Below are 57,671 nucleotides of genomic sequence, written 5' to 3'. Positions count from 1 at the left end.
GATATCACGCGGCACACTGAGTAACACAAAGTACAACGCATGAGTGAGGTCGTACACACCTCGCCCTACTTTACGTAGCTGTTCTACATATTTGATGATGCCCGATAAGCCAACAAACGTCGCTAAAACCAAGGCAGTGGTAGAGATGATGGTTCTACCGATGTAAAGGTCTAAGATTTTGAACACAGCTTACGCGAGCCTCTTCTTGCGGAATTTGTCTTTTATTCGTCTAGCAGCAACGCTGTCCATCATATTCGCCATGATAGCAACAATCAGCAACATCGCATTGATTGGCCACATACCAATAGCAGCCGGGATGTCACCATCTTCTAATGCAGATTTGGTTGCACTGATCGCCAAGAAATACGCTAGGTAGATCAGAATCGCAGGCCCCATTTTGGCAAACCGTCCCTGACGCGGATTCACCGCAGACAAAGGAATAACGAGCATTGTTAAGAGTGGAATGCACACAAATAACGAAATTCGCCATTGTAGCTCCGCTTGCGCCTCTGGATCTGGGTGACCTATCAAGTCAACCGTTGGGTATGCTTCCCAGTCTCTCCCTTTCTTTTTGACCTCACGTTGGCCGATAACACCTTCGTATTCATCGAATTTCGTGATCATATATTCAACGCGAGTAGGCACACCTTCATAACGCGTACCTTCTTTCATAGTGATGATCTGACGACCGTCCGAAAGCTCTTTTACTTCACCAGAAGATGAGAACATCACACTCGGTAACACCGAATCTCGAGGGCGCATCTGCGCAACAAAAACGTTGCTCAAGGTATTGTCTTTAATGTCATCGATGAACACAACCGATGAACCGTCTGGTGTACCTTGGAACTGACCTTTTTTAAGTAGGTCAACGCTGTTTTCTGACGCTACCTGCTCATAAAGCTGCTCAACGCGGTCTTGAGACCACGGCGATAGCCACAACGCATTGAAAGCCGCCACCGCTGAAGTAATCAACGCTAGGTATAAGGCCGCTTGAACCAAGAATTTATTACCAATACCTGTCGCGTTCATTACGACAATTTCGCTCTCTGCATACAGACGACCAAATGTGATCAATATGCCGATATACAGACTTAAAGGCAGCATTAACAGACCCATTGCTGGCATGTTCAAACCAACAATCGAGAAAATCAATCCAGCAGGAATATCCCCATCAGAAGCATCAGCAAGAACACTTATGAATTTCTGGCTTACAAACACCAAAAAAAGTACGAAAAAAATCGCAAATTGGCTCTTGAGTGTTTCGCGGATCAAATATCTAACAATAATCACGCTGAAATTACCTATACAAAACTTGTTTTTTTGGTCGAATCACTATAGTTTCCCGTTGAACCATTTATTTTTTTAAAAATTATAAACTAGATGTTAGTCGCTTAATCAGCTCTGCATGTAAGCCTGGAGCTAAAATTCAACAAGTAAGCGATCATTATCTAACATTTAGAGCAATTTGTCTTCAGGATGTAGGAGTACGCATGGAGTTCAGTGTAAAAAGTGGCAGTCCAGAGAAACAACGTAGCGCATGTATCGTTGTTGGTGTGTTTGAACCACGTCGCCTTTCTCCAGTAGCCGAACAACTTGATAAAATCAGTGACGGTTACATCAGTTCACTACTTCGCCGTGGTGATCTAGAGGGTAAACCTGGTCAGATGCTGCTACTGCATCAAGTACCAGGTGTTTTGTCAGAGCGCGTTTTACTTGTCGGTTGCGGCAAAGAGCGTGAACTTGGCGAGCGCCAGTACAAGGAAATCATTCAAAAGACGATCAGCACACTTAACGAGACAGGCTCAATGGAAGCAGTATGTTTCCTAACTGAACTGCATGTTAAGGGTCGTGATACATACTGGAAAGTGCGCCAGGCTGTAGAAGCGACTAAAGATGGTCTATACACATTTAATCAATTCAAGAGCGTGAAACCTGAGACTCGCCGCCCACTGCGCAAGCTTGTTTTCAACGTACCAACGCGTCGTGAATTGAACTTGGGTGAAAAAGCAATCACTCATGGTCTTGCTATCGCATCAGGTGTCAAAGCCTCAAAAGACCTTGGCAACATGCCGCCAAACGTAGCTAATCCAGCTTACCTTGCTTCTCAAGCTCGTCGTCTAGCGGACGATTACGAAACCGTAACCACCAAAATCATTGGTGAGCAAGAGATGGAAAAACTGGGTATGACCTCTTACCTAGCAGTAGGCCGTGGTTCTAAAAACGAATCTATGATGTCTATCATCGAGTACAAAGGTAACCCTGACTCGGATGCAAAACCGATTGTGCTCGTAGGTAAAGGTCTAACCTTCGACTCAGGCGGTATCTCTCTAAAGCCGGGCGAAGGTATGGATGAGATGAAGTACGACATGTGTGGTGCGGCATCGGTATTCGGTACAATGAAAGCTCTGGCGAAGCTAAACCTACCAATCAACGTTATTGGTGTTCTAGCGGGCTGTGAAAACATGCCTGGCAGCAACGCTTACCGTCCAGGTGACATCCTTACAACCATGTCTGGTCAAACTGTAGAAGTTCTGAACACGGATGCGGAAGGTCGTCTCGTTCTTTGTGACGCACTGACTTACGTAGAGCGTTTCGAACCAGACTGCGTGGTTGACGTTGCAACGCTAACTGGTGCTTGTGTTATCGCACTAGGCCACCATATCAGCGGCGTAATCTCTAACCACAACCCTCTTTCTCATGAGCTAGTAAACGCTTCTGAGCAAGCGAGTGACCGTGCATGGCGTCTACCAATGGCAGACGAGTACCACGAACAGTTGAAGAGCCCGTTTGCGGATATGGCAAACATTGGTGGTCGCCCTGGTGGCACAATTACTGCGGGTTGCTTCTTATCTAAGTTCGCGAAGAAGTACAACTGGGCACACGTCGATATCGCAGGTACCGCGTGGAAATCAGGCGCAGCGAAAGGCTCAACGGGCCGTCCTGTCTCAATGCTTGTCCAATTCCTTTTGAACCGCAGCGGCCAAGAGACAGAAGAGTAATTTCTGAACAGAATCTAAAAGGGCCGCAAGGCCCTTTTTTATTATCCTAATTTTCTAAAATGAAAGTGGGACTTAAGATGGTCTTAGGAAGAGACCCAAGGCAAGTGAGAGAATGATGCAAACTGCAACCTTCTACATCATTAACGAAGAGAGCCCGCAAGCAACGGTGGCTGGCTTTGAAGAATACATCGTGTTTTTGGCTCAGCACTTTGCTCGCCAAGGCGCTAAAGTGTATTTAAACTGCCAAGACAAACCACACGCCGAGCAGCTCGCTGAAGCCTTTTGGCAAGTTGATGCAGACAAGTTCATGGCACATAACCTCGTAGGCGAGGGACCGAAATACGCCACCAATATTGAAATCGGCCATGAAGGTGTAAAACCTAATTGGAACCGTCAGCTGGTAATTAATTTGGCGGAAAATGAGACAACCTTTGCGAACAAGTTTGCTCAAGTGGTAGACTTCGTGCCCTGCGAAGAAAAAGCTAAACAACTCGCAAGAGAAAGATATAAAATTTACCGTCAAGCAGGTTACCAACTGCAAACGATCGAAATTCAATATCCTTAACGGTCAATCCTTATAGTTAAGGCGATCTTGTTAAGATCCCTCACTTATAAAGATTGACTAAGATTCAACCATCAACGTATCCATTAAAAGAGCGCTATGGAAAAGACATACAACCCAACTTCAATCGAACAAGCTCTGTATCAGACTTGGGAAGAGAAAGGCTACTTTAAGCCACACGGTGACACTACTAAAGAATCATACAGCATCATGATCCCGCCACCGAACGTCACTGGTAGCCTACACATGGGCCACGCGTTCCAAGATACGATCATGGATACGCTTATCCGTTGTGAACGTATGAAGGGTAAAAACACCCTTTGGCAAGTAGGTACTGACCACGCTGGTATCGCAACTCAGATGGTTGTTGAGCGTAAGATCGCTGCAGAAGAAGGCAAAACAAAACACGATTACGGTCGTGAAGCTTTCATCGACAAAATCTGGGAATGGAAAGGCGAATCTGGCGGCACTATCACTAAGCAGCTTCGTCGTCTTGGCGCATCTGTAGACTGGGATCGTGAACGCTTCACGATGGACGATGGTCTATCTAACGCCGTTCAAGAAGTGTTCGTACGTCTATACGAAGACGATCTAATCTACCGCGGTAAGCGTCTAGTTAACTGGGATCCAAAGCTACACACAGCGATTTCAGATCTAGAAGTAGAGAACAAAGACACTAAAGGCCACATGTGGCACTTCCGCTACCCACTAGCAGATGGCGCTAAAACAGCGGATGGCAAAGACTACATCGTTGTTGCAACGACTCGTCCAGAGACCGTGCTAGGCGATACGGGTGTTGCAGTTAACCCAGAAGATCCACGTTACAAAGATCTTATCGGTAAAGAAATCATCCTTCCTATCGTTGATCGTCGCATCCCAATCGTGGGCGATGAGCACGCAGATATGGAAAAAGGTACTGGCTGTGTGAAAATCACACCTGCGCACGACTTCAACGACTACGAAGTAGGTAAGCGCCACCAGCTACCAATGATCAACATTCTGACTTTCGACGCAAACATCCGTGATGCTTCTGAAGTATTCAACACCAACGGCGAAGCAAGCGACGCTTACAGCACTGAGCTACCAGCTAAATACCACGGTATGGAGCGTTTTGCCGCTCGTAAAGCTATCGTTGCTGAATTCGACGAGCTAGGCCTACTTGAAGAAGTGAAAGATCACGATCTACAAGTTCCTTACGGCGACCGTGGTGGCGTGGTTATCGAACCAATGCTAACTGACCAATGGTACGTACGTACTGCGCCTCTAGCGAAAACTGCAGTTGAAGCAGTAGAAAACGGCGACATCCAATTCGTTCCTAAGCAGTACGAAAACATGTACTTCTCTTGGATGCGTGACGTTCAAGACTGGTGTATCTCTCGTCAGCTATGGTGGGGTCACCGCATCCCAGCTTGGTACGACAACCAAGGTAATGTTTACGTAGGTCGCACTGAAGAAGAAGTTCGTAAGAACAACAACCTAGAGTCAGTCATTGAACTTCACCAAGACGAAGACGTACTGGATACGTGGTTCTCTTCTGCACTATGGACGTTCGGTACTCAAGGTTGGCCAGAGCAAACTGACGATCTGAAAGTATTCCACCCTTCAGACGTTCTAGTAACTGGTTTCGACATCATCTTCTTCTGGGTTGCGCGCATGATCATGATGACCATGCACTTCGTGAAAGACGAAAACGGCAAGCCACAAGTACCATTTAAAACGGTTTACGTTACTGGTCTAATCCGTGACGAAAACGGCGACAAGATGTCGAAGTCGAAAGGTAACGTACTTGACCCAATCGACATGATCGATGGTATCGACCTAGAGTCTCTCGTAGAGAAGCGTTGTGGCAACATGATGCAGCCTCAACTAGCGAAGAAGATCGAGAAGAACACTCGTAAGACGTTTGAAAACGGTATCGAAGCATACGGTACAGACGCACTGCGTTTCACTCTTGCAGCAATGGCATCAACAGGTCGTGATATCAACTGGGATATGAAGCGTCTTGAGGGTTACCGTAACTTCTGTAACAAACTATGGAACGCAAGCCGTTACGTAATGATGAACACAGAAGAGCAAGATTGTGGCTTCAACGGTGGTGAGATTGAATACTCACTAGCAGACAAATGGATCGAGTCTCAGTTTGAACTTGCAGCGAAAGCGTTCAACAACCATATCGACAACTTCCGTCTAGATATGGCTGCGAACACGCTTTACGAATTCATCTGGAACCAATTCTGTGACTGGTACCTAGAGCTAACTAAACCCGTTCTATGGAAAGGTACTGAAGCGCAACAGCGTGGTACTCGCCGTACACTAATCACGGTACTTGAGAAGACTCTACGTCTGGCTCATCCTGTGATTCCTTACATCACTGAAACTATCTGGCAAAGCATCAAGCCACTAGTTGAAGGTGTAGAAGGTGAGACAATCATGCTTCAAGCACTGCCTCAATTCGACGAAGCAAACTTCAACCAAGAAGCGCTAGATGATATCGAATGGGTGAAGGCGTTCATTACCAGCATCCGTAACCTACGTGCTGAATACGACATCAACCCTGGTAAGCCGCTTGACGTTATGCTGAAAGCAGCAAATGCAGAAGATGCCTCTCGTCTAGAAGCAAGCAAGCAAGTACTGATGTCACTAGCGAAGCTAGAAGCAGTACGCGTGCTTGAAGCTGGCGAACAAACTCCTGCATGTGCGACAGCACTGGTTGGTAAGTCTGAGCTGATGATCCCAATGGCAGGTCTGATCGACAAAGATGCTGAGCTTGCTCGTCTAGATGGCGAAATCAAGAAGACTCACGGCGAAATCAAGCGTATCGAAGGCAAACTAGGTAACGAAGGCTTCGTAGCGAAAGCACCTGAAGCAGTTGTTGCTAAAGAGCGTGAGAAGCTTGAAGGCTACAAAGAAACGCTAGCTAAGCTAGAAGAGCAGAAGACAACGATCGCTGCGCTTTAAGCCTCAGTGAAAGAGAAGAATTAGCACTTCTCACTTTTTGGTTCAAAAGGTTGGTCATCATGGCCAACCTTTTTTGTATACATTTCACCAAAACCATCATCAATAGCTTCCCCCTATCACAACAATACTCATTACCCATTAGCATTAATGAGAATTATTATCGATAATAAGCTCATCGAAACAAACACGATTGAGTAATTATCATGAAAAAGACACTAACTTTCGCAGCACTGCATTTTACTATCGCATTTAGTGTCGCTTACGTACTCACAGGCGACATTCTAATTGGTAGTTTAATTGCCATGATTGAGCCTTCAGTGAACACCGTAGCCTTCTACTTTCATGAAAAGGCATGGGCAAAAGTCCCAGCACTTAAAGCTCGTCAGTGGATGACCAAATTAAAAACCGCAAGCTTTGCGACCGTGCACTTCAGCGTCGCTTTTACCGTGGTTTACTTACTAACAGGTGATGCATTTGTCGGCGGCGTAATGGCGATGCTAGAGCCAAGTTTGAACACGGTGGCTTACTACTTCCACGAGAAAGTATGGATGCGTAAATCATCAGAAAAAGCTCCAGCACCGCAGTTTTGTTTACATCACCACGCTTAAATATGGAGGCTCACTACGTCTCCTAACGAGAAAAATGACATTTACCATTGACAAGGTTGCGCACCGCAATTAATTTAATTGCGGTGCGCAACTTTATTTTTAGAGGTAAGTGATAATGAACGCTCGTCAACTTCGACACTACTCCCGTCAAGCCGTCCGATTGCTTGGTATGCTTGATAAACAATGCGGCGATGTCGCTCTCACTCCAGTGCAAGCGCACGCATTGGGTGAAATCCAATTGCAGCCATTGACCATCAATCAGCTGGCACAGCAGCTTAATGTCGACAAGTCCAACGCGAGCCGAACCGTTACTGGTTTGATTAAATTAGGTTTGGTCGAGAGCATCGAAAACCCAAAAGACAAACGTAGTCAACTCGTAGCGATTACAGAGCAAGGCCAGCAGGCGTTATCACAACTGGACCAACAGCAAAACCACTTCTTTGAACAACTGCTTACCCAACTCGATGACAGCGAGCAAGAGCAACTCAAACTTGGTCTAGAGACTTACCTAAAAGGGCTAACAAAAGTGTGTCAGTCTGAGGAATACGTTCTTCGACCTCTTACTAAAGCAGACAACCCGCAAGTCGCAGATGTGATTCGTAAAGTCTCTGCAGAATACGGCTTAACCGCAGACAAAGGTTATGGTGTGGCCGATCCAACGCTTGATGATATGTATTCGGTTTACAATCAATGCGGGGCCGCCTATTGGGTCATTGAACATCGCGGAGAGATCGTTGGTGGCGGTGGCTTTGCCCCTTTAGCTGGCGAGCCAAATGTGTGTGAACTACAAAAGATGTACTTCTTACCTCAAACACGAGGACACGGTTTAGCCAAACGCATCGTCGCATTGAGCTTACAATTGGCGAAACAATTTGGGTATCAGCAGTGCTATTTAGAGACAACTGAATGTCTGAGAGAAGCGGTAAGCTTGTATGAAAAGCTAGGCTTTGAGCATCTCGATGCCCCGCTTGGACAAACAGGGCATGATGCATGTGAAGTCGTAATGCTTAAGATGCTGTAATAGATAATATTATTAGACGTTAAAGCACAACATGGGTAACACAAAGCTCCTGGCTCAAGGCAACAGTGAAGTTTTGGTGCTGCCCATCCAACTCAACAGACAACTGGTAGAGATCACTTGGATCAGGATCAGTAAGATCGGCATACTTTGGCGCTTCTATCTGGAATAAAGCGCTCGCATGCTCCGCTCGGACATCAATAGGAATATGGTAAGTCATACCATTAAACTTAACCGATGCAGAGACCAGACCCGGCGCAAAAGTTTGATAGTACAAGTCTACTTTAAACTCGCAACCACCACCGTGGTGCCAAATCTGCTCGGTTGCCACGCGGTCTAAACGTACATTGCGAATGAACTGCAGATACGGTTCTTGCCATACCCCTAAGCGCTCATCACTTTTTTTATATTCATGATCGGACAGAGAGCACAGCTCAGGTTTATCTTCATCAAACAGAAGATCCTCTTCTTCCTCTAAGAACAAGATTTCAAAGCGGTTACGCCCCATTTGCATGAACGGACGAATGTCTTTCTTGTAGACATTTTGAGAACCGTCACAGTCGAACAATGCTACTCCGTTCAAACGCACTTCTGCATGGTAATCCACACCACCCAACACCATTTCTACCGCTGGGAATGCCATCATGGATTCGTCCACTTCAATGTCATGCATCAGGTGCCACTCTTGCTGACGAATTGCTTCTTCTGTCAGTTCAGCTGGCAATACCTGACTCAAAGGAGCAGGGAAAGTAATGTCATCCTGTGGGATAGAAAGGTCCGTCAGTGGAGAGACTTGCCATAAACCGGCGAGTGAGAGTTGCATATACACCTTGAGCTAGATCAATTTTCACGCATTATAGGGAGAAATCCCCTATAAACTCAATGTGAATTATTTATCGCCTCCACATTCGTCAGTTTTTCAAGGTATAAAAAAACCAGCGTTAAACGCTGGTTTTTCCAAAAGTAGTGAGCTTTGATTACTCGTCGTCTTCATCTTCTTCAGGGTAAAGCGCATCTTCGCCTTCGTAGTACGTACCCCAACCGTCATAGATGATGTCGTATTTTTCTGCCAAGTAAATCAATTTTTCAACTTGCGCATCAATCGCTTCTGCGTCTAGTGCGGACTCCATAGTCGCATCACAGCAAAGCAACTTGTTACCATCTTCATCTTCAGTTTCTTCTGCTTCAAGAACTTCAAAGCCCATCTTGAATGCTTCAACTACCGCTTTTTCTAGCGTGTCAAAATCTTCTGCAAACAGGTGGTGCTCAATTTCGTATAGCGAATCTGGATCGCTGCCATCTTCTAGCAATGCTGCAATGATATCGCGAGTCTCTTCCTTTTGAATCTCAATTAATTCTTCTACTGATAGATATTCATCTTCGTGAGACATGTTTTGGCTCCAGATTAGTTACTTGATGGAAACACAATACCCGATACTGAGTATGCTGATCCGGTGAAATATGGCATGGATTGCGATGAAAAGCCACAAACAAACATCATACCACTGCGATTCTTATCGGTTATTTGAATCTAAATATTAAACCGACCACACAAAGAAACAAAAAATTAACAAAGAATGGCATTTTTTAATATTCAGAACATCCTAATTGACACTTAATGTGGTTATTTTCTCTTTCTATGCGTGTTTATGATGCTTTCTTGAATACACTCACGTGTAAAACGAAGAAGCATAACGAATAAATTCACTTTAATAATGCATAATTTAGAATAAAAATGCACGTTTTATGCACTGTGCGTGTATTCTTTCTCAACGGGAAAATTAGAATAAAAACGCATGCACTCTAACTTTAGTAAAATAGCATTTATATCTAATAATAAATTTCATAAGAATCAAAATAAAAATAAAAAACTCACAAAACCAGAAACACCAGAATATAAACAAAGCTTGATAACTTGCATCTTTCTAGGAAGCTTGTCATAACTAATGGCTGGAAAATTTGTAAGGATACAAAATGAGCAAGCTGTACGTTGGATCAGAAGTTGGTCAACTTCGACGAGTTCTATTAAATCGCCCTGAACGCGCCCTAACCCACTTAACTCCGTCAAACTGTCATGAGTTGCTATTTGATGACGTTCTTGCTGTAGAAGCGGCAGGTGAAGAGCACGATGCATTCGCACGTACGCTGCGCGAGCAAGACGTTGAAGTGCTTCTCCTCCACGATTTACTGGTCGAAACCCTCGCTGTTCCAGAAGCAAAACAATGGCTGCTGAACACTCAGATTTCTGACTTTCGCTACGGGCCAACATTTGCGCGAGACCTACGCCAATACTTTTCAGAAATGGATGATGAACATCTTGCCTGCATCTTTTTAGGTGGCTTAGCATACTCAGAGCTACCGATCTCCTCATCTTCTATGCTGCCAAAAATGAAGCGTCCTCTCGACTTTGTTATTGAGCCACTGCCTAATCACCTCTTTACTCGTGATACCTCATGTTGGGTTTATGGCGGCGTTTCTCTTAACCCGATGATGATGCCTGCACGCCAACGTGAAACAAACCACCTACGTGCGATTTATCGTTGGCACCCAATTTTTGCTGGCCAAGATTTTATCAAATACTTCGGTGACGATGATCTGCATTATGATAATGCGAATGTCGAAGGCGGTGATGTGTTGGTTATTGGTAAAGGTGCAGTTCTTATCGGTATGTCTGAGCGTACGACTGCACAAGGTGTAGAGAACCTTGCAGCAAGCCTATTTAAAGCAGGCCAAGCTACCGAGGTGATTGCAATTGATCTGCCTAAACACCGCTCATGTATGCATTTAGACACCGTGATGACCCATATGGATGTAGATACTTTCTCTGTTTACCCAGAGATCATGCGCAAAGATCTCGACACATGGCGCTTAACACCAAAAGGCAACGGTGAAATGCATGTTGAAGCCTCACATAACTATCTGCACGCGATTGAGTCCGCTCTTGGCTTAGATCAGCTGAAAATCATCACCACTGGTGGCGACAGCTATGAAGCGGAACGCGAACAATGGAATGATGCCAATAACGTTCTAACTGTAAAACCGGGCGTAGTAATTGGTTACGAACGCAACGTATACACCAACGAAAAATACGATAAAGCTGGCATCAAAGTACTGACAGTACCTGGTAACGAGCTTGGTCGTGGTCGCGGTGGCGCTCGCTGTATGAGCTGTCCAATAGAACGAGACGATATATAACTTACTCGTCCCTTTACATTAGGTGAATCAAAACTAAGGTTGATGTGAATACATCAACCTTTTTTAGCTTTAATTAAAAATAATTATTCACAATAAAAGCATTTATATGTTTTAATAAATTCTATTAATCTAATCACATGTACTAAGGGACGAGCTATGGCTTTCAATTTACGTAACCGCAACTTTTTGAAGCTATTGGACTTCTCAACCAAAGAAATCCAGTTTTTGCTCGAACTGTCTGCAGAGCTGAAAAAAGCTAAATATGCAGGAACAGAGCAGAAGAAACTTCAAGGTAAAAACATCGCACTAATCTTTGAGAAATCTTCGACTCGTACCCGATGTGCGTTTGAAGTCGCTGCCTTTGACCAAGGTGCTCAAGTCTCTTACATCGGCCCTTCTGGCTCGCAGATCGGTCATAAGGAATCGATGAAAGACACAGCTCGTGTTCTTGGTCGTATGTACGACGGGATTGAATACCGAGGCTTTGGCCAATCCATTGTTGAAGAGCTTGGTACTTATGCTGGTGTTCCAGTGTGGAATGGTTTAACGGATGAGTTCCACCCAACCCAGATCCTTGCTGACTTCCTGACCATGCAAGAGCACGGCCGTGGTAAACAGCTGCATGAAATAACCTTCGCTTACCTAGGTGATGCGCGCAACAACATGGGTAACTCACTTATGGTGGGCGCAGCGAAAATGGGCATGGATATTCGCCTTGTCGCGCCAAAAGCGTTCTGGCCTGAAGAAGAGCTCGTGGCAACTTGTCAAACTATCGCGCAACAAACCGGTGCAAAAATCACGTTAACAGAAAGCGTTGAGGAAGGTGTGAAAGGTTGTGACTTCCTATACACCGACGTTTGGGTGTCTATGGGTGAGTCTGCCGAGGCATGGGATGAACGTGTAGCGTTAATGACACCTTATCAAATCAATATGGACGTGATTGAGCAAACGGGTAATCCACATGTGAAATTCATGCACTGCCTTCCAGCTTTCCACAATGATGAAACCACCGTCGGCAAAGAAGTCGCTGAAAAATACGGTATGAAAGGCCTTGAAGTAACAGAAGAGGTATTTGAATCGGAATACTCCATCGTATTCGACGAAGCTGAAAACCGTATGCATACCATCAAAGCCGTGATGGTTGCGACGCTAGGAAGCTAAACCAGTGCGCAAAAACAGCCGATAAAAACCATGATGTAATCGCTTGCGCTCACGAAAGTTAAGCGTATAATGCTCGGCAATTTGTCTGAGGATTAAGAAATGACCACGCTGATTGCTGACGTAAAAACGCGATTTGCTCTCGCTAAGCGACTACGCTTACGTGGTGTTATTTTCGTTAATTCTATTGAATTTTAAAACCTCCCCATTGGGGAGGTTTTTTTATGTCCAAAATTCCTTTCGGTTATTTGGATGTAGTCATCAATGTTATAGGGAAGAAGATCATGGCGAACTCGCTTTACCAGAAGCACATCATCTCTATTCCAGAGCTTTCACGCGAAGAACTGGAACTTATCGTAGAAACAGCAGGTAGCCTTAAAAAAGCACCTCGACCAGAACTGATTAAAAACAAAGTCGTTGCAAGTTGTTTCTTTGAACCATCAACACGTACACGTTTATCGTTTGAAACAGCGATTCAGCGCATTGGTGGTGACGTGATTGGCTTTGATAATGATGGTAATACCTCTCTGGCGAAAAAAGGCGAAACACTCGCAGATTCAGTACAAGTCATCTCTTCTTACGTCGATGCCTTTGTGATGCGTCATCCACAAGAAGGCGCCGCTCGCTTGGCCTCTGAATTTTCAAATGGCGTGCCAGTGATCAACGCGGGCGACGGTGCAAACCAACACCCAACTCAAACGCTACTCGACCTATACACCATCGCGGAAACACAAGGGCGTCTAGACAACCTGAACGTCGCATTCGTAGGTGATCTAAAATATGGCCGCACAGTGCACTCACTGACTCAAGCCTTAGCAAAGTTTAACAACATCCGCTTCTTCTTTGTTGCACCAGATGCGCTGGCAATGCCAGATTACATCTGCGAAGAACTAGACGAAGCTGGCATTCAATATAGCCTACACACAGACATGGAAAGTGTGATTCCTGAACTGGATATTCTGTACATGACACGCGTACAGAAAGAACGCTTTGACGAATCGGAATACGCACATATTAAGTCGGCTTACATCCTAACGGCGGCACTACTAGAAGGCGCACGTGAGAACTTGAAAGTACTGCACCCACTACCACGTGTGGATGAAATCACAACTGATGTTGATAAAACGCCTCATGCTTACTTCTTCCAGCAAGCTCAAAATGGCGTGTATGCTCGCCAAGCACTGCTGGCGCTTGTTCTAAACGAAACACTGTAATCGAGGGGAAAAATCATGGCTAAAGAAACTCAATTGCAGGTAGAAGCAATCAAAAATGGTACGGTCATCGACCACATCCCTGCGCAAATCGGCATCAAAGTATTAAGACTGTTCGATATGCACAATTCATCACAACGCGTAACGATTGGACTGAACTTGCCATCATCAGCACTCGGTCATAAAGATCTACTCAAAATCGAAAATGTGTTTATCAATGAAGAGCAAGCGAGCAAGCTAGCGTTGTATGCTCCTCACGCGACCGTGAATCAAATCGAGAACTATGAAGTGGTGAAAAAGCTCGCGTTAGAGCTTCCTGAGCGCATCAATGATGTATTTGAATGCCCGAATTCAAACTGTATTTCTCATAATGAACCAGTAGAAAGCAGCTTTAGCGTGTTCGAGAAGAAACAAGAAATCCGCCTAAAGTGTAAATACTGCGAGAAAGTGTTCTCACGCGAGATCGTAACCGAGCGATAAACACGCCGCACGACTAGGCTGTGATACGTTTAAAATACCCTGCAATGTCAGGGTATTTTGCTCTTTACCTACCGAGGGTTTAGAGGCAAACTGAGAATCTTTATTCCCTACAACTGATGGAAAAAATCAAATGACGAAAGTACTTCACACTGAGTCTGCACCAGCAGCAATCGGTCCTTACGTTCAAGGCGTAGATCTAGGTAACATGGTTCTTACTTCAGGCCAAATCCCAGTAAACCCAGCGACAGGTGAAGTGTCTGCTGATATCGCAGAACAAGCTCGTCAGTCTCTAGAAAACGTAAAGGCTGTAGTTGAATCTTCAGGTCTTAAAGTATCTGATATTGTAAAGCTAACGGTTTTTGTTAAAGACCTAAATGACTTTGGCACAGTGAACGAAGTTTACGGCAAGTTCTTTGATGAGCACGGCGTAGCAAACTACCCTGCACGCTCTTGTGTAGAAGTGGCTCGCCTACCAAAAGATGTTGGCATCGAGATTGAAGCAATCGCTGTTCGCAAATAATTGCACTTGCTGACAAACATAAAAAAACGGGTAGCTCAGGCTACCCGTTTTTTATTGTCTTTTCGTGATGATATCGCAGTAAAACTTAAGCAGCGTTGCGCTGTTTGACTTCTTCATCTAACGATTCAAGCTTCTCTTTCATCTGTTCACGACAGATATTCGCTAACTCGCGAATGCCCTCTTTACCATAGCCTTCAGTGCTGATTGGAGGTAGCATTTCAACAATCACATGACCATTGTTCCAACGGTTCAGCTTAATTTTATTCGTCGAGCTACATACGATAGGAATGATTGGCACACCTGCACCAATTGCCGCATGAAAAGCACCTGTTTTGAATGGCAGCAAACCACGTCCACGAGAACGCGTGCCTTCTGGGAACATCCACACCGAAACATCACTTTCTTTCATGCTGCTCACGACCTGATCGATAGTACCTTTTGCTTTAGAACGATTCGCTCGGTCAATCAGAATGTTACCCGTAAGCCAGTAAAGCTGACCAAACAGTGGCATCCAAGCCAAGCTCTTTTTACCTACTGTCACAACTTTCGGAGTCACAGCCGCAGAAACAGTAAACATGTCCCAGTTGTTCTGGTGGTTAGCAATGTAAACATGTTGGCCGCGTGAATACGCATCTTCAGGGATACGCAACTCTAACTTAATCCCAAACACACGAGACATCTTGGCAAACAAACGGCCAAAAGTGAAAACGTGCTTAGGGTTTCTAGGGCTTAATAGGCAGTAACCACAACCACCAATAAACATAACAATCGCAAAGATAGCGACAGCAAATACACGTAACAGTGCAATCATTCTTGTTCTCCAGGAACCGGCTTTTGCCAGATACAGCTATTAATATCTCTCTTTCCATAAAGGGAAAATATGGTCATGAGAGTGATATAAAAAAGCCGAAACTCAGGTTTCGGCTCTCTTGATATCCAAGTTACCTGCGGTGCAGTTTAACTTGCCTAGCTCACTCGCTCAATATTTGCGCCAAGTGCAGCCAGTTTATTTTCGATTTTGTCGTAACCACGGTCGATATGGTAAATACGATCAACGACGGTTTCGCCTTTAGCAATGCAACCTGCAATAACCAAACTAGCCGAAGCTCGTAGATCGGTTGCCATCACTTGCGCACCGCTAAGTGACTCAACATCACCACAGATAACCGTATTGCCTTCGATCTCAGCTTTAGCGCCCATACGCATGAGTTCTGGTACGTGCATAAAGCGGTTTTCAAAGATAGTCTCAGTGATTACGCCGCCACCTTTCGCCATCATGTTCAGTAGCGTAAATTGAGCTTGCATATCCGTCGGGAAACCAGGATGTGGCGCAGTACGTACACTTACCGCTTTTAGCTCGCGGTCGGTCATATCAACGGAGATCCAATCTTCACCCGTTTCGACAAGCGCGCCAGCTTCTTCCAGCTTGGCGAGAACCGCTTCAAGCAAATGAGCATTAGTGTTGCGACATACCACTTTACCGCCAGATACTGCTGCTGCGACAAGGAATGTTCCCGTCTCAATACGGTCAGCAACCACGTTGTGTTTACAACCGCCTAAGCGCTCAACACCTTCAATCGTAATGGTATCTGTGCCAGCGCCAGAGATTTTTGCGCCAAGCTTATTTAGGAAATCAGCGGTATCGACGATTTCAGGCTCACGCGCAGCGTTATCTAGTGTTGTTGTGCCTTCCGCCAGCGCTGCGGCACACATGATGGTGATCGTCGCGCCTACGCTGACTTTATCCATCACGATGTGCGCGCCTTTTAGACGACCATCCACTTCTGCTTTCACATAACCATCTTCTAATGTAATGGTTGCGCCAAGCTGCTCTAAACCAGAAATATGCAGATCCACAGGACGGGCACCGATGGCACAACCGCCTGGTAAAGAAACCTGACCTTGACCAAAGCGCGCCACCAAAGGACCTAAAGCCCAAATAGAAGCACGCATGGTTTTCACTAAATCATAAGGCGCGCAGTATTCTGTAATACTGCTTGGATCAACATGAACAGAGCCATTGCGGCTTACTTTCGCGCCTAAACGCTTAAGCAATTCCATAGTTGTGTCGATATCACGAAGGTGTGGTACGTTTGCCACTTCTACTGGCTCTTCCGCCAAGATAGACGCAAATAAAATCGGCAGTGCTGCGTTTTTTGCACCTGAAATGGTCACTTCACCAACTAGTGGTTTATCTGACCCAATAACTCGAAACTTTTCCATCAATAAACCTTAAAGCGACATCAATTTCTTATCACGAGCCCACTCTTCTGGTGTGAACGCTTTGATTGATAATGCGTGAATGTCGTTACGCTGGATGTATTCCATCAGAGGAGCATAAATTAACTGCTGCTTCTTAACGCGGCTCATTCCATCGAAACAAGCATCAACAGCAACCACTTCATAGTGGCTACCTTCACCTTTCACATGCACTTCTTGAAGGTTTAGTGCTTCTTCTAATAACTGTTGTACTTTTGCGCTATCCACAATTTACCCCTGATAATTCTGTATGTGTTTGGCCACTAAAGATTCAACATTGCTCAGTTGAAACAAAGTGCGCAGTTGCGCCGGCACGAAACTGAGCATTATATGACAGTTTTGCTTTTTTGCATGCTCTAATAAGTGGATTAACATCACCATTCCTGCAGAGTCGACTCGCTCTATCTCTTTTAGCGAGCATTCCAGCTCCGATTGAGCAGGTTGCCATTGCTGTGCATACGCCCACAATGAAGGCACTGTATCTCTATCAAGTGCCCCTGTTAGCTTAAGAATGTTTTGATCCAATTGCCACTGAGCGGGAGTCTGGGCCATTATTTCTTCGCCTCGAAGCGGATCGGTTCTGCGGCCAATTTTTCTAAGTCTTTAGCAACAGATAGAATGCCTTCTTGACGAATTTTACTGTTCCATTCGGATTGTTTACTAGAAAGCAAACTAATGCCCTCTGCAATCATATCGAATGCTTCCCACTCACCAGACTGGTTGTCTTTACGCAGTTTAAACTCAAGTTTGATGTTTGGACGCGGAGTATCGATGATATCAACTTTAATGCTTGTAATACGCTTAGAGTCATCAATGCTAGGCTCAGGACCAAACTCAATTTTTTGGTCAGAGTATTGCGTCAACACTTGTGCATAAGACGCAATCAGGTAAGCACGAAATGCATCGATAAACTCAAGTACATGTTCACGCTTAGCACCTTTTAAGTTTGGACCAAGAAGTTTTAACCCTGCATAGCGGTAGTTGACGTAAGGCATTAGCTCTTCTTCAACGATCACTTTAAGTAAATTTGGATCTTGTTTGATTTTCGGCTGTTCGGCTTTCAATCTTTCGAACGTGACTTCAGCTACCTGCTTCATCATCTTATAAGGTTCAGTTTTATCCACCTCTGCTGCTGTTGTTCCAAAGACGCTAAACACAGCACAAACTGAAAGTAGTAATCTCGCTAACATAGTTATTCCTTACTTGAGTCGTCTGAACCACCTACGCTGTATAGTACTTGACCAATTAAGTCTTCAAGCACAAGCGCCGATTTGGTGTCTTCGATGGTATCACCATCCACCAGCATGACTTCATCATCAAAAACGAAGCCAGGTACTAAACCAATGTATTGCTCACCAATCAGGCCAGATGTCAAAATTTGTACGCTCGACGTTTCTGGGAACTGATTGTATTTGCTATTGATAGATAGTGTTACAACTGGCAATAAGTTGTCTGGGTTAAGCGAAATACTACTTACTCGACCAATCACAACGCCCCCCACTTTTACGGGAGAACGAACTTTTAAACTGCCAATATTATCGAACTCGGCTTTGAGGGTATAAGTATCACCAGAGCCAATGCTTTTTACGTCAGCAACTTGAAAAATCATCACAAGAATCGCGCAAATTCCCGCTAATACAAAGCTGCCAACCCATAATTCAGTTTTACGTGTTTGTTGCATGATTAATTCCCAAACATCAATGCGGTCAGTACAAAGTCTAATCCTAGTACTGCTAAAGAAGAATGCACAACAGTGCGCGTAGTTGCTCGGCTGATCCCTTCCGATGTTGGAATAGCATCATAACCGTTAAATAGAGCGACCCAAGTAACCGTAATTGCAAACGCAAAACATTTGATCATACTGTTACCAATGTCTTGCCCTAGCTCAACAGAGGACTGCATCGCTGACCAAAAACTGCCGTGATCAACGCCTTTCCAGTCAACACCAACAAGCTGAGCGCCCCAAATTCCCACAGCCATGAAAATCATAGCCAGTAAAGGCATTGAGATAACCCCAGCCCAAAACCGTGGTGCAATCACTCGTTTCAATGGGTCTACCGCCATCATTTCAAGGCTAGACAGTTGTTCCGTTGCTTTCATTAGACCTATCTCTGCGGTTAACGCAGAACCGGCACGACCAGCAAACAAAAGTGCAGTAACAACGGGTCCTAATTCACGGAGTAACGAAAGCGCTACCATTTGCCCCAAACTGCCTTCTGCGCCGTAATCCACCAACACAACATAGCCTTGTAGACTCAAAACCATTCCAATGAACAGACCAGATACTACGATGATCGCCAGCGACTGAACACCAACAGAATAAAGTTGCTTAACAAGCAGAGGAAAGCTTCTGATCGGTTGTGGCTTAGAAAATAGCGCCCCAATCAACATGAAAGTCGCACGACCAAATGCTCCGCAAATAGAAAGCGTGCGTCGACCCAGCGAGGCGACAAAGTGAATGAAGTTATCGACCATCAAATAAGTCCTTTTCGATACTTTGAGAAGGGAAACGAAACGGTACAGGACCGTCGGCATCACCTTGTAAGAACTGCTGGACACGAGGATCAGAGTTTTGAGTCAGCTCTTCTGGCGTACCATAGGCGATGATTTTTCCATCGGCCATCAGGTATACCCAGTCAGCAATACTCATGACTTCAGGTACGTCGTGAGAAACCACAATAGAGGTCAAACCTAACGCTTGGTTTAGATTGCTAATTAGCTCAACCAAAACGCCCATAGTGATTGGGTCTTGCCCCACAAACGGCTCATCGTACATGATCAGGTCAGGATCAAGTGCGATTGCACGAGCCAAAGCAGCGCGTCTTGCCATACCACCTGAAAGCTCACTCGGCATTAATTGCGCCGCGCCGCGCAGACCGACAGCTTCGAGCTTGAGTAACACCATGGTGCGAATCAAATCTTCCGATAAATCGGTATGCTCTCTCAATGGAAAGGCGACATTATCAAAAACATTCAAATCAGTGAATAAAGCCCCTGACTGGAACAACATGCTCATTTTCTTTCGAGCATGGTAGAGTTTTTTACGCGAGAGAGAGGGAATATTGTCGCCATCAAACCAGATCTCTCCTTGCTCGGGATACAACTGACCACCAATCAAACGCAGCAGTGTTGTTTTACCAATTCCCGATGGTCCCATAATGGCCGTCACTTTGCCCTCAGGAACATGCAGATCAATATCATCAAAGATCATGCGTTCTCCCCGTGAAAAAGTGAGGTTGTTCACGGTGACTAAATCGTTGTTCGACATATCATCTCTTCTACTGTAGGAGCGTTGCAACTCACGGAATCATCAAGCAGATACTCATCGGAGTTGAATTCTACGTTTAATAAAGTAACGTCGGTACATTTATTAGGCTGCAATCATAAGCACATTGGCGTTGAATTTAAAGCACTGTTCAATTAAATAAAGTCGAGTATATCCCTGCAATTTCTCATGGTTTATGACCGAATTAGCACGAAGTGTTTAAATCCTAGACCAGAATTGCTCATTTAAATGAGTGAGATTTACATACATTTTCGTTACTAACCTTTAATTTATTCTTCGTTTATCTTCCATTTTAGGCCGCAAAAGGTCAAAATTAGCGGTTATTCATTTTACTTATTTAATACTTAGGAATTCTCATGCTCGAAGCCGTTGCGTTGCTTATAGTCGGTCTTGTTTTGCTTGTTTGGAGTGCAGATAAACTTGTTTTTGGCTCTGCAGCGATAGCCCGCAACGTCGGTATTTCCCCGCTTGTCATCGGCATGACAATCCTCGCGATGGGCTCATCCGCCCCTGAGATGATGGTATCTGCAACCGCTGCTTGGGATGGCAAAACAGATACAGCGGTGGGTAACGTATTAGGCTCAAACATAGCGAACATTGCGTTAATCCTAGGTATTACAGCGCTGATCAAGCCTTTGTCGATTAGCTCCGCCGTCATCCGCCGAGAACTTCCACTCATGATAGCCGTAACCGTACTCGCTGGTATTCTGCTTTGGAATAGCCATCTCGGTTTTTATGAGGGTGTCTTATTGTTTGTACTCTTTGGGGCATTTTTATTTGCTATGTTGCAAATCAGCCGCAAAGAGCAAAAATCAGGTGATGTTTTTCTTGATGACCAAGAGTCAGAGATCCCAGAAGGCGTCAGTAACCCTAAAGCAATCATGTGGGTGGTTATTGGCTTGATACTGCTTCCTTTGGCAGCCAGCATGCTGGTTGATAACGCGGTAATTATTGCTAAACACTTTGGTATGAGCGACCTTGTTATCGGTCTAACTATTATCGCCATTGGCACTAGCCTGCCAGAACTAGCCGCATCACTTGCGGGAGTTTTAAAGGGTGAAGACGACATGGCTGTCGGTAACATTATCGGTTCGAATGTGTTTAACATTCTGGCGGTAATGGGGATTCCTGGCATCATTAATCCATCGGTGCTCAGTGAGTACGCGATGGGACGTGACTTCTGGGTCATGTTAGGCGTTTCATTGTTACTTGTCGCGATGTGTTTGGGTAAATCACGCAGTATTAACCGTATTGAAGGTGCCATCTTGTTTGTGTGCTTCTTAGGTTACCAAGTGTACTTATTCGCAAACATGACCGCTTAATTACTACGATCAATAAGTAGAGATCTGATATGTCCAATCAATTTGATTTTCGCGCTGCTGCTAAACAAGTTCTTGATATCGAAGTTGCTGCTCTGCAAGAGCTAGATACCTACTTTGATGATCAATTTGAAAAAGCGTGTGAACTTATCCTTTCCAACAACGGCAAAGTTGTCGTTATGGGTATTGGCAAGTCAGGCCATATTGGTAACAAGATTGCCGCCACTCTGGCAAGCACTGGGACTTCGGCGTTTTTCGTTCATCCAGGCGAAGCCGCACATGGTGACTTGGGTATGATTAGCCCTGGTGACATTGTGCTGGCAATTTCTAACTCTGGTGAATCAAACGAAATTCTGTCTCTATTTCCAGTATTAAAGCGCCTGAATATTAAGATCATCAGCATGACAGGTAAGCCAGAATCAAATATGGCCAAGCTGTCTGACTTACACCTGCAAATTACGGTACCTCAAGAAGCTTGTCCGTTAGGCCTGGCGCCAACTAGCAGTACGACTGCCACATTAGTGATGGGAGATGCATTAGCCGTAGCTCTGCTTCAAGCTCGTGGTTTTTCTGCCGAAGATTTTGCCCTATCTCACCCAGGTGGTGCACTGGGGAGAAAACTGCTACTTAAGTTGTCTGATATTATGCACTTTGGAGAAGCGTTACCTAAAGTTTCTCCTGACGCATTAATTCGCGATGCCCTGCTTGAAATTTCAGAAAAGGGGTTAGGCATGACAGCCATCGTCGATGAGCACGATGCTATGCTTGGTATATTCACCGATGGTGATTTACGTCGTACCTTAGACAAGCGTATCGATATTCATACGACGGCAATTGGCGAGGTCATGACGACAAACCCAACCACAGCACACCCTGATATGCTGGCGGTTGAAGGTTTGAACTTGATGCAGAATAAAAACATTAACGCTCTGATTTTATGTAAAGACGAAAAAATTGTGGGTGCACTGAACATGCACGATTTACTAAAAGCTGGCGTGATGTAATATCAGCACAAACATTTAAATCATTTATTAGACGAATAAAGGCAATGGTCAGGGAAGTACTGAGCTAAACGATAGGCCTTCATTATATGAGTTTTACTCGCCTTATTTATTTGCTCTTGATCTTCGTTGTAGCGTGGTGCGGTTATTACCTACTAACCCCTAAAGGCAACGACGCAATTCAAGTAGCACCAGATTCTGAACTGCCCATGTTCAGTGGTTCTGGATTAGAAAACATCACCTACGGTGAAGATGGTGTCCGCAGTTACATCATTCGCTCCACTAACTTAGACCATTATGCTAAGAGTGGAGATACTATTTTTAATAACCCGACTTTGATGGTTTACCGTGAAGGTAGCGTCATTGAATGGAAGGTGACTGCCACAAGAGCAGTGTTAGATGAAGACCAAGTTTTGACTTTATATGACAAAGTCTTAATGCAAAATCTTCTGCCTGGTGCAAGTTTTGATACCATGGCAACAGACAAATTGGTCATTAATCTAACCAATCGTGATTTTAAAGCTGACCAACAAGTGATGTTGGTTGGACCACAATTTGAAACTACTGGAGGCGCAATGCAAGGCAACTTAAAACAGCATACCGCGACTCTGACAGATGAAGTTCAAGGTCGATATGAAACCGTTACACCTTAGCCTACTGGCACTGGTATTGGCGGCGCCTCAAGCGCTGGCACTCAAGTCGGATACTCAACAGCCGGTTTACATAAACTCTGACACCCAACAGGTGGATATGAAGAGTAACCAGGTTGTTTTTGAAGGCGATGTATCTCTTAAGCAAGGGAGCATCAATATCGATGCTGATAGAATCGTGGTAACTCGCGATCCTAAAACCGAAGCAATTAAACAGATTCAAGCATTTGGTAAACCTGCGAAGTTTTCTCAGCTGATGGACGATGGTAAAACACTTAGTGGTCAAGCTACAGAGTTGGATTACCGTATTTCTACAGACGAACTGACCATGAAAGGTCAAGCGCAGCTGGCGCAAGACAACAACACCATCAAAGGTTCTTCGATTCGTTACCAAATTGGTAAACAAAAGCTAGTCGCAGATAGCTCTAAGGAAGAGCGCGTTACGACCATTTTGCAACCCAATCAGATAGAGAACTAATATGGCAGTACTGAGTGCGAAAAACTTGGCGAAAAGCTACAAAAAACGCAAAGTCGTCACTGATGTTAGCTTAGAAGTTGAATCTGGTCAGATTGTTGGGCTGCTCGGTCCAAACGGTGCGGGTAAAACCACTTCGTTTTACATGATTGTCGGCTTAGTACCTCGCGATGAAGGCACCATTACCATTGACGACAATGACATCAGTATTTTACCGATGCATAGCCGTTCACGCCTTGGCATTGGCTATCTTCCGCAAGAAGCGTCGATTTTCCGTAAGCTTTCAGTAGAAGATAACATCATGGCCGTACTTGAAACTCGTCAAGAAATGACGAGGGAAGAGCGCCAAGATAAACTGGAAGATTTGTTGGAAGAATTCCACATCCAGCACATCAGAACCAGTGCTGGTATGGCACTATCAGGGGGTGAGCGACGCAGGGTGGAAATCGCTCGAGCTTTAGCGGCCAACCCTCAGTTCATTTTATTGGATGAACCTTTCGCTGGTGTTGACCCAATTTCGGTTAATGACATCAAGAAAATCATTGAGCATCTGCGCGATCGTGGTCTCGGAGTGTTAATCACTGACCATAATGTACGTGAAACACTGGACGTATGTGAAAAAGCCTATATCGTGAGCCAAGGGCACCTAATTGCATCGGGAACTCCGGCAGAAGTTCTCAATAATGAACAGGTGAAACAAGTTTATCTCGGCGAACAATTCCGTCTATGATTATATTAGGAACGGTAAGATTCTGAGCATTACAAGGTAAGTAACACTGAATGAAACCTTCATTACAACTCAAGCTAGGTCAGCAGTTAGCCATGACGCCACAGTTGCAGCAAGCGATTCGCTTATTGCAATTGTCGACACTCGATCTTCAACAAGAAATCCAAGAAGCGTTGGACTCAAACCCATTATTGGAAGTTGAAGAAGGCCAAGACGAGCCTCTAGCAAACGGTGAAGATAAGTCAGCGGTCGAGGCTGCTGATAGCAACAGTGCTAGCGAACCAACAGAAATTGACGTTCCAGATAGCTCCGATGTGATAGAGAAATCAGAAATTAGCTCTGAACTTGAAATCGACACGACTTGGGATGACGTCTACAGCGCGAATACTGGTAGCACCGGCTTAGCTCTTGATGATGATATGCCCGTCTACCAGGGCGAAACCACTGAATCATTGCATGATTACCTCATGTGGCAGCTTGACCTAACACCATTCAGTGAAACCGACCGCACGATTGCATTAGCGATTATTGACGCTGTTGACGACTACGGCTATTTAACTTTGTCGCCTGAAGAGATTCATGAGAGCTTCGATAATGAAGAGATAGAGTTAGACGAAGTAGAAGCTGTTCGTAAACGCATTCAACAATTCGATCCTCTTGGCGTTGCATCGCGTAACTTACAAGAATGTTTGTTACTGCAACTGACGACCTTCCCAGAAGACACGCCGTGGCTTGCTGAAGCCAAAATGATACTTGCGGATCATATTGATCACCTAGGCAACCGTGACTACAAGCTCGTCATCAAAGAGACTAAGCTGAAAGAAGCCGATCTACGTGAAGTCTTAAAGCTTATCCAACAGTTAGATCCTCGTCCAGGCAGTCGCATCACTCCTGATGATACCGAATACGTAATTCCAGACGTATCCGTTTTTAAAGACAATGGTAAATGGACCGTTTCTATAAACCCGGATAGCGTGCCAAAATTAAAAGTAAATCAACAATATGCTCAATTAGGCAAAGGTAATAGCGCGGATAGCCAGTACATCCGCAGCAATTTGCAAGAGGCAAAATGGTTAATTAAGAGCTTAGAGAGTAGAAACGAGACGCTACTCAAAGTTGCAAGATGTATTGTTGAACATCAACAAGATTTCTTCGAGTATGGTGAGGAAGCCATGAAGCCAATGGTACTCAATGATGTCGCTTTGGCTGTGGACATGCATGAATCCACGATTTCTCGTGTAACAACGCAAAAGTTTATGCATACACCACGTGGTATTTTTGAATTGAAGTACTTCTTCTCTAGCCATGTTAGTACTGACAACGGCGGAGAATGTTCGTCAACAGCAATTCGTGCACTCATTAAAAAACTGGTCGCAGCAGAGAATACTGCCAAACCACTGAGTGATAGCAAGATTGCTGCTCTTCTGGCTGACCAAGGGATTCAGGTCGCAAGACGTACGATAGCCAAATATCGCGAATCCTTGGGAATTGCCCCTTCAAGTCAGCGTAAACGCCTATTATAAGGCACTAACTGAAAAGGAAAGTCTATGCAAATCAATATTCAAGGCCATCACGTTGATCTTACCGATTCAATGCAAGACTATGTAAATTCTAAGTTTCAGAAGCTCGAAAGGTTCTTCGACCATATCAATCAAGTGCATGTTGTACTAAAAGTTGAAAAAATTACTCAAATCGCGGAAGCTACGCTTCACATAAATCAAGGCGAAATCCACGCATCAGCCGATGACGAAAATATGTATGCCGCGATCGATTCGCTGGTAGATAAATTGGTTCGCCAACTTAATAAGCACAAAGAAAAACTAAACAGTCATTAATCATGCAACTGAGCGAAATACTGTCATTGGACTGCACCAAAAGTGCGGTCCACTGCACGAGTAAAAAACGCGCCCTTGAAATGATCAGCCGTATCGTGGCTGATCAAACGGGCCAAGATTCTACCGAGCTGTTCGAATGCATGCTCAATAGAGAAAAAATGGGCAGTACCGGTATCGGAAACGGTATTGCGATCCCTCACGCGAGAATGCAATCAAGCGACAAGGCCATTGCTGTCTTACTGCAATGTGATGAAGCAATCGAATTTGATGCGATTGACAATCGACCTGTCGATCTTCTTTTTGCGCTCCTTGTACCAGAAGAACAGTGCAAAGAGCACCTCAAGACTCTATCCTCTATGGCAGAACGTCTGAGCGATAAGCAAGTATTAAAACTACTGCGTAATGCTCAGAGTGATGAAGAACTTTACGACATCATGATTCACCAATAAGCAGGACTAACTCCATGCGACTAATCGTTGTTAGCGGGCACTCAGGTGCCGGTAAAAGTATTGCGCTTCGTGTACTGGAAGACTTAGGTTACTACTGTGTTGATAACCTGCCAGTTAACTTGCTGGACGCATTTGTTCATTCTGTTGCTGACAGCAAACAGAATGTTGCAGTCAGCATTGATATTCGTAATATTCCTAAAAAGCTAAAAGAACTGACGAGTACACTAGAGCAGTTAAAAACTGAGCTTGATGTGACCATGCTTTTCTTGGACGCCAATAAAGAAACGCTACTCAAACGCTACAGCGAAACACGCCGAATTCACCCGTTATCTTTAGGTGGCACCTCCCTCTCGCTCGATCAAGCCATCGAGCGTGAGAAACAAATTTTGACGCCACTCAAAGCGCATGCAGATCTGGTCCTAAATAGTAGTGGGCAGTCTTTGCATGAATTGAGTGAAACCGTGCGTATGCGCGTTGAAGGCAGAGATCGCAAAGGGCTCGTTATGGTATTTGAGTCTTTTGGTTTTAAATACGGCCTGCCTTCCGATGCCGATTACGTATTCGACGTTCGCTTCTTACCTAACCCACATTGGGAACCAGCACTACGCCCGCTTACAGGTCTGGATGCTCCTATCGCCGCATTTTTAGAGCAACACCAATCGGTGTTAAGTTTGAAATATCAAATTGAAAGCTTTATAGAGAATTGGTTACCTCTGCTTGAGAAAAACAACCGCAGCTACCTGACCGTTGCAATCGGTTGTACTGGTGGTAAGCACCGCTCGGTGTACTTAACTCAGCAAATCGGTGAATACTTCGCCAACAAAGGACACCAAGTACAAATTCGCCATACCTCACTAGAGAAAAACGCTAAGGAGTAGCCGTGGAGTTAAGTCGTAAAGTATTGATTCAAAACCGCCTTGGCTTACATGCTCGTGCAGCAGTCAAACTGGTCGAACTGGCACAGAGCTTTGAAGCGGTCATCACCATCGACAATGAAGAAGACAAAACCGCCACAGCAGACAGCGTAATGGGCCTGTTAATGCTAGAGTCCGCTCAAGGACAATACGTCACGATCCACGCAACGGGTGGGCAAGCGGAAGAAGCACTGGATGCCGTTTGCCACTTGATCGAAGATAAATTTGATGAAGGCGAGTAGTTTACTCGCTTTTTTCTTACCTCCCATTATCTTTCTCTTCCCTGACCTAATAAATAAATTTGCTTAGTATCATAAGTTGTTATTAAAAGGCGCCTAGAATTAAGTTATTATTCAACGCATTGTAAATATCAGGAATTGGGAGGAATGAATGGCAGAGCAAATTGAATTCGACCAAGCTCACCAAGCCCTCCAAGAAGTCACAGAAGCGCTAGAAAATGGTCGCTTCGTCCATGTTCGTCGTCAATTACAGGACATGGAACCTGAGGATATCGCTCACCTTTTAGAAGCCTCCCCACGTAAGAGCCGTGAAGTTCTTTGGCAACTCACCGACCCTGAAGATTATGGTGAAATCCTTGACGAGCTTAACGAAGACGTCAAAGACAGCCTCGTATCCAAAATGGCACCAGAAGCGCTTGCAGAAGCGACAGAAGGCATGGATACCGATGACGTGGCTTACGTACTGCGTAGCTTGCCTGACAACCTGTCACGCGAAGTCCTGTCGCAAATGGACTCATCTGACCGCCTACGGGTCGAAACCGCCCTATCCTACCCAGAAGACACCGCGGGTGGACTGATGAACACCGACGTCATCACAATTCGTGGTGACGTAGATGTGGACGTAGTTTTGCGTTATCTACGTATGAAAGGCGAGCTTCCAGAAGCTACGGATGCCCTGTATGTGATCGATGAAGAGAGTAAGCTCATCGGTGAACTGCCGATCACGACGCTTATTACCACTCAGCCAGACGTAAAAATCATTGATGTAATGGAAGACGCGGACGAGGCTATCACCGTCGATACTAGCGACTCAGATGTTGCGAGTCTGTTCGAACGTCGCAATTGGGTATCTGCACCCGTTGTTGATGAAAACTTGCATTTGGTCGGTCGTATCACCATCGATGACGTGGTTGACGTTATTCGTGAAGACGCGGAACACTCGATGATGAGTATGGCGGGTATGGACGATGACGAAGATACTTTCGCGCCTGTTGTAAAATCAGCTCGCAAACGCAGTATCTGGCTTGGCGCTAACGTATTAGCCGCCCTTGCTGCTGCTTCCGTTTCTAATATGTTTGAGGCCACATTAGATCAAATGGCGGCCATTGCGGTATTGATGACGATTGTTCCGTCCATGGGTGGTGTCGCTGGTAACCAAACCGTCGCACTAGTGATTCGTGGCCTTGCTCTTGGTCATATCGGTGACTCAAACAAACGCGAACTGTTAATGAAAGAAGCCTCGATAGGCTTACTCAACGGTATCATGTGGGCGCTGATTATTGGTGGTATTGTTGTTGCTTGGAAAGGTAACTGGATGCTCGGAGGAATCATTTCCGCCGCCATGCTGACCAACTTATTGGTCGCAGGTATTGCAGGAGTAACGATTCCAATCCTATTGAAAAAAATGAACATCGATCCTGCTTTAGCTGGTGGTATGGCATTAACAACGGTGACGGATGTGATTGGTTTATCTGTCTTCTTAGGGCTTGCCACAATACTGATTACCTAACAGAAAAAACGAAAAAGCCTGATGAACACATCAGGCTTTTTTGATTCTGAATTGCTAGAAAAGCTTATTCACCCGCCACTTTCATGGTATCCAGTAGGATAGAGCCCGTTTGGATTTGTGAGCGCGTTTCAATATCACTACCAACCGCCACAATCTTGGTGAACATGTCTTTTAGATTACCTGCGATGGTAATTTCTGATACTGGGTATTGGATTTCACCATTCTCAACCCAGAAGCCTGCGGCACCGCGAGAGTAATCCCCCGTTACCACGTTCACACCTTGTCCCATGACTTCTGTCACTAGAAGACCAGTACCGAGCTCTTTAAGCATTTGTTCGAAGTTTTGGCCTGTCGACTTCACGTACCAGTTATGAATCCCACCAGCGTGACCTGTCGGCGTCATCTTCATTTTACGTGCGGCATAACTGGTTAACAGATAAGTTGCTAGCACACCGTCGGTAATGATCTCACGGTCTTGAGTGTACACACCTTCACTATCGAATGGACTTGATGCCAAACCACGCAATACATGCGGACGTTCTGAGATATTGAACCATTCAGGAAGCACTTGTTTGCCTAGATGGTCAAGTAAGAAAGAAGATTTTCGGTACAGGTTACCACCGCTGATCGCCATAACGAGATGGCCAATCAAGCCTGTCGCAACATCAGCCGCAAACATGATTGGGTATTGACCTGTTTTTAGACGCTGCGCATCTAAGCGGTTAACCGTATTCTCTGCCGCCTTACGACCCACCGTTTCTGGGGTCCATAAGTCATCACGATGACGTGCCACGGTGTAGCTGTAATCACGTTCCATCTCGCCGTTTTGACCAACGCCAATTACACAACAGCTAGTACTATGGCGGCTAGACGCATAACTAGCTAATAAGCCATGGCTATTGCCATACACTTTCACGCCGTAATGACTATCATAACTCGCGCCATCACTTTGTTTGATTGCACTGTTATAACTTAGCGCCTCTTTTTCTGCTGCAATCGCCACATTGGCAGCATAGTCTGGATCGGGTGCGTCAGGGTGGAAAAGATCAAGCTCAGGGATCTCTTGCACCATGTATTCTTTCGCTGCAGGGCCTGAAAATGGGTCTTCAGATGTGTAATGTGCAATATCTAGCGCCGCTATAACGGTTTGCTCGATCGCAGCTTCACTTAAATCAGACGTGGAAGCACTGCCTTTGCGTTGACCTCGGTAAACGGTAATGCCCAGCGCACCATCGCTGTTGAACTCGACATTTTCTACTTCACCCATACGAGTTGAAACACTTAAACCAGTGCTTTTAGTAATTGCGACTTCGGCGGCGTCAGATTTTGCCGATGCAAGCTTTAAGGCTCTTGCGACGGCTTGCTCTAGCTCGGTACGTTGCTCAGCAACCTGCTGTTTAATATCCATTGTCTTTCACATCTTGTCTTTGATGAACAATAGGATAACAAGAATTTCGCTTTCTCCCCATGATTCTTGTTAAAATAGTCATAATATTAATCAAAACACAGGCAACTGAAATGGCACGTAAGAATCAAAAAGCGCCATGGGAACCAGAAGAAGAGATCATCTGGGTAAGTAAATCCGAGATGAAGCGAGACATGGAAGAACTGCAAAAGCTAGGTGAGGAGCTTGTCGGCCTCAAACCTTCAGTTCTAGAAAAGTTTCCATTGAGTGAAGATTTGCGAGAAGCAATTGCTGACGCGCAACGTTTTAAAAATGAAGCGCGTCGTCGCCAATTACAACGTATTGGTAAATTGATGCGTTACGAAGATCCAGAGCCAATCCAAGCCGCACTGGATAAAATTCGTAATAAGCACTCTCAATTAACGGCGGTATTCCACAAACTTGAAGCGTTGCGTGATCGCGTAGTGGAAGAAGGTGACAAAGCCATTGATGACGTAATGGAAATGTACCCAGAAGCGGATCGTCAGCGTCTACGCCAACTTGCTCGCCAAGCAGCGAAAGAGAAAAAAGCTGGGAAACCAGCAAAAGCGTACCGCGAAATCTTTCAGATCCTTAAAGGTCTAAACGAAGAAGAGTTTTAATTCGACGGCTCAAGCAATGAGCATTCGATTTAAACGCAAAAAGCAGACGTCAATGTCTGCTTTTTTATCTTTGGTTTTACAGTCAGCGTTACACTAAGCGATTAACGCGGTCTCCGCGCTCGAAAGCGTTAATGTTCTCAATCAGGATTTCCGCTAAACGTTGGATAGATGAGTCGCTGCCCCATGCAACATGCGGTGTCAGTAACAAATTAGGTAAACTCATATTGGCAATCAGCGGATTGCTCTCATCAGCCGGTTCTTGTGTAAAAACATCAAAACCAGCCGCTGCAATTTCTTGCTGTTTTAAGGCATCCACCAGCGCGCTCTCATCCACCAAACCTCCACGCCCTGTATTAATCAAAATGGCGTTGGACTTCATTTGTTGCAACTCTGCTTGACCAATTAAATTCTGAGTATGATCGTTGAGCGGGCAATGCAAAGTCAGCGCATCGGAGCGTTTTAATACTTCCTCAAACGGCACATAACCTGGTCTACATTCTGCCGCCCCTTTACGCTCAGAAAACAACACGGTCATTCCTAACGCTTGAGCCAGATTCGCCGTCGCTTGCCCTAGAGCCCCACTACCAACAACACCTAACGTGCTACCACCAATATCCCCGATTGGGTGCGTAAAAAAACAAAACTGCTGGTTACGCTGCCACTCACCTGCGGCAATATCTTGGTGGTACCCAAATAAATTCCGTCTTAAAGCGAATAACATTGCCATCACGTGCTCGGGCACCGAACGCGTCGCGTAACCACGTACATTAGCAACCGCAATATCATGATTAGCACAGTAGTTCACATCGACGTTGTTAAAACCAGTTGCGGCAACCGCGATCATCCGTAATTTTGGTAGTTGCTCTAATACATGTTGGTCAAGCAGGACTTTATTGCTAATCACGATATCGGCATCTGCTAACCTTTCTATTACCTGCTCAGGCGCAGTTAGGTCGTACTCACGCCAGTGGTGCGGAAAGCCAGGTCGTGGGACCTCAATATGTTCTGGGATGGTCGCTCGGTCTAAAAATACGATGCTTGGCAAAGACATAACAACTCCTTGTTCACGGCTGAAAGACAGGATACATCAACCACAGTAACGAAATAGCCAAAAATAGCGAACTAGAAAGAACCGCTGTTGAGTGCAATTGGCATTAAGGGTGTGGCAACGTTTTATAATCAGGCAATGTACGCTCTGGCGAAAAATAGTTAAAGATCATCGCCTCGGCTTCAGGATAAAAGTCACAGGGTACAAAAATACTTCTCAACTGATCCGTAGCTGGGTGATAAAAACTTAGCTCCGCAGCGTGCAACTCTAAACGTTCTGAAAACTGATACGCCTCTTCGCTTGCATAAAACTCATCACCCACAATCGCATGACCAATCACCATCAAATGCACGCGTAACTGATGCGATCGACCAGTAATGGGCAGTATTCGCACAACGGTCGTATGGGTGCCATCAGGGTGCACTTCACGCTTCACTACTTGGAATAAAGTTTGAGATGGTTTGCCGTCGTCAAAACATACTTTTTGTCGTGGACGATTTGGCCAATCACAAATTAATGGAAGATCAATATTCCCTTCTTGCGACTCAACATGCCCCCAAACACGTGCGAAATACACCTTGTGAGTGAGGCGATATTGGAACTGCTTTTTTAATGCTCGCTCCGCGGGTTTGTTTTTCGCCAGCAGCATCAACCCTGATGTCGACATATCCAAGCGATGCACAACTTGAATTTCTGGATGCAACTCTTTGAGGCGGCTCCACATGCTGTCGTAATGCTCTGCAAGGCGACCAGGGACAGACAGCAGCCCTGATGGCTTATTCACTGCCAGAATGTCGTCATCCTCAAAAACGATATCAACCCAAGGGTCGGTGGGAGGGGTATATTCAAGCATTGCCATGGGAGATCTCTACAAAATAAAAACGCCGCGATTATATACCCAAATAGCACCCAGATGCAGGATTCTGAAGAAAAGTTCAACCCAATAAAACAAAGTCAATCCTTTAGCATAAAAACTAAAAATAGCACGTTGTAAATTTAGTTTGACAACAAGACGCATAACTGAATAGAGTGCTAGATGCACACAGCATGGTATTCGCAAAGAATACTTAAAATAAATACACCAAAACACAGCATTTAAAAGACATTACCGTTGCGCAGTATAGGGCGAGCGCTCAGCTTGTCATGTACTGCGGTATGTATCTCTTTAGAAAGATACATAAGATAAAAAGGACAATAAGCAATGGACTCCGCCGTTATAGATAAACCCCAATCCAAACTTTCCTTATTTTTTCGTTCGCTAGGCCCCGGCATATTAATGGCATCTGCTGCGGTCGGTGGCTCTCACCTCGTGGCATCAACCAAGGCTGGTGCGATTTATGGTTGGCAATTGGCTGCACTGATTCTGCTCGTAAACCTGTTTAAATACCCTTTTTTCCGAGCGGGCGTACAGTACACCATGGGGACAGGGCTGACCTTGGTTGAGGGCTACGCGAAATTAGGTCGGCCTTATCTATGGCTATTTCTATTTCTGAGCGTGGTATCGGCCGTCATCAATACCGCCGCTTTGTTGATGTTTAGCGCTAGCTTGCTGGGCTACTTCATTCCGTTTTCACTATCAATGGCATCACTCAGCATCATTGTGATTGTCACCTGCCTGATCATATTATTTGCTGGCCATTACAAAGCGCTCGATACGCTATCTAAAGTGATCATGTCGGTGTTAACCATCGCGACTTTACTCGCTGTTTCTATCGCCTTTGGTAACCCTGTTGAACAAGTGGCCAACTTCGAGCCGCCGTCACCTTGGTCTATTGCGGCTATTGGTTTTATCGTCGTGACAATGGGGTGGATGCCTGCACCGATAGAGATCTCCTGTTTAACCTCAGCATGGCTAAAACGCCAATCAAGCCAGCAAGAAGTAACATACCGCTCTGCTCTATTTGACTTTAATGTCGGTTATATTGGCACGGCGTTTCTTGCCATTATCTTTGTATCGCTAGGCTCTTTGATGCTTTATGGATCTGGCGTTGCGCTTGAAAGCTCTGGCGTTGGCTTCTCCCACCAATTGGTTGGCTTATATGCGGCAACGATTGGCGAATGGTCTCGTTACTTGATCGCGGTAATTGCGTTTTTCTGTATCTTTGGCAGCACGATTACCGTTATTGATGGCTACTCGCGCGTTATTTCGGATTCTCAACGCCTACTGCGCTCGCAACCAGACACTAACCCTAAAACCACTTCAGCGATCATGCTGGTAGTCTCCTTACTTGCATTGGGTATTGTGGTTTTCTGGGCTTCTGCGTTATTGCCTATGCTGAACTTTGCGATGATCCTCGCCTTTATGACCACGCCATTCTTTGCTCTGCTAAATTACACCTTAGTGAGCAAAACTGAGTTACCTGAGCCTTTGGCTGTTGGACCTAAACTAAAGTGGTTGTCGATTGCAGGCCTGATTTACTTGTTTGGCTTCTTGGCTGTATTTATCTGGTGGAAGTGGTTGATGTAAATGAGATAGCTATCAGTGATTAATGCATTCCGCATAAAGAAACTAAACCGTAAATAAAGAAAAAGGTCTTCAACTGAAGACCTTTTTTTAATGAGCAATAAATACTTACTTAGTTGTGGCTCACCACAATCAAACGCAGCGAGTCGAGCTGAACCTGAGCTTGGTTGATATAACCAGTAAGCTCTTTAATTTGTGCGTCGATAGCTTCAATTTCTTCGTCACGAATATTTGGGTTCACCGCTTTCAGTGCTTGCAAACGCTCAAGCTCTGCATTCAAACTGTGCTGCATATCTTGATGAGCTTGTTTGCGTACTTCTTCGACCTTCTCTTCAATAAGAACATCACCGGCTTCAATTAAGCGGTGTACGTCTTTCTGTACCGACGTAACCAACTTGCTACCTAAGTGACGGTTTACAGGGCTGAGCTGGCGGTTAAAGCTTTCAAACTCCACTTGAGCAGACAAATCATTACCACGCGAGTCCATCATTAAACGGATTGGCGTTTTCGGTAAGAAGCGCGCGATACCACTGCGTTTTGGCGCTTGCGCATCTACCGCGTAAATCAACTCAAGAAGAATAGTCCCGACTGGTAACGCTTTGTTTTTCAATAGAGATACCGCAGACGTCCCCACCCCTTCACTCATAAGAAGATCGATACCACCCTGGATCATTGGGTGTTCCCAACTGATAAAGTGCATATCTTCACGAGATAAAGCCGTATCACGATCAAACGTGATCGTCGCTCCTTCGTATGGCAGACCTGGGTAGCTTGGCACCATCATGTGCTCAGATGGGGTCACAATCAGGGCGTTTTCACCTTTATCGTCTTGATTCAAGCCAATCGTGTCAAAAAGAGAAAGTGCGAAGGTGACCAGATTGGTATCGCCGTCGGTTGATTCAATTTTCTCAACGATTTGTTGTGCTTTTTCCCCGCCATTTGAATGCATTTCTAATAGGCGATCACGGCCTTGCTCCAATTGGGATTTCAGCTCTTTATTCATTTTTGCTGACGCTTCAATGATCTCATCTAGCGTGCTGGTATCACCAGAGGCAAGAATTTCAATCAGATCATCGGAGTACTTATCGTAAACAGCACGGCCTGTTGGGCAGGTTTCCGAAAAAGCGTTCAGGCCTTCATCGAACCAACGTGCTAGGATCGCTTGCGATGTGCCTTTCAGGTAAGGAACATGAATGTCGATATCGCGATTTTGACCGATACGGTCCAAACGACCAATACGTTGCTCAAGCAAGTCTGGGTTAAATGGCAAGTCGAACATGACAAGTTGGTTGGCAAACTGGAAGTTACGACCTTCAGAGCCGATTTCGCTACAGATAAGAACTTGTGCTCCACCTTCTTCTTGCGCAAAGTAAGCCGCCGCTTTATCACGTTCAAGAATCGACATACCTTCGTGGAAAACAGTGGCGCGGATACCTTCACGCTCACGCAGTGCTTGCTCCAATTGCAGCGCGGTACTCGCACGAGAAGCAATCACGAGGATTTTCTCGCTGCGCTTCTCTTTTACTTTTTCAAGCAACCAATTCACACGCGAGTCAAACTGCCACCAGCTCGCGTCATCGCCTTCAAATTCTTGGAAAATTTCTTCCGGGTAAAGGTTCTTCATCGCACGTGCTTCAGAACTCATCTTACCGCCAATCATCCCAGCAACACGCATTGATGTAGTGTATTGCGGTGGAATATCCATTGGCATCAGATGCACGTTACGCGTAGGGAAGCCTTTGATGGCCGCGCGCGTGTTACGGAACAGAACACGCCCTGTACCATGACGATCCATCAAGTTATCGATCAGCTCTTGGCGTGCCGACGCTTTAGCTTCTTCGTCCGCTTCACTTTCGATAATGCGGAAAAGTGGTTCTACGTCTTGTTCAGACAATAACTCAGTGATCTGGTTTTTTGCTTCATTAGGTAGCTTTTCACCGGAAAAGAGTGAAGTAATCGCATCAGCTACGGGCGCGTATTGCTCTTCTTCCTCAACGAATGCTTCGTAATCATAGAAGCGGTCTGGATCCAACAAACGCAGACGAGCAAAGTGACTCTCACGACCAAGCTGCTCTGGCGTTGCAGTCAGTAGCAACACACCTGGAGTACGTTCAGCCAAGCCTTCTACCACTTGGTATTCACGGCTCGGTTTATCTTGGCTCCATTCAAGGTGATGCGCTTCATCGACAACCAGTAGGTCCCATTCACCTTCCAGTGCTTGTTCAAAACGCTTGCGGCTCTTGCGTAGGAAATCCAAAGAACACAGCACATATTGCTGAGTATCAAATGGGTTTTCTGCATCCGCAAACGCTTCGATACAGCGCTCTTCGTCAAAGATAGAGAAATGCAGATTGAAACGACGCATCATCTCAACCAGCCATTGATGCTGCAGTGTTTCAGGCACCACAATCAAAATGCGTTCGGCACGACCAGACAGAACTTGTTGGTGGATGATCATACCCGCTTCAATGGTTTTACCCAAACCTACCTCATCCGCCAACAAGACGCGTGGCGCGTGACGACGGCCAACTTCGTGCGCGATGTAAAGCTGATGAGGGATCAAACCTGCACGCATACCACATAGGCCACGCATTGGGCTCTTATGCTGCTCAAACTGGTTGGTTAGCGCACGGTAACGCAGAACAAAGTTGTCCATACGGTCGATTTGACCGGCGTACAACTTATCTTGAGGTTTGTTAAAACGAATTTGGTTGCTAAGGAAAATCTCACGCAGAACAACAGCGGTTTCTTGCGTGTCTTCACGAGTACCGAAATAGGTGTAAAGACCTTCATCTTCCAGTACTTCTTCTACTTTTAGAGACCAACCTTCTTGGCAATCGATGACATCCCCAACATTAAAGGTGACTCGGGTAACAGGTGCATCGTTACGTGCGTAAACTCGGTTTTCCTCTGACGCTGCAAACATCAATGTCACAGTACGAGCATCCATTGCTACAACGGTACCTAAACCTAAATCGCTTTCCGTATCGCTAATCCAGCGCTGCCCCAAAGCAAATGTCATGAATTGACTACCTCGTTATTAGTTCTTGATTCGTATTTCTTGTTGGTCTACTCATGCCCGTAGGCATGGATAATAGTTTAGATCTGATTCTGGCTTCTGCTATGCCGATAGCATTCGTCATTCCAGTATGAACTGAGTATTTTTTAAGCCAGCTCAACATGATAAATCGGACATAGCCTATACGCAGAAAAAGGTCGCTAATCTTACTTGAAGCTGTGATTGAGGTCACGCCGAAACCGCACCAAGCAGAAACTTTTTTCCCAAACTCTAAATGCAATCAAATTGTAAAATACTCATGCCAATTATTAAGTTGTAGAACGTAAATATTACGTATACTTCTAATGAGGGGCGTTTAAAACCATTGCATATGATTTAAGCGCGTTAGTACACGATTAGGATCAACACGGGTTTGCAGTAAGTTGTCTTGCTACTCGGTTGCACACTAGCCGACATCAGCCCGACAACCTCTATTGCAAGCAATCAGAGTTAGGTCACTTCACACTTATTTGGAAACGACCTAACAACTCGCATGCAGAGCCGTACTACGGCAAGGAGACGCTATGGGCGATACCGATCGGAAACTGTTTGTACTCGATACCAACATTCTTCTTCATGAACCCTTTGCCATCTTCTCTTTCCAAGAACACGATGTCGTTATCCCCATGACCGTGTTGGAAGAACTCGACCGAATCAAAGACAGTAAGCGCGACGTTGCAAGAGATGCGCGCGTGGCTATTCGCACCTTGGAAGATTTGTTTAAAGAAGCAACGCCAGATGAAATCTCTGAAGGCATTCCTGTTTCTAAAGACAACCCCGACCAGGGTACCATTTCCATTTTGGCGGATTTTGAACTGCAGGAAACCGTCAAAGCCTTCGCCGACAAATCCGGTGACAACCGTATTCTCAACGCGGTGCTTTATCTGCAAAATAAACGTGCACCACGTGAAGTGGTACTGATCACGAAAGACATCAACATGCGTCTGCGAGCCAAAGGGGCTGGTGTGCGTTTTGTTGAGGACTATAGAACCGACCAACTAATTGATGACATTCAATACCTAACCAAAGGCTTTCAATTGCGTGAAGGTGATTTCTGGAGCGGTATTGAGGAAGTAGAAAGCTATGCACTGGGCGGAAAAACTTACCACAAACTCAGTCGCGAGCCCTTCGACCCAACTTTTATCAACCAATACGTCATTGATGAAGACAGTGACTTTGCTGGTCGCGTAGAAACCATCAATGAAGACAAGTTAACGCTTCTCGACCTGAGCCGCGAACGCCTAATGCATCGCAAGGCTTGGGACATCACACCTAAAAATATCTACCAGGGAATGGCGTTAGATGCCTTACTCGATCCAGAAATTGACTTGGTGATTCTAACGGGTGCGGCGGGTAGTGGTAAGACATTACTGGCAATGGCTGCAGCATTGGAACAAACCATTGAAAAAAGCATGTTCGATAAAATTATCGTAACACGTAACACGCCAGATATCGGTGAATCCATCGGCTTCTTACCCGGCTCCGAAGAGGAGAAAATGATGCCGTGGTTAGCGGCGGTGACCGATACCTTGGAAGCACTACATAAACACGATCACTGCACTGAAGGCTCATTGAAGTACATCTGCGATAAAGCCAACATTCAATTTAAATCGATCAACTTTATGCGTGGCCGTTCGATTCAAAATGCGTTTGTACTGCTTGATGAGTGTCAAAACCTCACTGCATCACAAATCAAAACCATCATTACCCGCTGTGGTGAAGGAACCAAAATCGTCTGCTCCGGTAACTTGGCGCAGATTGACTCTCATTACCTCACCCCAGTGACATCAGGATTGACGTACATGGTTGAGCGCTTCAAGAACTTTGAAGGCAGCGCAAATATTCACCTCAACGGCGTGGTTCGTAGCCGCTTGGCGGAATTTGCTGAAGAAAACCTGTAATTGACACCGACTCACAAAGCAAAAGAGCGCTCTAATGAGCGCTCTTTTTATAACGATTCAACTGAGTTACTCAGTGCCACCCACTGTCAGTGAGTCCAGTTTCAAGGTCGGCTGACCAACACCAACTGGCACACTTTGACCTGCTTTACCACATACGCCAACGCCCTTGTCGATACTTAGGTCGTTACCGACCATAGAGACTTGCTGCATTGCTTCGATACCTGAGCCAATCAACGTCGCACCTTTAACAGGGCGCGTAATTTTACCGTTTTCAATCAAGTACGCTTCCGATGCAGAGAACACAAACTTACCCGAAGTAATGTCCACCTGGCCGCCACCAAAGTTTGGCGCATACAACCCTTTCTCGACCGTCGAGATGATTTCTTCTGGCGTATGTTCACCTGGAAGCATGTAGGTGTTGGTCATACGAGGCATTGGCAAGTGTGCATACGATTCACGACGACCGTTACCCGTTGGATTTACACCCATTAGCCGCGCGTTTAGCTTGTCTTGCATATAGCCTTTCAGCACACCATTCTCGATAAGCGTGTTGTACTGACCGTTTACCCCTTCATCATCCACATTCAGTGAACCACGAAGGTCTTTTAACGTGCCGTCATCTACGATGGTACACAGTGAAGACGTCACTTGTTGACCCATTTTTCCAGAGAACACTGACGACTCTTTGCGGTTAAAGTCACCTTCTAGTCCATGACCTACCGCTTCGTGTAGCAACACGCCAGGCCAGCCAGAACCCAATACCACTGGCATCATGCCTGCCGGTGCGGCTTCTGCTTCAAGGTTGATTAACGCCATGCGAATCGCTTCGTCTGCATAATGGAAAGCTTGTTTCACACCATTGCTTTCCGTTAAAAAGAAATCGTAACCGAAACGGCCGCCGCCACCAGCGCTACCGCGTTCACGTCGTTCGCCTTTTTGTGCGAGCACGCTAATAGACAAACGCACCAAAGGACGAATATCGCCTGCATAAGTACCGTCTGTTGCCGCAACAAGCATCTGCTCATGCACACCGCTGATGCTGATCGAGACTTCTTTAATCAATGGTTCTTTAGTGCGGATGTAAGCATCTAGAGATTTGAGCAATTCTGTTTTTTGCTGCTTTTCCCATTCAGCTAGTGGATTCACAGCGGCGTAGTACGCTTGGTTTTCGGTGCGTTTAAACGCTTGGACTTTACCATTCTGCCCTTGCTGAGCAATACCGCGCGCCGCCATTGCACTCTGCTTCAGGCCTTCAGGCTGGATTTGATCAGAGTAGGCAAAGCCGGTTTTTTCGCCAGTTACTGCACGGACACCAACACCACAATCAATGTTAAAAGAGCCATCTTTGATGATGCTGTCTTCTAGAACCAGAGACTCATGCCAGCTGGACTGAAAGTAAATGTCCGCATAATCGATCTGGCGCGTCGCAATGCTGGCAAGCGTGTCAGCAATGTCTTGTTCTGTCAGACCATTTGGGGCAAGGAGTGCCTGTTCTATTTGGTTTGTGCTCATAGTTAGCTCTTTTATTTCCGTCTCAATTCATTTTGAAAGCGACTGTGTTGAGTCAGCGGCATATTCTGCCTTACTTGTTGGCTTTGTGACAAATCTATCTCAGTCACCAATAAACCTACTTCATCCTGAAGCTGTTTATGGATACGTCCCCAAGGGTCAACGACCATTGAGTGTCCCCATGTTTTTCGTCCACATGGATGCGTTCCAGTTTGTCCGCTTGCCAAAATCCAACATTGTGTCTCAATCGCTCTAGCTCGCAATAATACTTCCCAGTGAGCTTGCCCCGTCACAGCGGTAAACGCAGCGGGCACCACAATGATATCCGCCCCTTCTTGACGCAATACTTTATAAAGTTCTGGGAAACGTAAATCATAACAAATGCTCAATCCAACACTGCCGATATCAGTTTCCGCAACGACTATTTGATTACCCGCCATAAACGTATCCGACTCACGATAACTACCATAACCATCGGCTACGTCGACATCAAACATATGCAGTTTGTCATAGTGAGCAATGCATTTACCGTGCGGCGGAAATACAAGTGTTGTGGTGGTGACACCTTTTGCGGTTTGAATGGGCATGCTTCCGACAATTAGCGTTAACTGGTTCTTTCTAGCGATTTCACAGAGCCGCTGTTGAATCATGCCACTGCCAAGTGGCTCTGCATGTTGATGATAAGCTTCGCGACTGGAAAATAGCACTGTATTTTCAGGAGTAAGAACAAGTTTGGCACCTTGCTTGCTCGCTAAAGCACACTGTTTTTCAATGAAGTCCAAATTCGCGTTAATATCCGGACCCGAAGTCATTTGAATAATGCCAACACGCTCCATGTGTTTCCTCCCTATTCCATTATATTCGGTGAGTTATTTGGCCTGTTCACGCAGTTTTTCTGGCAGCTTGTATTCACCTTTACTTCGCGAAATTTCTTTCACCGTTGGTGAATCTAGTGGGCCTTTCACTTCATAATTGACTTGAGTGAAGACCTCAACCACCGGAGATATCACCGTAGAGATGGCCAAGACATACAAAGCAGTTTGAGGCGCAACGGCAAACGCGGTCAGCATTGGTAGGCCTGATGTGATGTCTGGTGTGAATTTCACTTCCGCATCAACCATTCTGCTGTTCATATTAGCGATGCCGCGGATTTGCATTTCCCCTGCTAACGCATCCATTACGATATCATTGGTGATAAACACACCGTCTTGGATTTTGCCCGTTCCCGTGATCGAGTTGAATGCCATGCCTTTATCGAATACGTCGGTAAAGTCGAGCTGCATCTTACGAATGATAGAATCCAAGCTAAACAAGCCTAACAAGCGTGCCGCACCACTAACTTCACTAATCACGCCTTTACCAAATTCCGTTGAGACGTTTCCTTGCAAGGTTTGTGTCTTCATTGACCAAGGTGCGCCGTCCCATTCCATATTGGCATTGATCTCAAATGGTGCTTGTTGAATGCCTGATGTAATACCAAAGCGCTCCATAAGATCGGTGTTGTTATCACCTTTCATTTTCATGGTTAAGTTGGAATGACTACTCTCTTTCGTCAGGTCCCACCAACCACTCATATCAATGCGGTTTTTGCCGCTACTAAAGGTGATATTTTTCCACTCCAAGCGGTTCTCGCGACGCTGCAAATCAACATTAACTTTGCCCACTTTGTAACCTTGCAGCCAAAAATCATCGATGTTCAAAGTTAAGTTTGGCATCTCTGCGTGAAACTTGCGGTCAAAATTGGTAATCAAAGGTGCGTTTTGATCTTCACTCGCAAAGATTGAACTGCGCTCTTTGGTCATCTCTTCAAACCCTGGGATGTACAGATGCAAGTGCTCTAGAGAGACCGATAGATCATAGGGTTTCAGATAGTTAGCTTTCCCTTTAACCTCTTGACTGTCCACATCGAGTTGCCAACTCAAATTTTTCTTGCTTGCTGAAAAATCCACATCATGAAACTCAATCCCACCGAGCTGTAAGTTTGGCGTTTCAACTTCAATGCGTGTCGGCAATGGAATGGTCGGCGTTTTCATGCTTGCCAAAACAGACGATGAAGGCTTGCTCTCAGAGACCTGCGCAAGCTCCGCCCATTGGTCTAAATTCAGTTCTTCGACACGCACCGAAGCATCGTGCCCGACAATAGGACTAATCCGGAAGCCACCTTTGCCAACCATTAAATGAGTCGCAGTCAGAACCGGGACATCGCCAGCGATATCTATCTCAGTTTGATACTTCACATTTGGGATCTGTAGTCGTGCTGAAATACTCTCTTGGTTGCCGGATGCTTGCAGTTTCGCTTGCCCAGACTCACCAATTTTTTTCGCTAAAGGATAAGGATATTGACTAGCCAGACGATTTAGCTGCGCCAGCACTTCAAGCTGATAAGTGAAACCAACATCATTGAGTTGCAAGTCAATATCCATTTGCCACGGCGCATGGCCAGAAACAAGGTTTAACCAACGCTCACCGACATAGGGTTTGAGCGGCTCGACATCCCAATCTCCTAGTGTATTAATTGTCACGTTGTAGCCTTGCTCCGCACTCTCTCCATGGAAATCAAGAGAGATAGGCTGTTGTAATAATTCGGCCGACAAACCCGATGTGGTAACCACATCATTGTCGAAGGTGATACGTCCTGTGGCGTTTTCAAGCGTCATTGGCGGCGCTTCAATATCAACACGATTTTCTGTTAAATCGGCATAACCCCAAGCGCGAGAGTCTTTCTCAAAATCAAACGGTATGTTGAGTTGAAACTCAGAGTAAACGGGCCCACTCACTTGCAGCGCTGTCAATGCGGCACCGACTGAATCCACTAATGGCGTCGCCATCATGTAGTCACGGACTTCATTACCCGGCGCGCTTGCTTTCGCTTCAATCTCGATGTGTCCACCTTCTGCCAACTCAGGGATTCGCCCAGTGATACGCTTGGCATGAACGCCATTTAGTGTGGCTGATTTTGAATCCAAATACATGGCATCATTTTCAAACAGCAAGTCTAGCTGCAAATCCGTGATGGTTGGCCATGCCGTATCAAAGCTAAATTTCGCGTCTTTTAATCCAACCCAAGCTTGGAACATGCCATTATGTTCTTTGTAAGGAAAATCCCCTAACTCGCCATACCACAACAATTTTGCTGTGTTCACTTTACCACCCTGAATCGCGGTCGAAAGATAGTCGGTCAAGTCTTGTCCAAGTGCCAGAGTCGGTAGATAGCGCCATGTCTCACCCGCGTTGTATAGATCCGCTTCGGCATAGAACGATAAAAATGGGCTTTGTTCTTTTGGAAAATCAAGACGGAATGCCCCCAGGACTTGAAGATCAGGCGTTGCTGCCGTCACTTTATCCGACCACAAGCGCCAGCCGCTCTCATCTTGCTGCCAGATAATATCGACTTCACCTTGTTTGATATTCAGCGGAGCTTGGAATACATCGCCGTACGGAAAGACATCATCAATGACGGTGACTTTTGCTTTAGCTTGATTCACATCCCCCGATACGCTGCCCTGTACGTGATGAAACCCGGGTAGGAGCTCCCATTGTGTCATCGCGAGTTCATCCATTTCAGCCGAGTAGCGTAAGGTGTCTAAACCACCGTTCATTGACAATCGGACATCTTCGACCCGACCTTTCGGTGCTAGTTTGTTAATAAGGTCACTGGTCGACTCTGACTCTGGAGCCAGCTTGATGAGCGGAATGAGTGCTTCGATGTCGAGCTGAGAGAGATTAAGCATCCAGCCGTTTGGTTGCCAATCAAACGCGACGTCTAGCTCTGGCCAAGGGGTATTATCGGTTCTGATCTGAAGTGAGTGGCCATTTACTTTCCAGCCTTGTTTATCTGGTCGAAGACTGAAAATTCCAGACTCAATAAACAGCTCATGATGTCCATCTTCATTCCACACCAACTCGGAAGGCAGCAATTCAACATAAGCATCATGCGGTTGGCTATGTTTGAGCGTCAGCCAAGTATTTAAGCTGACTTTACCCGATTCTGCTCCTGACTCTTCTTGCATGTAAGTGGTCAGCCAAGGTGTGACCGAGACATCTTGAGCACTCACGTAAAACTCACCAGATACATCGCGCAACGAGCCATGATCTTTAAAGTTAGCGCTTACTAATAATGAGTTCAGGCGAACATCGGCAATGCTAACCGTGCCTTCGGCTACGTGACGTTTCCCTTGATTGCTCCAACGAAGCTGCTCGATATCTAAACGGCGAGTTTCACCTGACACAGACTTATACCAAATCCGTGAATCGCTAATAGTGAAGTCTTCGAACTGACGTAAAAGAAGTGAGTCGAGTTGGTCAATGAGTTTCACTTCGCTCTTATCCACTTCGGGCTTCGGATCTTGACGATGAGAAGTCGGCAGAATGTCTACAGTGTGAATATCTAAAGCGAGGTTATGAATGGTAAGGTCTGCAACTACAGGTTTAAGTTGAAAAAGAGATTGAATAAGATCGAACTCAATCTGGACTTCTTCAACAGCGAAGCGTGCATCTTGCACGTTTGGTAGATTTGCCTCTAAGCCCAGTAACGCGATTGAGGGATGATTATTGCGCCACGTCCCTGCGACATTAGCAATAGAAACGTCAAAACCTGTGCCTTGCTTGACCCAGGTTTTGATCTCATCTTGGAAATGGTTAAGTTGCGGCAATGTGACGCGCAGCGTGGTCACTAATATGGCTAATAACACCAATACAGTAACTAAACTCCACGCACAAAAACGCCCAAAACGGTTAACACCAGAATTCACAAATGTTCCAAATTACATCATTACGACGTCAAACTGTTCCTGAATGTACAGGGGTTCAGCCTGAACTCGCACTTGCTTGCCAATAAATACTTCGAGCTCAGCTAACGCATGAGACTCATCGCCCAATAGCGCTTCAGCAACAAACGGCGATGCGTACACGACAAAATTATCGGCGTCGTAAGCACGGTTCACACGAGTAATCTCGCGTAATATCTCAAAGCATACGGTTTCGACCGTTTTCACGCTGCCACGGCCTTCACAAGTAGGACAGCCAGAACACAAGATATGTTCAATACTTTCTCGTGTGCGCTTACGCGTCATTTCAACTAAGCCAAGCTGGGTAAAGCCGTTGATGTTGGTTTTTACTCGGTCTTTCGCCAGCGCCGTTTCCAGTGAGGTAAGTACTCGCTGACGATGCTCTTCGGATGCCATATCGATAAAGTCAATAATGATGATACCGCCGAGGTTACGTAAACGTAGCTGACGCGCAATAGCTTGCGTTGCCTCTATATTGGTATTGAAGATAGTCTCTTCGAGATTACGACGACCAACAAATGCACCCGTGTTGATGTCGATGGTGGTCATGGCTTCGGTTTGATCGATGATCAAATAGCCGCCCGATTTTAGCTCGACCTTGCGCTCTAAAGAACGCTGAATTTCGTTTTCGGTGTCGTACATGTCAAAGATTGGCTTGTCACCTTCGTAAAGCTCAAGCTTATCTGTTAACTCCGGTACATACTCAGAAGTGAATTCTTTCAGGTTTTCATATTCAAGGCGGGAGTCGACCATGATCTTATCGAGCTCTGTGCCAACAAAGTCACGCAGAATGCGTTGAGCTAAGCCGAGTTCACCGTAAAGTGTTGAACGCGTTTTGTATTTTGAGCGACGCTCCATGACTTTTAGCCACAAACGCTTTAGAAATGCCGCATCTTGAGAGAGCTCTTTTTCATCAGCGCCTTCTGCCGCGGTACGAATGATAAAACCACCGTGCTCATCGCAGTAATGGTTCACCACCTTTTTCAAACGCTCACGCTCTTTCTCACTTTCAATACGCTGCGAAACACCGACATGGCTGGCCCCCGGCATAAAAACAAGATAACGCGAAGGTAAGGTGATATCCGTCGTTAAACGTGCACCTTTCGTGCCGAGCGGATCTTTGACCACTTGCACAACAATGTCTTGTCCCTGGCGTACCAGCTCAGAGATATCACGGACTTGAAACTGCTGTTTTTCGTTTTCTGCCACACATTCGGTATGAGGAACAATATCTGACGCATGTAAAAACGCCGCTTTATCTAAACCAATGTCGACGAAAGCCGCCTGCATACCTGGTAACACTCGGCTTACTTTGCCTTTGTATATATTGCCCACAATACCGCGACGCGATTCGCGCTCGATATGTATTTCTTGTAGTACTCCACCTTCAATCATGGCCACACGAGTTTCACTCGGGGTCACGTTAAGCAGCAATTCTGCACTCATGTGCACACCTCAAAACAATTATAAAAATTCTTGAATTAGCTGATCGGTTTCGAACAAAGGTAAGCCTACTACAGCGTGATAACTGCCTTCGATTCGGGTGACAAATCGCCCTCCGAGTCCCTGAATACCATAACTTCCAGCTTTATCGCATGGCTCTCCTGACTGCCAATATTGTTCGATTTCTTCGTGAGTCAGTGGTTTGAACCACACGTCAGTGGTAACGACCACTGAATGTTGTTGTTCCGATGATACAACGCTCACCGCAGTCATCACTTGATGGCGACGACCCGATAAGTCAGTAAGCATACGCTTTGAATCTTCAAAACTTTTTGGTTTTTCTAGCACACGGTCATCGCATACTACGACCGTATCAGAGCCCAATACAACGGAATCAGGCTTAGCCAACGCTAAGCCTGCCTGAGCTTTTTCCAAAGAAAGACGCAACACGTAATCTCGTGCTTGCTCATGAGCTTGTTTGGCTTCCTCAATATCAGGCAATACGATCTCAAAATCATAACCCAGTTGAGCAAGCAGCTCTTTTCTTCTCGGAGAACCCGAAGCGAGAACGAGAGATAGGCTCTTTTTCACCGCATTACCTTACGTGCCAAGCGCGACGAACTCGTCGCATTAATAAAAACATCCATGGCCAAAGTATACAGTTTATTGCCGCCGTCCACAGAGATAATGGATTAAATACTACGTCCTGGTTCAAATATTCCCCACAGAATATCAAAACTTCCAATAACGCAGTAAAAAAGGCAATTAAAATCGACTGTTGCCACAATGCCATGTTGCGAATCAACAGGAAATTCAGCGCCACAAGGTAGATAACGATCGACATCATCATGCCACGAATTCCAAGCGTTGAGCCGATCAAGATATCCCACAATAAGCCTAACACTAGCGCAGTCCCGACGTTCACTCGGTGCGGTAGTGCCAACACCCAATAACACGTAACAAGGAACAACCATGAAGGGCGTAACACATCTAACACACCTGGCCACGGAATGGTTTGCAGTACCAGCGCAACGAAGAAACTGACGCCAATCACCATTCGGCTACTCAATACATTATTGGCCATCGGTTACCTCTTGTTCTTGCTCTAACCCTTCATCTACATTGGACCGCAGTACTTTGTGTTGACGGTCTTCATTCGGCCAAATCAGCAGTAGGTAGCGTAAGCGATCAAATTCCACAACCGGCTCAGCCTTGATTGAGGCGAACTCTTGACGCGTATCGTGATCCACATTGGTAACCGTCGCGACTGGATATCCCTCAGGGTAAATGCCACCTAAACCGGATGTCACCAATAAATCACCAACCTGAATATCTGTGCTGGTTGGAATGTGCTCTAGTTGGATTTCATCCATTTCACCATTGCCCGATGCGATCACTCGGATATCATTGCGGATCACCTGGACAGGAATTGCATTTTTCGCGTCCGTTAGCAGCAGAACACGTGCGTTGTGCGCTGCGACAAACGTGACCTGACCAACAATGCCTTTCTCGTTGATAACAGGCTGACCAACGTAAACACCATCAATACGGCCTTTATCGATCACCACTTGATGACGATAAGGTGAAGTATCCACCGCCATTACTTCTGTCACGACTTTCTTTTCATCACGGACAAATGAAGATCCTAACAACTTACGTAGGCGTTGGTTTTCTTCTTTATATTGGTCGAGCAAGATAAGCTCGCTTTTCAGGCGTAACACTTCTCGCTTTAAGCTGCGATTGCCTTCAACTAATGCCTGATGAGAATTAAAACGTTCAAATACGCCATCGAACATACTACGAGGCAAATTCGCTGCGTACTGAATCGGTGCAACCATACTGTTTAGTAGGTATCGAACGTTGGAAAACGTATCTAGACGACTATCGGCCAGCATTAAGCTCGCCGACACGATGACAGCAAAAAACAGACGTAATTGCAGAGACGGACCTCTGCCGAAAATCGGTTTCATCTTGTTTTTGACCTGATTGCTTCCATGATTATTGAGCCTTACTTGGCAACCTAAAAATACTTAACTAAATACTTTTAGGTATGGAGCATGTTTGAATTACAGAGAGAGCAGAAATGAAGGTGAAGCCCGACATGAGCTTCACCTAAACCTTTATTCTTCAGAGAACAGATCGCCACCGTGCATGTCGATCATTTCTAGTGCTTTACCGCCACCACGCGCAACACACGTTAGTGGATCTTCCGCGATAACCACAGGAATACCAGTTTCTTCCATTAGTAAACGGTCTAGGTCTTTAAGTAGTGCACCACCACCGGTTAGTACCATACCGTTTTCAGAAATGTCTGAAGCAAGCTCTGGTGGACACTGTTCTAGTGCAACCATGACTGCTGATACGATGCCAGATAGCGGCTCTTGAAGCGCTTCTAGGATCTCGTTTGAGTTCAAGCTAAAGCTGCGTGGTACACCCTCTGCAAGGTTACGACCGCGAACTTCAATCTCTTGAACTTCATCACCAGGGTAAGCAGAACCGATTTCGTGTTTGATCTTTTCAGCCGTTGCTTCACCAATCAAGCTGCCGTAGTTACGACGTACGTAGTTGATCACTGCTTCATCAAAGCGGTCACCACCGATACGTACAGACGATGAGTAAACCACACCGTTTAGAGAGATAACGGCAACTTCAGTTGTACCACCACCGATATCGACCACCATTGAACCTGTCGGCTCAGATACGCGTAAACCAGCACCAATTGCCGCCGCCATTGGCTCGTCGATTAGGTAAACTTCACGCGCACCAGCACCAAGTGCTGATTCACGAATTGCGCGACGCTCAACTTGGGTAGAACCACAAGGAACACAAACAAGAACACGTGGGCTTGGCTTTAGGATGCTGTTATCGTGCACTTGCTTGATAAAGTGCTGAAGCATTTTTTCGGTTACGTAGAAGTCAGCAATTACGCCGTCTTTCATTGGGCGAATAGCGGAAATATTGCCAGGTGTACGACCAAGCATCTGTTTTGCTGCGTGACCGACTGCAGCAACGCTTTTTGCAGAACCTACACGATCTTGACGAATAGCAACTACAGAAGGTTCATCAAGGACAATTCCTTGCCCTTTTACGTAAATTAGAGTGTTGGCTGTACCTAAATCGATAGATAGATCGTTAGAAAACATGCCACGAAGTTTCTTAAACATACTCTTCGCTCATCCTGCAAAAATATAGAAGACAAAAATTGCTCTAAATGTACCAATGCCTCGCTGTCACAGCAAGGTATTGGTACACAAACATGAGCAGAAAGCCTCAATTTCTTGCAGTTTCCTAACTTAAGGGCAAAAACCTAAGTTGTTACTGTCCGGTTAACCCTGGCTCACCACGGTAAATCACGCGATCGTTACCACGATGAATACCAAAGGTGACGACGGAGGATGGGTTTTCTTCGGAGCCATCATTGTCCCAGTCGTATTTGAGCCAAGGGAGGTTGTTACCACTAGGGTCGAGATTAAGCCAAACTTCAGCTTGTTGACGTCCACAGTCTGCGCGCTCTTGCTTAGCAATAAGTTCACGCATGGCACCATCGTTAACCGTCGTTCTGACGCCTTCAAGTAAAATGTCGCAGTCGGAGCCATCATCAGGCCAAACTGGCTCCTGGCTTTTTAGAGTTGGGGACACTGTTGTCCCGTTATCCTTACTGTTTAAAACGAATCGGGTATCTCTCCAATACTCCACTCTAAGGGGGATATTAACAGATTTACCCTGATTCACTCCCACATCATCCAGAGCTATGCGACCAAACCTGACATCAGGTTGCGATAGTAGCTGTTGCGAAACCATTCTATCTTCAGTGCTATTTTGCCCTTCTTTTAAGAACATCGTAGGATCAACATAGCCAGATACTTTAGTTCCATTATTATTAAGTGAAAGCGAAATAGACGTTTCGATGGAACTATCCTTGTCTGCCGGTAGTTTTGAATTAAATGGACCATCGGGACTCGGCAAAGATAAATCTTTACGCCAATAAACTGAGTTATCCCAAGTTTTGCTCCACACAGCTCCCGACCAGTTATCACTAGTCAAATCGGAATCCAAAATGCTAAGTCTATCTGAGTAACCACCAGCCAAATACAAATCTGCTTTTAAAGAATTGGCAAAACCACCATAATTTTGAGTTGTGTAACCGTTAGCGTTATATGCTGTGACTTCAAACTTAACCGATTCAAAATTCTGTCCCATATATACAGATTGATTCTGATTATCAGGGTAGGTCCACTCTGTCCCGGTGACTTTAAAGTAATCCGGATAGAAGCGCCCAATGGTTAACTTACCATCGGCTATTTTAAATGCATTACTACCAAGATATAGAGATGTGCCAATATCATCGCCATTTTCATCTTTAGCAACTGGTGCCTCAGCAATAAGCTCGAAAACACCGACTTCTGAAACCGATTGATCAAACGTCACACTGCCACGAGACCATTTACTTGATTCTGGTAGCTTCTCATTTAGAAGTTTGGCTAATGAACCATTAGACGGGTACTTCACTTTATTACTAACCGTAATAGTCTTCTCTTGATAGTTCTCAGCAACCGTATCATCATCTTGCAATGCCGAGATGGTTAACTCAAAAACTTCACCAGCAGCAACAAACCCCGAAGAACAGCCATTTTCACTGTTGGTGCACTCTCCGCTCTTATCACCACTCTTTGCAGTAACTTTCAGTTTTGAAGGAAAACTAACGAAGCTGCCGAATCCATCCGAGTCATCAACACCTTCAACACTGGCTTTAAGTTTGACCTTTCCAGCTTCAGAGTATCTCAACTTAAAGAATGCCTTGCCTTCATCATCAAAATAAACATTAGGCAGGTATTTATTAGCTCTGGTTAGCTCGACATTTGAACTCCATTCCACAGCCTGATCTTTCACTTTTTTCTTGTAAGAAATCACGACAGGTTGAGAGCTATCGATCGGTGCCACTTCATAATCAATCGACATATTAACACCGCGAGATTCTCCGCCGTCTTCAGTTCGAGTTGAACAAAACGATAGGTAGTCCTCCCCCGTAGTTTCGCGACTAGCAACTACATCATTAACATTCACCGCAAGCACATTTGAAGCGAAGGTTACATTACAGTTGTTAGCAGATAGTGGCCCGCCATTAATTCGACATCGTGCCCCTTCAAAGCCAAACTGTGGTACGGAACTTTGATCGATACCCAAAGTAATATCGCCAGCTCTTGAACCTTGCAGCTCAAGCTGAGTTTCATTCTCAAACTGTACATTTGTACCACCAACCCAGTTGGCAACATTATTGCCAGTAGATGGAAGTAAAGTGACAGAGAGAGGCGTTAAGCTGCCATCATCGTATGCATCTCTAGGATATTGCTCAGAACAACTTTCATTCATACAAGCTCTAAGTGTCACATCAGAAGCCTGACACGTACTGCCTGAGCCTGAGTAGTCAAACTCGAAATGATGAATACCATCTGTTAATCGCGAGTACTTGTCCGCACAGACTCGGAAGTTATCAATATCATGCGTATTGGTAAGCATACCTGTGGATGCCGTTACCGACAGACGGAAGTTATCTGGAATATAGTTAAAACCACCTTTTTCCAAAACGTTAAACTCTTCGATAACAGGATCCCATCCGCCATTTTTTCCGACTTTTCGAAATACAGCCAGCGTTATCGTATCGGTGTTACGCGAATTTAAAACTACTTTATAACGATGCAGTTTCTCTTTACCTTTTCGATTATCCAACGAGCTGCTGTATTTTTTGCCAGTGATATACGGATAACCTTTCAACCACTTACCATTCGCATCTTGGACGCCCTGTCCACGCACCCCAACATTATCAGCAACACTATTTGAAACGATTTTCTCGCTCCCTTCACGAATGTAGTTACCAAACTCATCAATACCAATACCTAGCCAACCACCAGCAAAGCCTTCTACATCTTTGGAGACTTCAGGGTAGTGATTCTTTAGAAGCTTCATCCCGTAACCAAGCGGACCACCAAATGCCCCGGTTTGAGGAGGGACACTCGCATCAGAAATCACCAGCGCAACACCGTCAGCACCATCCCCACCATATGCATTGTGATCAAACTCAATCTCTAAATAGTTCTGATCTGACGGAAAAATATAGTTATATGCAGAGGCTGTTGCCTGCTCTGGTTTATTTGAGTTTAAGATGAAACGTCCATCAGAGATATGGGGCTCGTCACTGGTACCAAAGCCCATCACCGACCAGTTTGACAATGAACCTGAATTGAAGTTTTCTTCTGGTAATAGTGAACATTGCTGTGTTGGCGGAATAACAGGAACTAATTCAGGACAAAGTGAGGCTACAGCCTCTATTGGGCACTCTCCGGTCTGGGGGGGCTGACAGTTGGGATCATCTACACCACAATAAATGTCACTATCATTGTACTCGTAAGAATGTGATTTTGAGTTAACAGAACCACAGACGGTCGAGCTTTTTACTGTGGCTTTCCCGTGGGACTGAATCGCTTCACTAAGAGTATAAACACCTCGATTTTGATCGAGTTTAGAGTTAGTCAACGATACTTCGCTACCTGTTGATTCTACCCGGCCACAAACCAATGAGTTTTTAATATCGACTTTATGTAGAGCGAGAATATTTCCGTGTACTTGGTTATTGGCTTCTAAAATAACCTCTAAGCCCTTACTGGTAACGTCACCCGTAACTTTTGTTTCATTTAATGTAACCCGGCTTGATGCAGAAATATCACCTTGAATTTCATTCCCGCTTTGCTCAGTTTTCACCTCACCACCGATACTTGTCACGCTACCTTCGACATGGGTTTGCTTCAACGTAACCGTTCCAGCAGCTTCAACGTTACCGCGAATGATATTGTCGCTTTGTTCGGTTTTTATCGTGCTCGTTTTACTCGTAACATTTCCTTCAATAACCGCTTGAGAAAGAATAACCTCCCCATGCGTGGACAAGATCGAACCATAAACATGCGATCGGTTCTTAAGTTGAATTTTACCGTGCGACTCAATATCACCATAAATATCATAGCCACCGTTATCTCCGATAACATCGCTGGTCTCGTTAATAAGGTCAATATGAGCATTAGATTTACCGATCTGGTTGTTGCCAGCGAGTTGAATAGTACCTCGTACACGAATCGTCATTTTACTATCAGACACAATAGTATAGCCGTTATTCAACGTGAGTCCGTTCGGGCATACGTAGGTTGTAGGCCTAACAAAAAAATTAAATCGATCTTGGTAACTACCGTTATCACACAAATCGCTTGCACCTTCAGGGACCCACCTCACCCAGTCCCAACTTGGCGTAATATCGTGAACCTTAGCGAGAACGTTCGCCGTACTCATCATACATATCAAGGCTAAGCAAATCAGTTTTTTCATTCTTGTTATTACTCCCGAACCCAAATCTCTTGCTGGCGCTCAACTTGCGATAAGCCCGAGCCACAAACGGCCGTAGCTTGCACCCTAAATAGTGACTCTGCTGCTGGTGTTCCTAAGTTTAAAGTGCCTAAATCTACACAACTCATTGGGCTAAGCCTACATCCGGTCCCTTGTGTGACATTAGGCATTGCACCGCTTACCGTATTTGTGCAGATTGTCGCGACGCTATCACTCGTACCATTGATGGGATATAACCTTGTCAATGCCCACTCATTTGCAGACTGAGCAACAAACCAAGCTTTTGTTCCCAAAAACTCTCTTGTTAATCCGCTTTGATTCGACCATGTCACTTTCATTAAAGAGGAAGCCAAATATCCCATTACAATAATGACGAACAACACGATGATTAGTACATTTCCGCTGGAGTTTCTTCTATGGGACATTGAGCACCTGCACATCTTGTTGATACACACTACGTTCACCATCCTGCTCAAACTCTAAATTGATATGAACTAAACCACCTCGTTGCAGAGTTGGCTCTAGATAACGCATACCACTTACGGACGTATCGACACTACCCGCAACCGTAATACCATTTCGCGTAACTCGCTTGGTATCAAAACAGTAGCGAACCTCCGACTTCTCTTGATAAATATAAAGACGGCTAGAAACAGAGGATCCCGTAATCGTACTTGCCCCCCCACTAACAACAAAAACCTTACCTGTTTTAGCTAAACCACCAATGGCTATATTTCGCGAAGAAGTTGATTGTAAATCTTCATATCGGCTCGGATTTATCACCATCCTGCGATTCGCAGGAATAGGATTAAGCGTTGAGTCATTACCTAGCAAAAACTCTAAGTCATTATTCTTAAACGTGTAAAAACCAGAATATTCAATCGGCACAAACTCTAGACAATTAGTTGTTCCTTTTGGCACATGAAAACTATTAGGTACAGCATGGCGGATTTCACGCGTCATCTTTTCTAAAACAAACTGAGCTTGTGTTTGTATTCGTTGGCGGTCGATAGTATCAGCGTACCCTTTCATTCCTAACTGGACATACCCAGCTATACCCAACATGATGAAGCTGCCGATCACGATCGTAACTATCATTTCGATTAAGGTGAAACCACGATCTTTCATCAGTAGTTCCCCTTAATAGCTGTTAGAGTAAGGGGCTGCGTGTTCCCCGCAAAAATCCGTAATGTTACTTTTTTGTATTCGGTTATTTCATCGGGAGCTTTATCCGTCAGATCATCATAGGCAACGCTAACTTCTAATCTAAAGTTTTTGTACTGCTCAGTACTGTCCGCACCAAGTACATCACTAATATTCCCTCTAGGGATACCATCGCACTGAGAAGCCGTTGTAGATGTGCTCCAACACCCAATATAGTCATCGACATCGTTGAAAGAACTCGGATTTGATGCATCCTCTCCGTAGTCAGTATCCACATCTAAAGTCGAAGAGCACAAATTCAAAGGATTATCTGGATGAGGGCTGTCTTTAGGCTCACCACATCGAACAGTACCACCATCAAAGTCACTCCACTGGTCAAAGCCTCGCGCCAATATCTGTGACATAAAACCTTGGCCTAATGCGGCAGCGCGGGTTTGATAATGAGGGATGGCGGAATCTCGAATCTGAGGGACAAGAAAAGAAGTAAACGCCACCATCGCAATGCCCATTAAAACAATCGCGATGATCATTTCTATCAAAGTCATGCCACTAGATTTCTTCATGAGCATGTACCTTTTGAAACATAACCTTGAGTATTAATTTCAACTTGGCAGCGGCTTCGACCATGTTTATCTTCAATCAGGATTGAAACTCCACCACTCGCAGAATTTATAGGATTACCCAACAAATTAAACTCGATTGGATTAGTTACGGCATTGGTCAGTGAAAACTTTGCGGATTTATCAATAACTACGTCACTACGAGCATCTTGTGCACTGCCTGTTAGTGTGCAGGCAGCAACTGAACCAATGCATGAGCTAGAAACTTGTAAACGAAAGTTATTATCAGTTTTTTTTTCAAAATTCGACTGCATACGATTCACCTGCACTTGGCGAATAACAGAAATCACGCGTTCTTGTAATGCATATGCAGAGAAACTGCCAGAGCCCATAAAACGGCTGGCTGCAAAAAGTGAAAGGATAGAGAGGAGAACAATCACGAGGATTAACTCCATTAACGTAAACCCTAATGCAGAGCTGCGAATTTTCATAACCCAACCTTAGGCTTAGAACAAGCGAGATAAGTATACGATGAAATTATGAGATTAATGATAGGTTTATAATTTTTCGATTCGAAATGTGAACAGACGAACAAATAGCCAATGTCTAGTTATTTCTCCCCTTTGAACGACTAATCTCTTCTTCAATTCGATCGTAAGTTTCTTTATTGCTTAGCGTCTCAGAAACGTGCTCCGCGGTTTGCTTGGTTTGCTCCCATTTTGCTTCGTATGTTTCTGGTCCAAAACTGATATACCGAGGCAATAGCACGTAGCCAGCGACGGCGAGAAAAGTCAGCAGCACGATAAATTCAGTAGTGCTTAATCCTCTGATGCTTTTCACTGCTCAGTCCCTAAAAAGTAAATTACCACCTTCTAAAGAAGGTGGCTTTGTGTGAGCCCCCTAAAAGGGGGCCTTTGTTTAGTCCAGCG

Annotated in this window: 55 protein-coding genes (1 of these 55 running past the window's edge); 25 read left to right on the top strand and 30 right to left on the bottom strand. The window is 45.2% G+C overall.

Going from position 1 to position 57,671, the window contains the following annotated elements:
* Together lptG and lptF are read right to left on the bottom strand one after the other, a co-directional pair.
* Positions 1 to 186, bottom strand: partial view of an LPS export ABC transporter permease LptG gene (gene lptG, locus R7P36_RS21510; RefSeq protein WP_005381071.1) — the 5' end (the start) only. 885 nt of this gene lie to the left of the window's left edge; 186 of the gene's 1,071 nt are visible here — the first part of the coding sequence; the start codon lies at positions 184 to 186; the stop codon falls past the left edge of the window.
* Positions 187 to 189: 3 nt separating this feature from the next.
* A complete protein-coding gene (gene lptF / locus R7P36_RS21505; protein WP_005381072.1) occupies positions 190 to 1,290 on the bottom strand; it encodes an LPS export ABC transporter permease LptF in 1,101 nt (366 codons plus the stop codon).
* 200 nt (positions 1,291 to 1,490) lie between these two features.
* Here lptF and pepA point away from each other — a divergent pair, with 200 nt between their 5' ends.
* From pepA to R7P36_RS21480, 5 genes are all read left to right on the top strand, one after another.
* A complete protein-coding gene (gene pepA, locus R7P36_RS21500; protein WP_005381073.1) occupies positions 1,491 to 2,999 on the top strand; it encodes a leucyl aminopeptidase in 1,509 nt (502 codons plus the stop codon).
* A gap of 115 nt (positions 3,000 to 3,114) precedes the next feature.
* Positions 3,115 to 3,564 (top strand): DNA polymerase III subunit chi, encoded by a 450-nt coding sequence (locus tag R7P36_RS21495; protein ID WP_031777270.1) that lies wholly within the window; start codon positions 3,115 to 3,117, stop codon positions 3,562 to 3,564.
* 96 nt (positions 3,565 to 3,660) lie between these two features.
* Positions 3,661 to 6,519, top strand: coding sequence for a valine--tRNA ligase (locus R7P36_RS21490; protein WP_054579418.1), 2,859 nt, complete (start codon positions 3,661 to 3,663; stop codon positions 6,517 to 6,519).
* A gap of 203 nt (positions 6,520 to 6,722) precedes the next feature.
* Positions 6,723 to 7,127, top strand: a complete 405-nt coding sequence (locus R7P36_RS21485) for a DUF2061 domain-containing protein (RefSeq protein ID WP_005381078.1) — start codon at positions 6,723 to 6,725, stop codon at positions 7,125 to 7,127.
* A gap of 115 nt (positions 7,128 to 7,242) precedes the next feature.
* Positions 7,243 to 8,148 (top strand): bifunctional helix-turn-helix transcriptional regulator/GNAT family N-acetyltransferase, encoded by a 906-nt coding sequence (locus R7P36_RS21480; protein ID WP_017821846.1) that lies wholly within the window; start codon positions 7,243 to 7,245, stop codon positions 8,146 to 8,148.
* A gap of 19 nt (positions 8,149 to 8,167) precedes the next feature.
* On the opposite strand, the gene R7P36_RS21475 is transcribed toward R7P36_RS21480, so the two are convergent.
* Together R7P36_RS21475 and rraB are read right to left on the bottom strand one after the other, a co-directional pair.
* Positions 8,168 to 8,968 carry a glycosyl hydrolase 2 galactose-binding domain-containing protein gene (locus tag R7P36_RS21475; protein WP_033906208.1) on the bottom strand — a complete coding sequence of 267 codons (801 nt, stop codon included), beginning with the start codon at positions 8,966 to 8,968 and terminating at the stop codon, positions 8,168 to 8,170.
* A gap of 154 nt (positions 8,969 to 9,122) precedes the next feature.
* Positions 9,123 to 9,536, bottom strand: a complete 414-nt coding sequence (gene rraB / locus R7P36_RS21470) for a ribonuclease E inhibitor RraB (protein ID WP_054577136.1) — start codon at positions 9,534 to 9,536, stop codon at positions 9,123 to 9,125.
* A 583-nt stretch (positions 9,537 to 10,119) separates the two neighbouring features.
* Here rraB and arcA point away from each other — a divergent pair.
* From arcA to R7P36_RS21440, 6 genes are all read left to right on the top strand, one after another.
* Positions 10,120 to 11,340 (top strand): arginine deiminase, encoded by a 1,221-nt coding sequence (gene arcA / locus R7P36_RS21465; protein ID WP_005381082.1) that lies wholly within the window; start codon positions 10,120 to 10,122, stop codon positions 11,338 to 11,340.
* A 156-nt stretch (positions 11,341 to 11,496) separates the two neighbouring features.
* The gene (locus R7P36_RS21460) at positions 11,497 to 12,501 is read left to right on the top strand and encodes an ornithine carbamoyltransferase (RefSeq protein ID WP_005385520.1); all 1,005 of its coding nucleotides are present in this window, start codon (positions 11,497 to 11,499) and stop codon (positions 12,499 to 12,501) included.
* Positions 12,502 to 12,600: 99 nt separating this feature from the next.
* Complete coding sequence (locus R7P36_RS21455) at positions 12,601 to 12,696, top strand: hypothetical protein (RefSeq protein ID WP_005381084.1); 96 nt, start codon at positions 12,601 to 12,603, stop codon at positions 12,694 to 12,696.
* A gap of 86 nt (positions 12,697 to 12,782) precedes the next feature.
* Positions 12,783 to 13,712 carry an aspartate carbamoyltransferase gene (pyrB, locus tag R7P36_RS21450; RefSeq protein WP_005381085.1) on the top strand — a complete coding sequence of 310 codons (930 nt, stop codon included), beginning with the start codon at positions 12,783 to 12,785 and terminating at the stop codon, positions 13,710 to 13,712.
* A gap of 15 nt (positions 13,713 to 13,727) precedes the next feature.
* Positions 13,728 to 14,189: an aspartate carbamoyltransferase regulatory subunit gene (gene pyrI, locus R7P36_RS21445; protein ID WP_005381086.1), complete on the top strand. Its 462-nt coding sequence runs from the start codon at positions 13,728 to 13,730 to the stop codon at positions 14,187 to 14,189.
* A 130-nt stretch (positions 14,190 to 14,319) separates the two neighbouring features.
* Positions 14,320 to 14,709 (top strand): RidA family protein, encoded by a 390-nt coding sequence (locus tag R7P36_RS21440; RefSeq protein ID WP_005381087.1) that lies wholly within the window; start codon positions 14,320 to 14,322, stop codon positions 14,707 to 14,709.
* A gap of 85 nt (positions 14,710 to 14,794) precedes the next feature.
* Here R7P36_RS21440 and R7P36_RS21435 read toward each other — a convergent pair whose 3' ends face one another.
* The 8 genes from R7P36_RS21435 to mlaF form a co-directional block, all read right to left on the bottom strand.
* Positions 14,795 to 15,520 carry a 1-acylglycerol-3-phosphate O-acyltransferase gene (locus R7P36_RS21435; RefSeq protein WP_005381088.1) on the bottom strand — a complete coding sequence of 242 codons (726 nt, stop codon included), beginning with the start codon at positions 15,518 to 15,520 and terminating at the stop codon, positions 14,795 to 14,797.
* 155 nt (positions 15,521 to 15,675) lie between these two features.
* A complete protein-coding gene (gene murA / locus R7P36_RS21430) occupies positions 15,676 to 16,932 on the bottom strand; it encodes a UDP-N-acetylglucosamine 1-carboxyvinyltransferase (RefSeq protein WP_005388419.1) in 1,257 nt (418 codons plus the stop codon).
* Positions 16,933 to 16,941: 9 nt separating this feature from the next.
* Entirely contained in the window at positions 16,942 to 17,196 is a 255-nt protein-coding gene (gene ibaG / locus R7P36_RS21425; protein ID WP_005381092.1) for a BolA family iron metabolism protein IbaG, read from the bottom strand.
* A gap of 3 nt (positions 17,197 to 17,199) precedes the next feature.
* Entirely contained in the window at positions 17,200 to 17,520 is a 321-nt protein-coding gene (locus R7P36_RS21420) for a lipid asymmetry maintenance protein MlaB (RefSeq protein WP_005381093.1), read from the bottom strand.
* Positions 17,520 to 18,158: a phospholipid-binding protein MlaC gene (gene mlaC / locus R7P36_RS21415; protein WP_054579419.1), complete on the bottom strand. Its 639-nt coding sequence runs from the start codon at positions 18,156 to 18,158 to the stop codon at positions 17,520 to 17,522. Before mlaC ends, R7P36_RS21420 begins: the two co-directional genes overlap by 1 nt.
* 2 nt (positions 18,159 to 18,160) lie before the next feature.
* On the bottom strand, positions 18,161 to 18,649 hold the full coding sequence (mlaD, locus tag R7P36_RS21410) for an outer membrane lipid asymmetry maintenance protein MlaD (protein ID WP_005381099.1): 489 nt from the start codon (positions 18,647 to 18,649) through the stop codon (positions 18,161 to 18,163).
* Between the two features lie 2 nt (positions 18,650 to 18,651).
* A complete protein-coding gene (gene mlaE / locus R7P36_RS21405) occupies positions 18,652 to 19,443 on the bottom strand; it encodes a lipid asymmetry maintenance ABC transporter permease subunit MlaE (RefSeq protein WP_005381100.1) in 792 nt (263 codons plus the stop codon).
* On the bottom strand, positions 19,433 to 20,236 hold the full coding sequence (mlaF, locus tag R7P36_RS21400) for a phospholipid ABC transporter ATP-binding protein MlaF (RefSeq protein WP_005388422.1): 804 nt from the start codon (positions 20,234 to 20,236) through the stop codon (positions 19,433 to 19,435). Before mlaF ends, mlaE begins: the two co-directional genes overlap by 11 nt.
* A 374-nt stretch (positions 20,237 to 20,610) precedes the next feature.
* Here mlaF and R7P36_RS21395 point away from each other — a divergent pair, with 374 nt between their 5' ends.
* The 11 genes from R7P36_RS21395 to mgtE all read left to right on the top strand — a co-directional run bounded on the left by R7P36_RS21395 (position 20,611) and on the right by mgtE (position 29,373).
* On the top strand, positions 20,611 to 21,576 hold the full coding sequence (locus R7P36_RS21395; protein ID WP_005381102.1) for a calcium/sodium antiporter: 966 nt from the start codon (positions 20,611 to 20,613) through the stop codon (positions 21,574 to 21,576).
* A gap of 29 nt (positions 21,577 to 21,605) precedes the next feature.
* A complete protein-coding gene (gene kdsD, locus R7P36_RS21390) occupies positions 21,606 to 22,577 on the top strand; it encodes an arabinose-5-phosphate isomerase KdsD (protein ID WP_005381104.1) in 972 nt (323 codons plus the stop codon).
* A gap of 86 nt (positions 22,578 to 22,663) precedes the next feature.
* A complete protein-coding gene (lptC, locus tag R7P36_RS21385; protein ID WP_005381106.1) occupies positions 22,664 to 23,227 on the top strand; it encodes an LPS export ABC transporter periplasmic protein LptC in 564 nt (187 codons plus the stop codon).
* Positions 23,208 to 23,702, top strand: a complete 495-nt coding sequence (gene lptA, locus R7P36_RS21380; protein ID WP_005381109.1) for a lipopolysaccharide transport periplasmic protein LptA — start codon at positions 23,208 to 23,210, stop codon at positions 23,700 to 23,702. Before lptC ends, lptA begins: the two co-directional genes overlap by 20 nt.
* Before the next feature lies 1 nt (position 23,703).
* Positions 23,704 to 24,429: an LPS export ABC transporter ATP-binding protein gene (lptB, locus tag R7P36_RS21375; RefSeq protein WP_005381111.1), complete on the top strand. Its 726-nt coding sequence runs from the start codon at positions 23,704 to 23,706 to the stop codon at positions 24,427 to 24,429.
* A 50-nt stretch (positions 24,430 to 24,479) separates the two neighbouring features.
* Complete coding sequence (locus R7P36_RS21370; RefSeq protein ID WP_005381112.1) at positions 24,480 to 25,949, top strand: RNA polymerase factor sigma-54; 1,470 nt, start codon at positions 24,480 to 24,482, stop codon at positions 25,947 to 25,949.
* 24 nt (positions 25,950 to 25,973) lie between these two features.
* The gene (gene hpf / locus R7P36_RS21365; RefSeq protein ID WP_005381114.1) at positions 25,974 to 26,261 is read left to right on the top strand and encodes a ribosome hibernation promoting factor; all 288 of its coding nucleotides are present in this window, start codon (positions 25,974 to 25,976) and stop codon (positions 26,259 to 26,261) included.
* Between the two features lie 2 nt (positions 26,262 to 26,263).
* Positions 26,264 to 26,710 (top strand): PTS IIA-like nitrogen regulatory protein PtsN, encoded by a 447-nt coding sequence (gene ptsN / locus R7P36_RS21360; protein WP_005381116.1) that lies wholly within the window; start codon positions 26,264 to 26,266, stop codon positions 26,708 to 26,710.
* 14 nt (positions 26,711 to 26,724) lie between these two features.
* Entirely contained in the window at positions 26,725 to 27,588 is an 864-nt protein-coding gene (rapZ, locus tag R7P36_RS21355) for an RNase adapter RapZ (protein ID WP_005388424.1), read from the top strand.
* A gap of 2 nt (positions 27,589 to 27,590) precedes the next feature.
* Complete coding sequence (locus R7P36_RS21350; protein WP_005381120.1) at positions 27,591 to 27,866, top strand: HPr family phosphocarrier protein; 276 nt, start codon at positions 27,591 to 27,593, stop codon at positions 27,864 to 27,866.
* A 148-nt stretch (positions 27,867 to 28,014) separates the two neighbouring features.
* Positions 28,015 to 29,373: a magnesium transporter gene (gene mgtE / locus R7P36_RS21345; RefSeq protein WP_005381121.1), complete on the top strand. Its 1,359-nt coding sequence runs from the start codon at positions 28,015 to 28,017 to the stop codon at positions 29,371 to 29,373.
* Positions 29,374 to 29,437: 64 nt separating this feature from the next.
* Here the strand turns inward: mgtE and pmbA are convergent, their stop codons facing one another.
* Positions 29,438 to 30,781, bottom strand: a complete 1,344-nt coding sequence (gene pmbA / locus R7P36_RS21340; protein ID WP_213899981.1) for a metalloprotease PmbA — start codon at positions 30,779 to 30,781, stop codon at positions 29,438 to 29,440.
* A 110-nt stretch (positions 30,782 to 30,891) separates the two neighbouring features.
* Between pmbA and yjgA the strand changes: the two genes are divergently transcribed.
* On the top strand, positions 30,892 to 31,419 hold the full coding sequence (gene yjgA / locus R7P36_RS21335; RefSeq protein ID WP_005381124.1) for a ribosome biogenesis factor YjgA: 528 nt from the start codon (positions 30,892 to 30,894) through the stop codon (positions 31,417 to 31,419).
* An 88-nt stretch (positions 31,420 to 31,507) separates the two neighbouring features.
* Here yjgA and R7P36_RS21330 read toward each other — a convergent pair whose 3' ends face one another.
* Both R7P36_RS21330 and R7P36_RS21325 read right to left on the bottom strand, forming a co-directional pair.
* Entirely contained in the window at positions 31,508 to 32,470 is a 963-nt protein-coding gene (locus R7P36_RS21330) for a D-2-hydroxyacid dehydrogenase (protein WP_047103625.1), read from the bottom strand.
* A 103-nt stretch (positions 32,471 to 32,573) separates the two neighbouring features.
* Positions 32,574 to 33,326: a pseudouridine synthase gene (locus R7P36_RS21325; protein WP_213899982.1), complete on the bottom strand. Its 753-nt coding sequence runs from the start codon at positions 33,324 to 33,326 to the stop codon at positions 32,574 to 32,576.
* Positions 33,327 to 33,668: 342 nt separating this feature from the next.
* Here R7P36_RS21325 and R7P36_RS21320 point away from each other — a divergent pair, with 342 nt between their 5' ends.
* Complete coding sequence (locus R7P36_RS21320) at positions 33,669 to 34,934, top strand: NRAMP family divalent metal transporter (protein WP_005381130.1); 1,266 nt, start codon at positions 33,669 to 33,671, stop codon at positions 34,932 to 34,934.
* 109 nt (positions 34,935 to 35,043) lie between these two features.
* Here R7P36_RS21320 and rapA read toward each other — a convergent pair whose 3' ends face one another.
* Entirely contained in the window at positions 35,044 to 37,953 is a 2,910-nt protein-coding gene (gene rapA, locus R7P36_RS21315) for an RNA polymerase-associated protein RapA (protein WP_025767610.1), read from the bottom strand.
* Positions 37,954 to 38,513: 560 nt separating this feature from the next.
* Here rapA and R7P36_RS21310 point away from each other — a divergent pair.
* A complete protein-coding gene (locus R7P36_RS21310; protein WP_213899983.1) occupies positions 38,514 to 39,890 on the top strand; it encodes a PhoH family protein in 1,377 nt (458 codons plus the stop codon).
* A 66-nt stretch (positions 39,891 to 39,956) separates the two neighbouring features.
* On the opposite strand, the gene tldD is transcribed toward R7P36_RS21310, so the two are convergent.
* The 14 genes from tldD to R7P36_RS21240 all read right to left on the bottom strand — a co-directional run bounded on the left by tldD (position 39,957) and on the right by R7P36_RS21240 (position 57,582).
* Entirely contained in the window at positions 39,957 to 41,402 is a 1,446-nt protein-coding gene (gene tldD / locus R7P36_RS21305; protein WP_005381134.1) for a metalloprotease TldD, read from the bottom strand.
* Positions 41,403 to 41,413: 11 nt separating this feature from the next.
* Positions 41,414 to 42,235 (bottom strand): carbon-nitrogen hydrolase family protein, encoded by an 822-nt coding sequence (locus R7P36_RS21300; RefSeq protein WP_005381136.1) that lies wholly within the window; start codon positions 42,233 to 42,235, stop codon positions 41,414 to 41,416.
* A gap of 33 nt (positions 42,236 to 42,268) precedes the next feature.
* Positions 42,269 to 46,150, bottom strand: coding sequence for a YhdP family protein (locus R7P36_RS21295; RefSeq protein ID WP_213899984.1), 3,882 nt, complete (start codon positions 46,148 to 46,150; stop codon positions 42,269 to 42,271).
* A gap of 12 nt (positions 46,151 to 46,162) precedes the next feature.
* Positions 46,163 to 47,632 carry a ribonuclease G gene (gene rng, locus R7P36_RS21290; RefSeq protein ID WP_005381138.1) on the bottom strand — a complete coding sequence of 490 codons (1,470 nt, stop codon included), beginning with the start codon at positions 47,630 to 47,632 and terminating at the stop codon, positions 46,163 to 46,165.
* Between the two features lie 18 nt (positions 47,633 to 47,650).
* Positions 47,651 to 48,220, bottom strand: a complete 570-nt coding sequence (locus tag R7P36_RS21285; protein WP_005381139.1) for a Maf family protein — start codon at positions 48,218 to 48,220, stop codon at positions 47,651 to 47,653.
* Positions 48,221 to 48,224: 4 nt separating this feature from the next.
* Positions 48,225 to 48,713, bottom strand: a complete 489-nt coding sequence (gene mreD / locus R7P36_RS21280) for a rod shape-determining protein MreD (RefSeq protein ID WP_005381141.1) — start codon at positions 48,711 to 48,713, stop codon at positions 48,225 to 48,227.
* Positions 48,703 to 49,599 carry a rod shape-determining protein MreC gene (gene mreC, locus R7P36_RS21275; protein ID WP_005381142.1) on the bottom strand — a complete coding sequence of 299 codons (897 nt, stop codon included), beginning with the start codon at positions 49,597 to 49,599 and terminating at the stop codon, positions 48,703 to 48,705. Before mreC ends, mreD begins: the two co-directional genes overlap by 11 nt.
* Before the next feature lie 150 nt (positions 49,600 to 49,749).
* Positions 49,750 to 50,793 carry a rod shape-determining protein gene (locus R7P36_RS21270; RefSeq protein ID WP_005381144.1) on the bottom strand — a complete coding sequence of 348 codons (1,044 nt, stop codon included), beginning with the start codon at positions 50,791 to 50,793 and terminating at the stop codon, positions 49,750 to 49,752.
* A gap of 151 nt (positions 50,794 to 50,944) precedes the next feature.
* Positions 50,945 to 55,000: a DUF6701 domain-containing protein gene (locus tag R7P36_RS21265; protein ID WP_318122295.1), complete on the bottom strand. Its 4,056-nt coding sequence runs from the start codon at positions 54,998 to 55,000 to the stop codon at positions 50,945 to 50,947.
* 8 nt (positions 55,001 to 55,008) lie between these two features.
* Positions 55,009 to 55,443 carry an MSHA biogenesis protein MshP gene (locus R7P36_RS21260; protein WP_186584633.1) on the bottom strand — a complete coding sequence of 145 codons (435 nt, stop codon included), beginning with the start codon at positions 55,441 to 55,443 and terminating at the stop codon, positions 55,009 to 55,011.
* Positions 55,433 to 56,146 carry a PilW family protein gene (locus R7P36_RS21255; protein WP_318099388.1) on the bottom strand — a complete coding sequence of 238 codons (714 nt, stop codon included), beginning with the start codon at positions 56,144 to 56,146 and terminating at the stop codon, positions 55,433 to 55,435. The genes R7P36_RS21260 and R7P36_RS21255 overlap by 11 nt, the downstream gene beginning before the upstream one ends.
* Entirely contained in the window at positions 56,146 to 56,745 is a 600-nt protein-coding gene (locus R7P36_RS21250; protein ID WP_318099389.1) for a type II secretion system protein, read from the bottom strand. The genes R7P36_RS21255 and R7P36_RS21250 overlap by 1 nt, the downstream gene beginning before the upstream one ends.
* Positions 56,742 to 57,233: a type II secretion system protein gene (locus tag R7P36_RS21245; protein WP_132937236.1), complete on the bottom strand. Its 492-nt coding sequence runs from the start codon at positions 57,231 to 57,233 to the stop codon at positions 56,742 to 56,744. Before R7P36_RS21245 ends, R7P36_RS21250 begins: the two co-directional genes overlap by 4 nt.
* Positions 57,234 to 57,348: 115 nt before the next feature.
* Positions 57,349 to 57,582 carry an MSHA biogenesis protein MshA gene (locus R7P36_RS21240; RefSeq protein WP_132937237.1) on the bottom strand — a complete coding sequence of 78 codons (234 nt, stop codon included), beginning with the start codon at positions 57,580 to 57,582 and terminating at the stop codon, positions 57,349 to 57,351.
* Positions 57,583 to 57,671: the final 89 nt, after the last annotated feature.

Source organism: Vibrio sp. 397, from assembly GCF_033339395.1.
Taxonomy (GTDB): Bacteria; Pseudomonadota; Gammaproteobacteria; order Enterobacterales; family Vibrionaceae; genus Vibrio; species Vibrio alginolyticus.
The sequence above is the reverse complement of the archived record's forward strand: the minus strand, read 5'-3'. Positions and strand labels throughout refer to the sequence as shown.

Excerpts from the sequence above, each read along its gene's own strand:
- R7P36_RS21255 (WP_318099388.1), bottom strand. The coding sequence starts at position 56,146 with ATGAAAGATCGTGGTTTCACCTTAATCGAAATGATAGTTACGATCGTG.
- rng (WP_005381138.1), bottom strand. The coding sequence starts at position 47,632 with ATGAGTGCAGAATTGCTGCTTAACGTGACCCCGAGTGAAACTCGTGTG.
- tldD (WP_005381134.1), bottom strand. The coding sequence starts at position 41,402 with ATGAGCACAAACCAAATAGAACAGGCACTCCTTGCCCCAAATGGTCTG.
- R7P36_RS21325 (WP_213899982.1), bottom strand. The coding sequence starts at position 33,326 with ATGGCAATGCTTGAATATACCCCTCCCACCGACCCTTGGGTTGATATC.
- mreC (WP_005381142.1), bottom strand. The coding sequence starts at position 49,599 with ATGAAACCGATTTTCGGCAGAGGTCCGTCTCTGCAATTACGTCTGTTT.
- pyrB (WP_005381085.1), top strand. The coding sequence starts at position 12,783 with ATGGCGAACTCGCTTTACCAGAAGCACATCATCTCTATTCCAGAGCTT.
- R7P36_RS21245 (WP_132937236.1), bottom strand. The coding sequence starts at position 57,233 with ATGAAAATTCGCAGCTCTGCATTAGGGTTTACGTTAATGGAGTTAATC.
- mgtE (WP_005381121.1), top strand. The coding sequence starts at position 28,015 with ATGGCAGAGCAAATTGAATTCGACCAAGCTCACCAAGCCCTCCAAGAA.
- pyrI (WP_005381086.1), top strand. The coding sequence starts at position 13,728 with ATGGCTAAAGAAACTCAATTGCAGGTAGAAGCAATCAAAAATGGTACG.
- lptC (WP_005381106.1), top strand. The coding sequence starts at position 22,664 with ATGAGTTTTACTCGCCTTATTTATTTGCTCTTGATCTTCGTTGTAGCG.
- arcA (WP_005381082.1), top strand. The coding sequence starts at position 10,120 with ATGAGCAAGCTGTACGTTGGATCAGAAGTTGGTCAACTTCGACGAGTT.
- rraB (WP_054577136.1), bottom strand. The coding sequence starts at position 9,536 with ATGTCTCACGAAGATGAATATCTATCAGTAGAAGAATTAATTGAGATT.
- mlaE (WP_005381100.1), bottom strand. The coding sequence starts at position 19,443 with ATGGTCGATAACTTCATTCACTTTGTCGCCTCGCTGGGTCGACGCACG.
- mlaF (WP_005388422.1), bottom strand. The coding sequence starts at position 20,236 with ATGTCGAACAACGATTTAGTCACCGTGAACAACCTCACTTTTTCACGG.
- rapA (WP_025767610.1), bottom strand. The coding sequence starts at position 37,953 with ATGACATTTGCTTTGGGGCAGCGCTGGATTAGCGATACGGAAAGCGAT.
- R7P36_RS21260 (WP_186584633.1), bottom strand. The coding sequence starts at position 55,443 with ATGTCCCATAGAAGAAACTCCAGCGGAAATGTACTAATCATCGTGTTG.
- pmbA (WP_213899981.1), bottom strand. The coding sequence starts at position 30,781 with ATGGATATTAAACAGCAGGTTGCTGAGCAACGTACCGAGCTAGAGCAA.
- R7P36_RS21300 (WP_005381136.1), bottom strand. The coding sequence starts at position 42,235 with ATGGAGCGTGTTGGCATTATTCAAATGACTTCGGGTCCGGATATTAAC.
- rapZ (WP_005388424.1), top strand. The coding sequence starts at position 26,725 with ATGCGACTAATCGTTGTTAGCGGGCACTCAGGTGCCGGTAAAAGTATT.
- R7P36_RS21460 (WP_005385520.1), top strand. The coding sequence starts at position 11,497 with ATGGCTTTCAATTTACGTAACCGCAACTTTTTGAAGCTATTGGACTTC.
- yjgA (WP_005381124.1), top strand. The coding sequence starts at position 30,892 with ATGGCACGTAAGAATCAAAAAGCGCCATGGGAACCAGAAGAAGAGATC.
- kdsD (WP_005381104.1), top strand. The coding sequence starts at position 21,606 with ATGTCCAATCAATTTGATTTTCGCGCTGCTGCTAAACAAGTTCTTGAT.
- murA (WP_005388419.1), bottom strand. The coding sequence starts at position 16,932 with ATGGAAAAGTTTCGAGTTATTGGGTCAGATAAACCACTAGTTGGTGAA.
- R7P36_RS21320 (WP_005381130.1), top strand. The coding sequence starts at position 33,669 with ATGGACTCCGCCGTTATAGATAAACCCCAATCCAAACTTTCCTTATTT.
- R7P36_RS21395 (WP_005381102.1), top strand. The coding sequence starts at position 20,611 with ATGCTCGAAGCCGTTGCGTTGCTTATAGTCGGTCTTGTTTTGCTTGTT.
- R7P36_RS21420 (WP_005381093.1), bottom strand. The coding sequence starts at position 17,520 with ATGGCCCAGACTCCCGCTCAGTGGCAATTGGATCAAAACATTCTTAAG.
- R7P36_RS21435 (WP_005381088.1), bottom strand. The coding sequence starts at position 15,520 with ATGATTGCACTGTTACGTGTATTTGCTGTCGCTATCTTTGCGATTGTT.
- mlaC (WP_054579419.1), bottom strand. The coding sequence starts at position 18,158 with ATGTTAGCGAGATTACTACTTTCAGTTTGTGCTGTGTTTAGCGTCTTT.
- R7P36_RS21485 (WP_005381078.1), top strand. The coding sequence starts at position 6,723 with ATGAAAAAGACACTAACTTTCGCAGCACTGCATTTTACTATCGCATTT.
- R7P36_RS21440 (WP_005381087.1), top strand. The coding sequence starts at position 14,320 with ATGACGAAAGTACTTCACACTGAGTCTGCACCAGCAGCAATCGGTCCT.
- R7P36_RS21370 (WP_005381112.1), top strand. The coding sequence starts at position 24,480 with ATGAAACCTTCATTACAACTCAAGCTAGGTCAGCAGTTAGCCATGACG.
- lptB (WP_005381111.1), top strand. The coding sequence starts at position 23,704 with ATGGCAGTACTGAGTGCGAAAAACTTGGCGAAAAGCTACAAAAAACGC.
- R7P36_RS21455 (WP_005381084.1), top strand. The coding sequence starts at position 12,601 with ATGACCACGCTGATTGCTGACGTAAAAACGCGATTTGCTCTCGCTAAG.
- mlaD (WP_005381099.1), bottom strand. The coding sequence starts at position 18,649 with ATGCAACAAACACGTAAAACTGAATTATGGGTTGGCAGCTTTGTATTA.
- ptsN (WP_005381116.1), top strand. The coding sequence starts at position 26,264 with ATGCAACTGAGCGAAATACTGTCATTGGACTGCACCAAAAGTGCGGTC.
- hpf (WP_005381114.1), top strand. The coding sequence starts at position 25,974 with ATGCAAATCAATATTCAAGGCCATCACGTTGATCTTACCGATTCAATG.
- R7P36_RS21250 (WP_318099389.1), bottom strand. The coding sequence starts at position 56,745 with ATGAAGAAATCTAGTGGCATGACTTTGATAGAAATGATCATCGCGATT.
- mreD (WP_005381141.1), bottom strand. The coding sequence starts at position 48,713 with ATGGCCAATAATGTATTGAGTAGCCGAATGGTGATTGGCGTCAGTTTC.
- R7P36_RS21480 (WP_017821846.1), top strand. The coding sequence starts at position 7,243 with ATGAACGCTCGTCAACTTCGACACTACTCCCGTCAAGCCGTCCGATTG.
- R7P36_RS21475 (WP_033906208.1), bottom strand. The coding sequence starts at position 8,968 with ATGCAACTCTCACTCGCCGGTTTATGGCAAGTCTCTCCACTGACGGAC.
- R7P36_RS21330 (WP_047103625.1), bottom strand. The coding sequence starts at position 32,470 with ATGTCTTTGCCAAGCATCGTATTTTTAGACCGAGCGACCATCCCAGAA.
- R7P36_RS21310 (WP_213899983.1), top strand. The coding sequence starts at position 38,514 with ATGGGCGATACCGATCGGAAACTGTTTGTACTCGATACCAACATTCTT.
- R7P36_RS21490 (WP_054579418.1), top strand. The coding sequence starts at position 3,661 with ATGGAAAAGACATACAACCCAACTTCAATCGAACAAGCTCTGTATCAG.
- lptA (WP_005381109.1), top strand. The coding sequence starts at position 23,208 with ATGAAACCGTTACACCTTAGCCTACTGGCACTGGTATTGGCGGCGCCT.
- pepA (WP_005381073.1), top strand. The coding sequence starts at position 1,491 with ATGGAGTTCAGTGTAAAAAGTGGCAGTCCAGAGAAACAACGTAGCGCA.
- R7P36_RS21265 (WP_318122295.1), bottom strand. The coding sequence starts at position 55,000 with ATGAAAAAACTGATTTGCTTAGCCTTGATATGTATGATGAGTACGGCG.
- R7P36_RS21495 (WP_031777270.1), top strand. The coding sequence starts at position 3,115 with ATGCAAACTGCAACCTTCTACATCATTAACGAAGAGAGCCCGCAAGCA.
- R7P36_RS21270 (WP_005381144.1), bottom strand. The coding sequence starts at position 50,793 with ATGTTTAAGAAACTTCGTGGCATGTTTTCTAACGATCTATCTATCGAT.